Annotated in this window: 47 protein-coding genes and 1 pseudogene (2 of these 48 cut by a window edge); 26 read left to right on the top strand and 22 right to left on the bottom strand. The window is 38.4% G+C overall.

Going from position 1 to position 57671, the window contains the following annotated elements:
• The 3 genes from P767_RS0110095 to P767_RS0110085 form a co-directional block, all read right to left on the bottom strand.
• Positions 1–862, bottom strand: partial view of a 3-oxoacyl-ACP synthase III family protein gene (locus P767_RS0110095; RefSeq protein WP_026764405.1) — the 5' portion only. It extends 215 nt beyond the left edge of the window; the window shows 862 of its 1077 coding nt (coding positions 1–862); its start codon is at positions 860–862; the stop codon falls past the left edge of the window.
• Between the two features lie 94 nt (positions 863–956).
• Complete coding sequence (locus P767_RS0110090) at positions 957–2039, bottom strand: mannose-1-phosphate guanylyltransferase (RefSeq protein ID WP_026764404.1); 1083 nt, start codon at positions 2037–2039, stop codon at positions 957–959.
• 57 nt (positions 2040–2096) lie between these two features.
• On the bottom strand, positions 2097–3059 hold the full coding sequence (locus P767_RS0110085; protein WP_026764403.1) for a KpsF/GutQ family sugar-phosphate isomerase: 963 nt from the start codon (positions 3057–3059) through the stop codon (positions 2097–2099).
• A gap of 186 nt (positions 3060–3245) precedes the next feature.
• Between P767_RS0110085 and recQ the strand changes: the two genes are divergently transcribed.
• The 9 genes from recQ (at position 3246) to P767_RS18515 (ending at position 11920) form a co-directional block, all read left to right on the top strand.
• Positions 3246–5504 carry a DNA helicase RecQ gene (gene recQ, locus P767_RS0110080; RefSeq protein WP_084799909.1) on the top strand — a complete coding sequence of 753 codons (2259 nt, stop codon included), beginning with the start codon at positions 3246–3248 and terminating at the stop codon, positions 5502–5504.
• A 22-nt stretch (positions 5505–5526) separates the two neighbouring features.
• Positions 5527–6471, top strand: coding sequence for an isopenicillin N synthase family dioxygenase (locus tag P767_RS0110075; protein WP_026764401.1), 945 nt, complete (start codon positions 5527–5529; stop codon positions 6469–6471).
• Between the two features lie 7 nt (positions 6472–6478).
• A complete protein-coding gene (gene chrA, locus P767_RS0110070) occupies positions 6479–7735 on the top strand; it encodes a chromate efflux transporter (protein WP_026764400.1) in 1257 nt (418 codons plus the stop codon).
• A gap of 35 nt (positions 7736–7770) precedes the next feature.
• The gene (locus tag P767_RS0110065) at positions 7771–8514 is read left to right on the top strand and encodes a ParA family protein (RefSeq protein WP_026764399.1); all 744 of its coding nucleotides are present in this window, start codon (positions 7771–7773) and stop codon (positions 8512–8514) included.
• 3 nt (positions 8515–8517) lie between these two features.
• Positions 8518–9249: an esterase family protein gene (locus tag P767_RS0110060; protein WP_026764398.1), complete on the top strand. Its 732-nt coding sequence runs from the start codon at positions 8518–8520 to the stop codon at positions 9247–9249.
• 82 nt (positions 9250–9331) lie between these two features.
• The gene (locus P767_RS0110055; protein ID WP_026764397.1) at positions 9332–10111 is read left to right on the top strand and encodes a peptidase associated/transthyretin-like domain-containing protein; all 780 of its coding nucleotides are present in this window, start codon (positions 9332–9334) and stop codon (positions 10109–10111) included.
• Positions 10112–10329: 218 nt separating this feature from the next.
• Positions 10330–10812 carry a hypothetical protein gene (locus P767_RS0110050; protein WP_157611474.1) on the top strand — a complete coding sequence of 161 codons (483 nt, stop codon included), beginning with the start codon at positions 10330–10332 and terminating at the stop codon, positions 10810–10812.
• A 91-nt stretch (positions 10813–10903) separates the two neighbouring features.
• On the top strand, positions 10904–11317 hold the full coding sequence (locus P767_RS0110045; RefSeq protein ID WP_157611472.1) for a hypothetical protein: 414 nt from the start codon (positions 10904–10906) through the stop codon (positions 11315–11317).
• A gap of 3 nt (positions 11318–11320) precedes the next feature.
• Positions 11321–11920, top strand: coding sequence for a hypothetical protein (locus P767_RS18515; protein WP_172637487.1), 600 nt, complete (start codon positions 11321–11323; stop codon positions 11918–11920).
• On the opposite strand, the pseudogene P767_RS19165 reads toward P767_RS18515, so the two are convergent.
• Positions 11810–12229: pseudogene (locus P767_RS19165) on the bottom strand (phosphotransferase); the annotation flags it as partial. The gene P767_RS18515 and the pseudogene P767_RS19165 sit on opposite strands and share 111 nt — an antisense overlap.
• A gap of 537 nt (positions 12230–12766) precedes the next feature.
• On the opposite strand from P767_RS19165, the gene P767_RS0110030 reads away from it, so the two are divergent.
• The 3 genes from P767_RS0110030 to pdxH are packed head-to-tail and all read left to right on the top strand — an operon-like array spanning position 12767 to position 17591.
• Positions 12767–13819, top strand: a complete 1053-nt coding sequence (locus P767_RS0110030; protein WP_037352625.1) for an efflux RND transporter periplasmic adaptor subunit — start codon at positions 12767–12769, stop codon at positions 13817–13819.
• An 18-nt stretch (positions 13820–13837) separates the two neighbouring features.
• The gene (locus tag P767_RS0110025) at positions 13838–16912 is read left to right on the top strand and encodes an efflux RND transporter permease subunit (RefSeq protein ID WP_026764392.1); all 3075 of its coding nucleotides are present in this window, start codon (positions 13838–13840) and stop codon (positions 16910–16912) included.
• Positions 16913–16946: 34 nt separating this feature from the next.
• Positions 16947–17591: a pyridoxamine 5'-phosphate oxidase gene (gene pdxH, locus P767_RS0110020; protein WP_026764391.1), complete on the top strand. Its 645-nt coding sequence runs from the start codon at positions 16947–16949 to the stop codon at positions 17589–17591.
• A 15-nt stretch (positions 17592–17606) separates the two neighbouring features.
• On the opposite strand, the gene P767_RS0110015 is transcribed toward pdxH, so the two are convergent.
• The 4 genes from P767_RS0110015 to carB all read right to left on the bottom strand — a co-directional run bounded on the left by P767_RS0110015 (position 17607) and on the right by carB (position 26972).
• A complete protein-coding gene (locus P767_RS0110015) occupies positions 17607–20738 on the bottom strand; it encodes a PAS domain S-box protein (RefSeq protein ID WP_026764390.1) in 3132 nt (1043 codons plus the stop codon).
• A gap of 106 nt (positions 20739–20844) precedes the next feature.
• Positions 20845–21807 (bottom strand): transketolase family protein, encoded by a 963-nt coding sequence (locus P767_RS0110010; protein WP_026764389.1) that lies wholly within the window; start codon positions 21805–21807, stop codon positions 20845–20847.
• A 41-nt stretch (positions 21808–21848) separates the two neighbouring features.
• On the bottom strand, positions 21849–25220 hold the full coding sequence (locus P767_RS0110005) for a glycosyltransferase (protein WP_026764388.1): 3372 nt from the start codon (positions 25218–25220) through the stop codon (positions 21849–21851).
• 105 nt (positions 25221–25325) lie between these two features.
• Positions 25326–26972 (bottom strand): carbamoyl-phosphate synthase large subunit, encoded by a 1647-nt coding sequence (carB, locus tag P767_RS16695; protein ID WP_084799907.1) that lies wholly within the window; start codon positions 26970–26972, stop codon positions 25326–25328.
• Positions 26973–27068: 96 nt separating this feature from the next.
• On the opposite strand from carB, the gene bcp reads away from it, so the two are divergent.
• Both bcp and P767_RS0109990 read left to right on the top strand, forming a co-directional pair.
• Positions 27069–27536, top strand: a complete 468-nt coding sequence (gene bcp / locus P767_RS0109995) for a thioredoxin-dependent thiol peroxidase (RefSeq protein ID WP_026750840.1) — start codon at positions 27069–27071, stop codon at positions 27534–27536.
• A 113-nt stretch (positions 27537–27649) separates the two neighbouring features.
• A complete protein-coding gene (locus P767_RS0109990; RefSeq protein WP_172637535.1) occupies positions 27650–28855 on the top strand; it encodes a GAF domain-containing sensor histidine kinase in 1206 nt (401 codons plus the stop codon).
• Here the strand turns inward: P767_RS0109990 and feoB are convergent.
• Positions 28852–30963 (bottom strand): ferrous iron transport protein B, encoded by a 2112-nt coding sequence (feoB, locus tag P767_RS0109985; RefSeq protein ID WP_026764386.1) that lies wholly within the window; start codon positions 30961–30963, stop codon positions 28852–28854. The two genes, P767_RS0109990 and feoB, sit on opposite strands and share 4 nt — an antisense overlap.
• Before the next feature lie 127 nt (positions 30964–31090).
• Between feoB and P767_RS17685 the strand changes: the two genes are divergently transcribed.
• Together P767_RS17685 and P767_RS0109975 are read left to right on the top strand one after the other, a co-directional pair.
• Positions 31091–32734, top strand: coding sequence for a M20/M25/M40 family metallo-hydrolase (locus P767_RS17685; protein ID WP_051417281.1), 1644 nt, complete (start codon positions 31091–31093; stop codon positions 32732–32734).
• Between the two features lie 8 nt (positions 32735–32742).
• On the top strand, positions 32743–33177 hold the full coding sequence (locus P767_RS0109975) for an IPExxxVDY family protein (protein WP_026764385.1): 435 nt from the start codon (positions 32743–32745) through the stop codon (positions 33175–33177).
• 8 nt (positions 33178–33185) lie between these two features.
• Here the strand turns inward: P767_RS0109975 and selD are convergent, their stop codons facing one another.
• Positions 33186–34235, bottom strand: a complete 1050-nt coding sequence (selD, locus tag P767_RS0109970) for a selenide, water dikinase SelD (protein WP_026764384.1) — start codon at positions 34233–34235, stop codon at positions 33186–33188.
• 287 nt (positions 34236–34522) lie between these two features.
• Between selD and P767_RS0109960 the strand changes: the two genes are divergently transcribed.
• Together P767_RS0109960 and P767_RS0109955 are read left to right on the top strand one after the other, a co-directional pair.
• A complete protein-coding gene (locus tag P767_RS0109960; RefSeq protein WP_026764383.1) occupies positions 34523–37471 on the top strand; it encodes a sensor histidine kinase in 2949 nt (982 codons plus the stop codon).
• 44 nt (positions 37472–37515) lie between these two features.
• Complete coding sequence (locus tag P767_RS0109955) at positions 37516–38256, top strand: LytR/AlgR family response regulator transcription factor (RefSeq protein ID WP_051417280.1); 741 nt, start codon at positions 37516–37518, stop codon at positions 38254–38256.
• On the opposite strand, the gene P767_RS16685 is transcribed toward P767_RS0109955, so the two are convergent.
• Positions 38246–38995 (bottom strand): biotin--[acetyl-CoA-carboxylase] ligase, encoded by a 750-nt coding sequence (locus tag P767_RS16685; protein ID WP_037352620.1) that lies wholly within the window; start codon positions 38993–38995, stop codon positions 38246–38248. The two genes, P767_RS0109955 and P767_RS16685, sit on opposite strands and share 11 nt — an antisense overlap.
• An 83-nt stretch (positions 38996–39078) precedes the next feature.
• Here P767_RS16685 and rsfS point away from each other — a divergent pair, with 83 nt between their 5' ends.
• Genes rsfS through P767_RS0109920 form a run of 6 tightly spaced genes read left to right on the top strand, consistent with a single transcriptional unit; the run spans position 39079 to position 44497 of the window.
• Positions 39079–39483: a ribosome silencing factor gene (rsfS, locus tag P767_RS0109945; protein ID WP_026764381.1), complete on the top strand. Its 405-nt coding sequence runs from the start codon at positions 39079–39081 to the stop codon at positions 39481–39483.
• A 54-nt stretch (positions 39484–39537) separates the two neighbouring features.
• The gene (gene ftsH, locus P767_RS16680) at positions 39538–41559 is read left to right on the top strand and encodes an ATP-dependent zinc metalloprotease FtsH (protein ID WP_051417278.1); all 2022 of its coding nucleotides are present in this window, start codon (positions 39538–39540) and stop codon (positions 41557–41559) included.
• On the top strand, positions 41559–42188 hold the full coding sequence (locus P767_RS0109935; RefSeq protein WP_026764380.1) for a LutC/YkgG family protein: 630 nt from the start codon (positions 41559–41561) through the stop codon (positions 42186–42188). Before ftsH ends, P767_RS0109935 begins: the two co-directional genes overlap by 1 nt.
• Positions 42189–42201: 13 nt before the next feature.
• Positions 42202–42630, top strand: a complete 429-nt coding sequence (locus P767_RS0109930; RefSeq protein WP_026764379.1) for a gamma-glutamylcyclotransferase family protein — start codon at positions 42202–42204, stop codon at positions 42628–42630.
• A complete protein-coding gene (locus P767_RS0109925; RefSeq protein WP_216593231.1) occupies positions 42627–43403 on the top strand; it encodes a UDP-2,3-diacylglucosamine diphosphatase in 777 nt (258 codons plus the stop codon). The genes P767_RS0109930 and P767_RS0109925 overlap by 4 nt, the downstream gene beginning before the upstream one ends.
• Positions 43400–44497: a mechanosensitive ion channel family protein gene (locus P767_RS0109920; RefSeq protein WP_026764377.1), complete on the top strand. Its 1098-nt coding sequence runs from the start codon at positions 43400–43402 to the stop codon at positions 44495–44497. Before P767_RS0109925 ends, P767_RS0109920 begins: the two co-directional genes overlap by 4 nt.
• On the opposite strand, the gene P767_RS0109915 is transcribed toward P767_RS0109920, so the two are convergent.
• Both P767_RS0109915 and P767_RS0109910 read right to left on the bottom strand, forming a co-directional pair.
• A complete protein-coding gene (locus tag P767_RS0109915) occupies positions 44486–44890 on the bottom strand; it encodes a MerR family transcriptional regulator (protein WP_245586876.1) in 405 nt (134 codons plus the stop codon). The genes P767_RS0109920 and P767_RS0109915 overlap by 12 nt on opposite strands.
• Positions 44839–45204 (bottom strand): hypothetical protein, encoded by a 366-nt coding sequence (locus P767_RS0109910; RefSeq protein ID WP_026764376.1) that lies wholly within the window; start codon positions 45202–45204, stop codon positions 44839–44841. Before P767_RS0109910 ends, P767_RS0109915 begins: the two co-directional genes overlap by 52 nt.
• Positions 45205–45285: 81 nt before the next feature.
• On the opposite strand from P767_RS0109910, the gene P767_RS0109905 reads away from it, so the two are divergent.
• A complete protein-coding gene (locus tag P767_RS0109905) occupies positions 45286–46143 on the top strand; it encodes a 3-hydroxyacyl-CoA dehydrogenase family protein (protein WP_026764375.1) in 858 nt (285 codons plus the stop codon).
• A gap of 24 nt (positions 46144–46167) precedes the next feature.
• Here P767_RS0109905 and P767_RS16675 read toward each other — a convergent pair whose 3' ends face one another.
• Positions 46168–47553, bottom strand: coding sequence for an Ig-like domain-containing domain (locus tag P767_RS16675; protein WP_172637534.1), 1386 nt, complete (start codon positions 47551–47553; stop codon positions 46168–46170).
• 18 nt (positions 47554–47571) lie between these two features.
• Complete coding sequence (locus P767_RS16670) at positions 47572–50718, bottom strand: ATP-dependent helicase (RefSeq protein ID WP_037351721.1); 3147 nt, start codon at positions 50716–50718, stop codon at positions 47572–47574.
• Positions 50719–50769: 51 nt separating this feature from the next.
• Here P767_RS16670 and P767_RS0109890 point away from each other — a divergent pair, with 51 nt between their 5' ends.
• Complete coding sequence (locus P767_RS0109890; protein WP_026764374.1) at positions 50770–51267, top strand: SRPBCC family protein; 498 nt, start codon at positions 50770–50772, stop codon at positions 51265–51267.
• A gap of 23 nt (positions 51268–51290) precedes the next feature.
• Here the strand turns inward: P767_RS0109890 and P767_RS16665 are convergent, their stop codons facing one another.
• The 7 genes from P767_RS16665 to P767_RS0109855 form a co-directional block, all read right to left on the bottom strand.
• Positions 51291–52766, bottom strand: a complete 1476-nt coding sequence (locus P767_RS16665; protein WP_037352613.1) for a glycoside hydrolase family 10-like protein — start codon at positions 52764–52766, stop codon at positions 51291–51293.
• A 22-nt stretch (positions 52767–52788) separates the two neighbouring features.
• On the bottom strand, positions 52789–53241 hold the full coding sequence (locus P767_RS0109880) for a MarR family winged helix-turn-helix transcriptional regulator (RefSeq protein WP_026764373.1): 453 nt from the start codon (positions 53239–53241) through the stop codon (positions 52789–52791).
• A 37-nt stretch (positions 53242–53278) separates the two neighbouring features.
• Entirely contained in the window at positions 53279–54190 is a 912-nt protein-coding gene (locus P767_RS0109875) for a radical SAM/SPASM domain-containing protein (RefSeq protein ID WP_245586875.1), read from the bottom strand.
• 409 nt (positions 54191–54599) lie between these two features.
• On the bottom strand, positions 54600–54827 hold the full coding sequence (locus tag P767_RS19160; protein ID WP_407636327.1) for a VanZ family protein: 228 nt from the start codon (positions 54825–54827) through the stop codon (positions 54600–54602).
• Positions 54828–54954: 127 nt separating this feature from the next.
• On the bottom strand, positions 54955–56733 hold the full coding sequence (locus tag P767_RS16660; RefSeq protein WP_051417276.1) for an ATP-binding protein: 1779 nt from the start codon (positions 56731–56733) through the stop codon (positions 54955–54957).
• A 50-nt stretch (positions 56734–56783) separates the two neighbouring features.
• Positions 56784–57608: an anti-sigma factor gene (locus P767_RS0109860; RefSeq protein WP_026764370.1), complete on the bottom strand. Its 825-nt coding sequence runs from the start codon at positions 57606–57608 to the stop codon at positions 56784–56786.
• Positions 57605–57671: the 3' end of an RNA polymerase sigma factor gene (locus P767_RS0109855; RefSeq protein ID WP_026750861.1), read on the bottom strand. The gene runs 476 nt beyond the window's last position; the window shows 67 of its 543 coding nt (coding positions 477–543); the start codon falls outside the window, past its right edge; the stop codon is at positions 57605–57607. The genes P767_RS0109860 and P767_RS0109855 overlap by 4 nt, the downstream gene beginning before the upstream one ends.

The raw sequence follows: 57671 nt of genomic DNA, 5'->3' as shown, positions 1-57671 counted from the left end.
GGGCTTTGATAAATCCCTCATCCATTTTTTCATTTGCCTGGTGCAAAAAGAACTTCTTTACATCCCGAACATCTACTTCACTTTTTTCCAGACAGGCTTTCATGGCAAGGGGTACATTTTTAATAGCATACTCGTATACTTTTCTCCCTTTCATTTTGATATATCTTACGGCAGGATCTGCATCCGGCAAATAGGATTTGCCCATGGTAATATATCTTAGTTCATCATTACAATGGCTTTGCATACTACTGGCAATTATACCTGTATCTCCGTTACTTCCTTCCACAGCTTCTATAATTGTTGCTCCAGCTCCATCACTGAAAATCATGCTATCTCTGTCGTAATGATCAATTACCCTGCTCAGGGTTTCTGTACCAATTACCAAACACCGTTTAGCCAGCCCGGCTTTTATAAAAGCGTCTGCCTGTGTAACACCTAATATCCAACCCGGACAGCCGAATAAAACATCATAAGCAACGCAATTTGGATTAAAAATTCCCAATGCATGTTTAATATGTGAAGCCAAGGCCGGAACTGCATCGGACTGAATCGTATTCTTAATAACGTTTCCGAAATTATGGGCTACAATAATCTGGTCAATGGTTTCATGATCAATGCCTGCATCTTCAATGGCATGTTTAGCTGCTATTGCACCCATATCACAGGCGGTAAATTCGTTACCAGCGTATCGTCTTTCTTCAATACCGGTAATGTCTTTGAACTTCTCTACAATTTCAGCTGAGGGAGTCGGAATTTTCAGATGATCTTCTCCGTAAAAATCCTGACTGGCAAAATCTTTATTGGTTTTAATATGAGGAGGAATATAACTTCCTGTTCCAGTGATTACCGTTCTGATGCCCATTGGTCTTTTATATTTAGTACTCCTTCAAATGTAATCATAAATAAAAAGGGATGGCAAGCCATTCCCCTATAATTTTTAGTAAGCTAACAAGCGTTTATAAGTATTGATCTCCCTTATTGCGTTTTACTTCAGCAACATATTCTTTAATGGCTTGTTCTTTTTCTTTTTTACAAATCATTAATACGTCCGGGGTATCTACTACTATAAAATCGTCAAGTCCCTGTAGCAATAATAACTTCTCTTTTGGTGCAGAAACCATGCACTTGGTAGCATCAATAACAATCACATTTTCTGAAGCTACCGCATTGCCTAAATAGTCTTTTTCAAGGTTGTCATAGGCACTGTTCCAGGTTCCCAAATCGCTCCAGCCAAAGGAAGATGGAATTACATAAACATTGTCTGCCTTTTCCATTATTGCAAAGTCAATGGACACGTTGGTACAAAGCGGATAAATGCGGTTAATTGCTTCTTTTTCTGAAGGCGTATTGAAACATGCTTTTTCTGCATCAAACAGTTCATACATTTCTGGTTGAAACTGTTCAAAAGCTTTCATTACATTTTTTACCTGCCAAACAAAAATGCCTGCGTTCCATAGAAAATCTCCGCTTGCGAGAAAGGTCTTGGCCAATTCAAGGTTGGGCTTTTCTGTAAAAGTTTTCACTTTGTAAATACCATCTGCTACTTGCATAGGCTCATGTTGAATGTAGCCGTATCCGGTATTGGGGTGAGTTGGTTTTATTCCCAGCGTTACGAGTGAATTGATATGAGAAACAAAATCAAGTGCCTGTAAAGTTATTTTTCTGAAATTTTCATTATCCAGAATCATATGATCACTTGGCGCAACAATCAGGGATGCCTCCGGATCTTTCTGCAATAATTTGTAAGAAATATAAGCAACACAGGGAGCTGTATTTTTTCTGCTGGGTTCTGCCAGAATATTTTCTACATTCAGTTCGGGTAGTTGTTCCTGTACAATGGAAACATATTCTTCTGACGTAACGATAAAAATATTATCGTTCGGAATGAATGCAGCATAACGCTCATAGGTCCATCGTATCAGTGATTTTCCTGTATTTAATATATCCAGAAACTGCTTGGGATAACTGGTTCTGCTCTGTGGCCAGAAACGACTTCCAATCCCTCCTGCCATGATGGCAACATAATGGTGTTGATTCATTTGAATTACTTTAATTGCTGCAATACAAACGATTACAAATTGAACTTATTGCTCAGTTTATACAATTCCCTCCCTAATTAAATCATGCAGATGAATGATGCCCATATACTTCCCGTTTTCGGCCACTACTAACTGACTGATATCTTTTTCCCGAATCAGATCCAGGGCTTCAACAGCCATTGCCTGAGGCGAAATGGTGACCGGGTCCGGTGATAAAATATTGGAAGCGCAAATGGCAGAAATATCACTGGTTTTTTCGAGCATTCTTCTTAAATCTCCATCAGTAATGATTCCAATTAGTGAATTATCCTCTTTAACTACTGCCGTTACTCCAAGCCGATTTTGTGTTATTTCCACAATTACTTCCTTTAAGCTGGCTGTTGGTAATACAGCGGGTTTTTGATTGTTCCCGGATAAGTCTTCTACCCGCAGGTACAAACGTTTACCCAGATTTCCTCCGGGATGAAACCTGGCAAAGTCCCGGTTATTGAATTGGTTCAGTTCCATAAGGCAAACCGCCAGCACATCTCCCATAACCATCTGTGCAGTTGTACTGCTGGTAGGAGCCAGGTTATTGGGGCAGGCTTCCCGATCTACAGTAGTATTAATAACCAGATTGGCTTTTTGAGCCAGGTAACTGTCCATATTGCCAACCATCCCAATCAACAGGTTGCCGAAATTATTAATCAGGGGGATCAAAACTTTTATTTCAGGGCTCTCTCCGCTCTTACTTATCAGCATCACTACATCATCAGGGGTTATCATGCCCAGGTCTCCGTGAATGGCATCAGCAGCATGCATAAACAGTGAGGGGGTACCGGTAGAATTTAAGGTGGCTACTATTTTTTGGGCAACAATGGCACTTTTGCCTATCCCACTTACAATCAAACGGCCTTTTGTATGATGGATTGCCTGGATGATTTTTTCAAAATCATTACCAATAAACTCCTTCAGCCCCTGAATAGAAGCCATTTCAATATCAATGGTTTGCAGGGCAATGGTCTGGATATTTGTATTCATGCTTAACAAAGGTAAACTTTAACAGCTTTGCTCGGGTATTGCATATTGGATTCATTAACTTCGCAACCCTTTTGCAAAATAGCCTGATTTTTAGGCTATTTGTTGAAATAAATAAGGAAAAAAGGCAAAAATTGTTTAACTTTTACAGACACAGATTGTTCTTGTGTAGTAAACAGAAATCCCCCGATGGCAACGACTACAAAAAAAGCGGTAACGAGGAAATCAACAGCCAGAAAAACTGCCGGCGCAAGCCAATATCCCATACATGCAGCTTTAGAGCAATATTTTGGATTTAAAGAATTTAAAGGAACGCAGGAAGCGGCCATCAACAGTCTTTTAGATGGGAAAGATACTTTTGTGATTATGCCAACCGGTGGTGGTAAGAGCCTTTGTTATCAGTTGCCAGCACTGATGCTGGACGGTTGTGCCATTATTGTATCTCCCTTGATTGCCCTGATGAAAAACCAGGTGGATCTGGTAAGGGGGTATAGTGAAAACGATGAAGTTGCCCATTTTTTGAATTCCTCCCTGAATAAAAGCCAGATTAAGGCGGTAAAAGACGATCTCAACAGCGGTAAAACCAAATTATTATATGTGGCTCCGGAAACCCTGACCAAACAGGAGAACCTGGAGTATTTCAGTGACCTGAATATTTCCTTTTTTGCGGTGGATGAAGCCCACTGTATTTCAGAATGGGGGCATGATTTCAGACCAGAGTACAGAAGACTCAGAGAAATGATGGACATGATTCATCCAGACAAGCCCGTAATTGCGCTAACCGCTACCGCTACTCCCAAGGTACAAAGCGATATTGTGAAAAATCTGGGTTTAAGAGAAGCCAATATTTTTATCTCCTCTTTTAACCGTACCAATTTGTTCTACGAAATTCTTCCTAAGATTCAAAAAGAACAGACGGTTAAAAGCATTGTAAAATTTATTACACAACACAAGGGTAAGAGTGGTATTATCTATACCCTGAATCGTAAAACTACAGAAGAGCTGGCTGAATTGCTGGTAGCCAATAAAATTAAAGCAGTTGCTTATCATGCAGGTCTGGATCAGAAATTAAGAGCGGATCGTCAGGATCAGTTTTTAAACGAAGATGTGCAGGTGATTGTAGCCACCATTGCATTCGGCATGGGTATAGACAAGCCGGATATCCGTTTTGTGATTCATTTTAATATTCCCAAATCTATTGAGAACTATTATCAGGAAACAGGCAGAGCAGGCCGTGATGGCCTGGAAGGAATTTGTGTATTGTATTATTCTCATAAAGACGTATCCAAGTTGGAACACCTGATGCGGGATAAGCCTTTAAGCGAAAGGGAAGTAGGTGCGCAATTGATTGACGAAATGGTTGCTTACTCAGAAAGTGCTGTTTGCAGAAGGAAAATTTTATTGCATTATTTCGGGGAAACTACAGAAACCGAAAACTGCGGACTCTGCGATAACTGTAAGAATCCGAAAGAGAAGTTTGAAGCGAAGGAAGAAGTAGTAAAAGTGCTGAAAGTGGTGAATGCACTGGATGGAAGATTTGTTGCCGATTATGTGGTAAATGTTTTAACAGGAAAGCTTACTCCACAAATTACCATGTTCCGTCATGATAGTTTACCGGAATTTGGAATTGGAAAAGACAAGGAAACGCATTTATGGAATAGCCTGATCAGGCAACTATTACTTGAAAATCTTTTACTAAAAGACATAGAAGAATATGGTTTGTTGAAAGTGAGCGAAAAGGGCCAGAAATACCTGAAGAAGCCATCTTCTTTCAAAATGGTACTGAATAATTTATTTGAAGATGCCAATGCAGATGATGATGAAAGCGAATCTGGCTCACAGTCTGGTGCTGCTGCAGACGAACAGTTATTCACCATGCTTAAAGAATTAAGACAAAAAGAGGCCAAGAAAAAAAGTTTACCTCCCTTTGTTATTTTTCTGGAAAGTTCTTTACAGGATATGGCAACCTTATACCCAACTACATTGGATGAAATGAGTAAGTGTCAGGGTGTAAGCAAAGGTAAAGCCCTGAAATATGGTAAGCCCTTCGTGGAGTTGATTGCCAGTTATGTAGAAGAGAATAATATTGAAAAGCCCGATGATTTTGTTATGCGCAGTGTTGCCAATGCTGCCAGTAACAAAATTTATATTATTCAGAATGTAGACAAAAAAATTCCACTGGAAACCATTGCACGTAATAAGGATTTAAAACTCGACCAGTTATTGGAAGAGATGGAAACCATTGCTGCAAGTGGAACCAGGCTGAATCTGGATTATGCCATTGATGAATGGCTGGGTGAAGATGAACAGGATGAAATTCTGGAATATTTCAAAAGCTGTGAAACTTCTTCGCTGGACGTTGCCCGCGAAGAGTTGGCCGAATTTGATTTTAACTGGGAGCAGTTAAAAATCATGAGAATCAAATTCCTGAGTGTTTACGGCAATTAGTATTTTCGTAAAAATTAATGTTATGGCCATACCAGTTGTTGATTTAGCCCAGTTCACTAAAGGAACTCCCGAAGAGAAAGCTGCTTTTGTACAGGCATTGGGAAAAGCCTATGAAGAAGTAGGATTTGTTGCAGTGAAAAATCACGGAGTTCCCGATGAATTAATTGCCAATCAGTATGAATATGTTCAGCAGTTTTTTTCTCTTCCGCTCGAGAAGAAAAAGCAGTATGAAATTCCTGGCTTAGCGGGTCAGCGAGGGTACACTTCTTTTGGTAAAGAACACGCCAAAGGCAGTGAGGCTCCGGATTTAAAAGAGTTTTTTCAATATGGTCAAACGGTAGAAGACCGTGATACCATACAGTCTGAGTATCCCGACAATGTTCAGGTTTCAGAGATAGCTCCATTCAATGAAACCTTGTATAATGCATACAGGAATTTTGAAAAAAGCGGTAAGTCTTTGCTTCAGGCAATTGCTTTGTATTTAGGGCTTGACGAACATTATTTTGATGAACATATCCATAATGGCAATTCCATCTTGCGTTGTATCCATTATCCGCCCATTACTTCTGAACCTAAATCTGCTATCCGTGCAGAACAACACGAAGACATCAACCTGATTACTTTGTTGGTAGGTGCTTCTGCTGATGGTTTGCAGATTTTAACCAAACAGGGTGAGTGGGTTAATGTTACCTCATTACCAGAACAGATTGTAGTGAATGTAGGGGATATGTTGCAGCGATTGACCAATAATAAATTAAGAAGTACAACTCACCGGGTAGTTAATCCGGCAAGGGAACTATGGCATACCAGCAGATTTTCCATGCCTTTCTTCCTTCACCCAAGAAGTGAAATGAGCCTGGCCTGTCTCGAAAGCTGTATAGATGAGCATAACCCTAAAGCATATCCGGATACAACTGCCGGCGAATACCTAGATGAAAGATTGAGAGAAATTGGACTAAAGAAATAGTCTTCAATTGAACCTGATTCGTCATATCCCCTTTTTAAGAGCTGTGTTAACGCACAGTATCACTGCATTTGGTGGACCTCAGGGTCATCTGGGAATGATGATGAAAACATTTGTACATCAGCGAAAAGATGTAACGGAAGAGGAATTGCTAGATTACAATGGTTTCTGTCAGATGTTGCCCGGTGCTTCTTCCACACAGGTTTTAACTTTAATAGGGTATAAGCGGGGAGGTGTTTTACTATCCATCATTACATTGATCATCTGGATTTTACCTGCCAGTCTGCTGATGTCGAGTCTTTCATTTTTGCTGTATTATTTTGATAAAATTCAAAACCCTGCTACATTTTTCAGATTCATCCAGCCAATGGCAATTGGATTTATTGCCTACTCTGCATTAAGAACATATAAAGTAGCAGTGAATAATACCATTACCCGGGTGATTGTAATTATAGCAGCCATTGCTACATTTCTGGCTTTTAAAACACCCTGGATCTTTCCGATTCTGATTGTTTGCGCAGGTATTGCTACCAATTTCAGTGATAAAAGAATACCACAAAAAGGAGATCCACCCAAACAGGTAAAATGGGGAAATCTCCTGATTTTTTTGGTACTATTTGGTATCACAGGTTACCTGTCGGAAACAGCCACCAAACAAAACTGGGAGAATCGCAAAGTCTATAACCTTTTCGAAAACAATTATCGTTTTGGAAGTCTGGTTTTTGGCGGAGGAGATGTTTTGATTCCGCTGATGTATGAGCAATATGTTACACGTCCCCAGAGCAAAAGAATTCTTGAAAATAAGAGAGATGTACTCAAAATGGAGAGAGAAGCCTTTTTAACAGGATCAGGAATTGTCAGGGCAATCCCGGGTCCGGTGTTTTCTATTGGTGCATTCACCGGCGGCATGGTATTGAAAGATATGGGATCTGAAAAGCAGGTGCTGGGATGTTTTATCGGGGTAATAGGTATTTTCTTACCCAGTGCCCTTTTGGTTTTATTTTTCTTTCCCGTCTGGCATAATTTAAAGAAGTATGCAGTGATTTTCAGGTCTTTAGAAGGTATTCGGGCATCCGTGGTTGGTATCATGGCCGGGTCTGTTTTATATTTATTGAATGACCATATTTTACCTGAATTGGGTTCTCAGCACTGGTCGATTGTTTGGGACATGGGGATTGTAATTGCCACACTAATGATCCTTCGCTTAAATCGCGTACCCGCTCCGTTTATTGTAATTGGTTGCTTATTACTGGGCGCTATTGCCTGATTTTTTGTATCTTCCTCTGAAGCATATTATTCATTATGGTAACCATAGCCCTATATAATTTAAAAGGTGGTGTTGGCAAAACTGCTGCTACCATCAATCTAGCTTATTTAAGTGCTAAACAGGGATACAAAACCCTGATATGGGACCTGGATCCGCAGGGATCTTCTTCCTTTTATTTAGGCGTTGCATCAACGGTTAAAAATGAATCCAGAAAACTTATTAGTGGCGAAATGGATTTGGCAGATGCCATACAGGTTTCTGCATACGAAAACCTGGATATTATTCCTTCTGATATTTCAGCCAGAAATGCAGATATCTTATTAAACGATATGAAGCAGAGCAAAAAGAAAATTGCTTCTTTGCTATCATCGGTTAAGAAGTCGTACGACATTGTTTTTCTGGATTGCCCTCCGGGTATTTCCATTTTACACGATGCTGTATTTACAGGAGCAGACTGGGTATTTATGCCGAATATTCCAACAACTTTGTCTATCCGGTCTTTTGAATCTGTTCTGCAATATTTTAAGGAGAATGATTTTGACACTTCAAAACTCAAATGCTTCTTTAGTATGGTAGACCATCGCAAGAACCTGCATCACGAAGTAATTAATGAGTTTTACAAAGACAAACTTTTCTTTAAGAGTTATATACCCTATTTAAGCGATGTAGAAAAAATGGGCGTGAATCAGGCCCCGCTGGAAACCTTTGCAGCCAGTAGTTTTGCCGCACAGTGTTATAACAATTTATGGAAGGAAATTAAAAAGACCTGTATAGAATAGTATATGAAAAGAGAACTTAGTTCCTGGTATAGTCCGGCTTTAAATAAAGAAATGCCAATTGCTGCTTATGGTCATTATGGCTTTGCCATTTTACTGATTCCAACAGCTGCAGCAGATTATCTGGAATACGAAAGATTCCAGTTGCTTGACGCCATTGCGCCCATGATTGAATCAGGGAAATGCCAGGTTTTCAGCATTGATAGCATGAATAAGGAAAGCTGGATGAACAATCAAATGCTTCCGGAGCACAAAGCTATCCGTCATAACCAGTTTAATGAATATGTTTTTAATGAAGTGGTTCCTTTTATTCGCAACAACACCAGCAATGAAACAATGATTTATACCTGTGGTGCATCGTTTGGTGCATTACATGCCATGAACCTTTTTTTAAAAAGACCTGATATTCTGAATGGAGCCATCAGCATGAGCGGCGTGTATAATTTAACCGAATACACCAAAGGTTTCTGGGACGATCAGGTTTTCTATAATAGTCCTGAACATTATATTCCCAGTTTACAGGACGAATGGTATCTAAGCAAAATTAAAGCCAGTCATCATATTCATATTTATACAGGCAGTGGAAATTTTGAAGATCCTGAGGCATCCAAACGATTTGCCGGCATTTTATACAATAAAGGAATATGGTACGACCTGGATGTATGGGGGCCAGATATTCACCACGACTGGCCTACCTGGAGATCGATGCTTCCCTATATTTTGGATAAGAAGTTTTAAACTGTAAAAAACTCGTTAATTCCCTGACAACGTATGGTACTCTGCCAACGCTGAACTAATATTACATATTAATCGAAGGCAATTGAGGTATTATTCCGGAATATCTGGTTTTATTTTACTACTGCTTATTTCCTTTGCTGCTGATGTACAGGCCCAGTACACTACAGTAAGTGGGAATGTGTATGATATTTCGGCCAGAAGACCTTTGGAAGCGGTTGCCGTGCAAAGCACTTCCGGGAGAGGAACCATTACCGATTCTACAGGTTATTATAATTTAACGGTATTAAAAACAGATTCAATTTGGTTTTCACTGATTGGAAAATCTACCATGAAGTATCCGGTAGACACCATCAGCAATCTGGAGCGTTTTAATGTGATGATTCATGTAAGGGCTTTTGATTTGCCGGAAGTGAAAGTGCGCAATAATTATTACCGTTACGACTCTATGATGAATCGTCAGGATTATGCTAAAGTATTCAACTTTAAAAAGCCTGGTTTAGGCGTTGTGTCCAGTCCCAATTATAATCCGGGAGCTACGGTTGGTCTTGATTTGGAAGGCATCATTAATATGTTCAGGGTTAAACGCAATAGAAGTATTCTAACCTTGCAAAAAAGATTGATAGAAGAGGAAGAGGAGAAATACGTAAACAGCAGGTTCACCAAAATATTCGTGAAAAAAATAACGGGGCTACAGTCCCCCGAACTGGATACGTTTATGCGACGTTATCGTCCTGCCTATGGCTTGGTAAAACTGTTGAACGATCTTGAACTAGGTTATTATATTGGCCAGCAATACGAGGAATACCGTTCTACCAAGTACAATTGGCGTGGTGGGTTGTATAGACGAAGAGAAGATCAGTAAAGTGAATGGTGATTTGACCCTATTTTTTGTAGTGGTAACGAATTATAATTATTATGAATTATAATTGAGTATTATATTACAATGCTCAATTATATGAAACAATCTTCACCCCCCCCGAATCAAAAATACGTCTACTCACTTTTTTGCTCAGATTTTTACTAATATTGATTTTGTTTATTAGTTGTAGAAAAGATGTATATGAAAGTTCAAGAAGTATTTTGAAAGAAAATATTTCTTTGAATGAAGTAAGAGATTGGTTCACGAAATATAATAAACAAATCCCAGAAGGACCAAAACCTGATTTTATAAATGCAACAAAAACAACAATTAATGGTCAATTAATTGTGAGGGTCCCACTAAATAGAGGTGAAGGCGAAATGTTTTTTTCTAAAGATGATACGTTAGAGGTAAAATTTTTTAGAAGAGTACCTGTAAATAATAAAAGTCAAATTAAGTTTACAGGTTTTTATGAGAGTATTGATATGAAAAACTATTCATATTACAAGGTGAATTATATCGAAGGGATAAAAGTTAGTGTGTATAAAAGCAAATCAATTCGAGAAACTCCAGTTGTAGAAAATGTAATTCGTGGGTTAAATTTTCCTGAATTTACAGGAAGTTGGTTTAGGGCTTTACTGTGTTGGCAAATATATTTTATCAATTCCCAAACGAATTGGCAACACTTATGGGTGGGAATGTAAAGGAATTGGTGGGATAGGAGATGATAGTCCTGAATCTTCAATTGAACAGGAAGTGTTTACTGGTAGCGTGGTTTATGTTAATCTAAATTCTTTGTTTCCATTAATTTATCCTCCAAATACTTCACCAACTTATATTTCAGAAATAGATTGGCAATTGTTTGTAAATGCAGGAAGCAATGGTTTAGACCCAAATATTCCTGAAATTATTGCTGACCCTGAAGTTCTTGAAAACTATTATGACGATCCTTCACAATTTGAGGATGATCCAATGTTAAATACATTTTTCTTAATGCAAAATTTTTGGCCAACTATCCCATCTGTTGTTTCGTTAAATCATTTTGTAAGATATGATTATCGAAACTGTTTGCAATTGGCGAAAGAACAAATCGGAAAAAATAAACTCTACTTTAATGAGACAACTGGAATAATAACTGGCAAAACAAGTGTTACAAATCCTACTGCAGTATATGATTATAGAATTACTCAAATTCGTAAAAATAAATGATTTATGCATGCCATCCTTTCAATATTCCTTTTAATATTTATTTGGGCACCTGTTTTTTCACAAGCCAATAAAGATATTTATGTTCGGATTAAAGAACAAGATACAATTCAGGGTCGAAGGCTATTTATCGAAAAGCCGTTTTCGAAATATCATGATTCTCTTTTTAGGTTTCTACTTGATAAGTATCAACCTATATTAAAATATCGAAAAGGGATTCATCAAGATTATCTAGGAGAATTCATCTCTGTCCATCAATATGGTAATCATTATTATGCCTATTTTCCTTCAGAGCCTTTCTTCAATACATATATTGCGATTACGGGAGATTCAATTATAATTAATGATTTCAACGATGGGATAGTTTCAATGCCAATTATGCAATTAATAAAGACAAATAATACATACACAATTAAGGTTTCAAATCAAGCACAGCAGGAACACCATTTTAAAATCACCAAACTGAATGGTGAGTTATTTTCTATCACCTCGTCTTTATATAATCTTGATCAAATAATATTTGTTAATCGGAAAAACTTTCCCAAATATTACATTATTATCAATCATAGCCCAAATAATCGTGCTCCTGAATTTCATTTTAGATAAGTCAAACTTATAATGCTTTACTACCAAAAAATTGATATCACTGAGCTCTCTTTTTGTAATAGATGCATAGTAATTAATTAAAGCAGCTCTTGTTAAATTTCCAGGCAGCCAGGTACAATTGTATTGTTTAAAAACTGGTCCTTCATTGGCTTCAAACCAATATGCTAACAATGCTCCAAAACTCTTCAGTGAATCACCTACTGTTGCCTTTTCCCAATCTAATACGCCAATTACTTTTGTTGAATCCTTTCTGAAAACTAAATTGTCGTATTTAAAATCATTGTGCAATAGTGTTGCTGTCTGCGCTTTGGGCTGATAATTTTTTAACTATTCTGCAACAGCGTTCATTGACTCAATTGTATCAGTTTCTGCAGCGTAATATCTTTTAATCCAACCAGCTACTTTCCTTTTGACATATCCTTCAGGTTTGCCTAAATCAATACCCCCTGTCAGTTGTACAAACTGCTGGGCTATTTTCTTGTATTGATTTTTGTCTGCTACGTCCAGGGAAAAAGAAGCGCCTTGCCTCCGGCTTCCAGCACCAATCCCTCTGTTTTCTGAATAAGTTTGGGCTGGTTATTTGCAAATCAAATGGTCCAGCCATCTTTGGCCAATGCAATAGCCAATGCCCCGCCTAAACCAGATCCTGCACCAGTAATGAAAGCTCTTTTTTGTGGATATCGATTGTTCAACACATACATAGGCATATATTGTTTACCGAATGTAATTAAACCAGTCCATTTTCCCCTGATTCACCGAATAATTTTACGCTTTCGCCATTCAGCAAAACCTGCACTTCCTCCGAGTTTTTAATTCTATCTTTACAGCTTCCAAAAATTGACTCCTTTGAAAAGAATAAATCTGCTGCTGACATTGCCCTTGTTGTTATTTGCCTGCAAGGAAGCTAAAAAAGAAAATGTTGATGCAAAATCAAAAGGTCCTACTGCAACTATTGTGGATGTTCTGATTGCCGGAACCGGAAATGTAGACAATAAGGTTGAAGTAAACGGGTCTATTATTCCAATGGAAACAGTGAATATTAATCCGGAAGTAAGTGGTAGATTAACCCTGCTGAATGCGCCCGATGGAGCTAAAGTAGCACAGGGAACTGTACTTGCCCGTATTAACGATGCTGATTTACAGGCGAGTTTGTCAAAAACCAGGGTCCTGCTCGAGTTGGCTCAAAAGAATGAGGAAAGACTTAGAAAATTACTGGCTATAAATGGTATTAACCAATCTGAATATGATCTGGCATTGAATCAGGTAAATGGATTGAAAGCCGATTTACAGATTACACAGGCTCAGATAGACAAGACCGTAATTAAAGCACCGTTTGCTGGTGTTCTTGGACTCAGACAAATTAGCCCTGGTGCTTATGTTACTCCAGCTGTTACCCTGACAACCCTGCAGCAGGTAGATAAGGTTAAGATCGACTTTAATGTACCGGAATTTTATACCAATATGATTCGCGTTGGTTCATCTGTTCAGGTACAAACCAACGAAACAAATGACAAAAGAAGGGCTACCGTAATTGCAACAGATCCGCAGATTAACCCGACTACCCGTAATCTAAGGGTCCGTGCAGTATTGGATGGACCATCCTTGTCGCCTGGAACATTTGTGAAAGTATTCTTGGAAGGAAGCAAGAATAAGTCTAGTATTCTGGTTCCAACCAATGCCATTATTCCCGATGCAAAAGCTAAAAAAATTATAGTTGCCCGCGGAGGAGAAGGTGTTTTCGTAGACATTGAAACTGGCATGAGAGGTACTGGATTTGTAGAAGTTACCAAAGGACTTCAACCTGGAGACAGTGTAGTGGTTACAGGGGTATTATTTGTTAGACCCAAGCAACCCGTAAAAGTTCGTTCTGTTAAGCAATTGAGTGATATTATCAAATAGTAGAAGCAGCCATATCCCATGAATATTTCTGAATTATCATTAAAAAGACCCATCCTTGCAACGGTGATGAATATTCTCATCATATTGTTTGGGATAGTTGGATATAGTTTTCTTGCGGTTAGAGAATACCCGGCAGTAGATCCTCCGGTAGTGAATGTAAGAACTTCCTATTCCGGTGCGAATTCTGAAATTATTGAGAGCCAGATTACAGAACCACTGGAAAAAGCCATCAATGGTATTCCTGGTATCAGAAGTATCTCTTCTTCCAGCTCTAACGGAAACAGTAATATCACTGTTGAATTTAACGTATCTGAAGATTTAGAAGCTGCTGCCAATGATGTAAGAGATAAAGTGAGTCAGGCGGTAAGAAATTTACCTCAGGACGTTGATGCACCACCGGTAGTTAGTAAATCGGATGCCAATAGCGACTTCATCATCATGCTGGCTGTACAAAGTCAGACAAAGGGATTATTAGAGTTGAGTGAATACGCTGAAAATGTGTTGCAGGAAAGATTCCAAACCATCTCTGAAGTGAGTGCGGTGAATATATTCGGGCAAAAGCGTCCGTCTATGCGTATCTGGATTGATCCGGATAAACTCAATGCCTTCAATGTTACTTTCGGCGATATACGTACAGCTTTAAATACAGAAAACGTTGAAATTCCTTCCGGTAAAATTTATGGTGATAAAACAGAGTTAACCATTAAAGCACTGGGAAGACTTACCACAGAAAAAGATTTCAGGGATTTAATTATTCGTCAGACAGCTGCAGGAATTGTTCGTTTATCTGATGTTGCATATGTGGAAATTGGTCCGGAGAACGATGAATACAGCTGGCGTTTAAATGGGGTGAATGCAGTGGGTATGGCCATTATTCCTCAACCCGGAGCCAACTATATTAAAATTGCAGACGAGTTTTATAAGCGTCTGGCAGAAATACAGAAAACGGAGAAGGGCGACTTCATGATGACCACCCTCATTGATCAGACCAAGAATGTTAGGGCCTCTATTAAAGAAGTAGAAGAGACATTATTGATTTCTTTTTCATTAGTGGTGCTTGTTATCTTTTTCTTCTTTAGAAACTGGTTGATTGCCATTCGCCCGCTGATAGATATTCCCATTTCACTGGTAGCTACTTTTTTCATCATGTACATTTCTGGATTCTCCATTAATGTACTAACCTTACTGGGTATTGTGCTGGCAACTGGTTTGGTTGTTGATGATGGTATTGTTGTAACAGAAAATATATTCAGAAAACTCGAAGGCGGCTTACCAATTAGAAAAGCGGCACTTGAAGGAAGTAAGGAAATTTTCTTTGCGGTTGTATCAACTTCCATTACCCTGGCTGTTGTGTTTTTACCGGTGATTTTCTTACAGGGATTTGTAGGAAGTCTGTTCCGTGAATTTGGTATTGTTGTAGCGGCGGCTGTTTTAATTTCTGCATTCGTATCACTTACTATTACACCGGTATTGAATGTGTACCTGAATAAAAAGGATGCCAGTCATGGTAAGTTCTATGACATGACGGAGCCTTTCTTCAAGGGCATGGAAAACGGGTATAAGAATCTGCTGGCTTCATTTTTAAAAGTCAGGTGGTTTGCATGGGTAATTGTAGTTGCCTGTATGGGATTGATTTATTGGATTGGTTCCGGATTGCAAAGTGAACTGGCACCTCTTGAAGATAGAAGCAGTATTCGTTTTCAAATGAGCGGCCCTGAAGGAGCCAGCTATGGTTACATGGTGGAAACCGGTGATATGCTTTTGAATTATCTGACAGATTCGGTTCCTGAAAAAGACTTTGTATTTGCAGCTGTTCCTGGTTTTGGAGGAAGTGGCGGTGTAAATGGCGGAACGTTAAGAATTAAACTGGTTGAGCCGAATGAACGTACACGTTCACAATCAGAAATTGCCAAAGCCATCGGGAAAAAATTACCCAATATCAACAATGCCAGAATATTCCCTGTGGAAGAACAAACCATTTCTGTTGGATTGGGCTCCCGTGGATCTCTACCCGTTCAGTTCATTTTGCAGAACCTGGATTTTGAAAAAATAAAAACGGTTATTCCTAAGTTTCTGGAAGAAGCAAGAAAGGATAAGACTTTTCAGAATGTAGACGTGAATCTAAAGTTTAATAAACCTGAACTTCAATTAACAATTGACAGAATTAAAGCAAAAGATTTAGGTCTTTCCATTATTGATGTGGCAGATGTGGTTTCAAGTGCATTCAGTGGCAGAAGGCTGGCCTATTATATCATGAATGGTAAGCAATACGAAGTAATTTCCCAGGTTGCCTACAAAGACAGGCAGAAACCTGCAGACATCGAAAAACTATATGTCAGAAACAACAGAGGGGAAAGTATACCATTAAAAGCTGTTGTGAAACTGGAAGAAAGTTCCAATCCTCCAACACTTTATCATTTCAATCGTTTCAAGGCAGCCACAATATCAGCTTCTCTTGCAGAGGGCATGACTATTGGGGACGGCGTAAAAGCAATGCGAAGAATAGGTGATAAACTTCTGGATGAAAGTTTCAAAACAGCTTTAAACGGACCCTCAAGAGATTTTGAAGAAAGCTCTTCCAATACTGCATTTGCATTTGGCTTTGCGTTGATTCTGATTTATCTGGTTCTGGCCGCGCAGTTCGAAAGTTTTAAAGATCCGTTTACCATTATGCTAACCGTTCCTTTGGCATTGGCCGGTGCTTTACTGAGTCTGTGGATCTTTGATCAGACCATTAATATTTTCTCTCAGATTGGTATGATTATGTTGATAGGTCTGGTTACCAAGAATGGTATTCTGATTGTGGAGTTCGCCAATCAGAAAAGAGAATTTGGTTTGGCTAAACGAGAAGCGGTTCTGGAAGCATCAGCACAGCGATTAAGACCTATTTTAATGACCAGTCTGGCAACAGCCTTGGGTGCACTGCCAATTGCACTTAGTATTGGTGCAGCCGCAACCAGCCGTATGCCATTGGGTATTGTGATTGTAGGAGGTATTATGTTTTCACTATTGTTAACCTTATTTGTTATTCCTGCAGTATATACTTTTATCTCTGGTAAGCATGATGCCAAAAAGGTTGATATTACTGATTAATGAAGTTGAAATAAAGCGTATAATTTTGTAAAACATGCTAAGTTCCATATCTGATATTCGTCGTGATTATATGCTCAAGTCTTTTGACGAGACACATGCTTCCAGTAATCCTTTTGACCAATTCAGAGATTGGTGGGAGGAAGCTACTTCGGCAGATATTGATGAGGTAAATGCAATGACACTGGCAACCGTTGATGGTAATGGAAAACCAGCTGCCAGAATTGTTTTACTGAAAGGATATACGCATGATGGCTTTGTATTTTTTACCAACTATGAAAGCGCCAAAGGTCAGGACCTGGCTATCAATCCCAATGCTGCACTGTTATTCTTCTGGAAAGAGCTGGAAAGACAAATCAGAATTGAAGGAACCGTAGAAAAAATTGACCCTGCAGATAGTGATGCCTATTTTCATTCCAGACCTGCAGGTAGCAGGATAGGGGCATGGGTATCTCCTCAAAGTAAGGTAATACCCAATCGTGCTTTTCTTGAAAATAATTATAATCAACTGGTAGAAAAATATCCGGATGAAAATGCAGTACCAAGACCACCTCATTGGGGAGGCTTCATTGTAAAACCGGAAAGTTTTGAATTCTGGCAAGGTAGAAGCAGCCGCCTTCACGATAGATTAAAATACACCAAATCTTCGGAGGGATGGAACAGAGAGCGCTTAGCTCCTTAACAGGCTGATATCAGTTTAACTGGCAGGAAAATCTGCTTTTAATTGTTGAAATACCTGTTCCAGAATTAGTTGTAACTGTTTACCCAGCATTGGTATTTTTTCTTCCTGTTCTCCTGTTTTTGCATAAAACTCAAGGCTTTCAATGGTTTTATATGCGTGTTTAATGCCCATACTGTAAATGGAAGATTTCATCTTATGTGAAAACTGAAACACTTCATTCATTTGGTTGTTTTTGATGGCTTTGAGCAAATTCTCTAAATCCTTTCTCGTATTCTTGCTGAACACATGAACAATCTCAATTAAGAATTCTGTATCGTCTTTATCTATGCCCTGAAGTGCATCCAGACTATATAATTTTTCATTTGATGCAGTACCTGTAGTATTGGTTGGTTTTTTGCTGAACTCAATGGAGTGCGAAAGATGTAATTGTTTTTTGATGCATTCGTATAAAACCTGTTCTGTAAAGGGCTTAGTGATGTAATCATTAAATCCGGCTTCTGCAAACCGTTCTGTTTCCTGTTTAAATGCATTGGCGGTTAATGCAATAATAGGTACTGCAGCTTTATTGGTATCATTCAAACTTCTGATCATTTGAGTTGCTTCATATCCATCCACATCCGGCATGTGAATATCCATTAAGATTAAATCAAAATCTTTTCTCTGATGTGCTTCGTAGGCTTCCTGACCATTGTTTACAACAACAACTTCGTGTCCCCAATCTAACAAGATCTGTTTCACAATAATCTGGTTAATAGCTACATCTTCCGCAACCAGTATTTTCTTTTTTTCCAGGGAATTGTATGTTAATTCTTCCTTTTCCTTTTTTAACAAACCGGTATTTCCTGTTTTGTAGGGAATTTTAACGGTAAAGCAAGTTCCCTTATTCAGTTCACTGGTTGCCTTAATGCTTCCTCCCTGCATTTCAATTAAATTCTTTGTAATGCTCAACCCCAGTCCGGTGCCACCATATTTACGGCTTGTTTCTGATGAAGCCTGAACAAATTCATCGAAAATATGGGAAAGATTTTCTTCTGAAATTCCAATTCCGGTATCTGTTATCACAAACTCAAAAACGGATTCTTCTTCATTCTTAACTTCTTCCCGCGCAACCAAAGTAATTTTTCCGTTTTCAGTAAACTTCAGTGCATTGCTGATTAAATTGTTTAAGATTTGACCTAGTCTAAAAGGGTCTCCAACAATTATTTTGTCTTTTTTAATCTGATTATCAAAAATCAGCTCCAGGCCTTTCTCTTCTATTTTAAAGACAAAAGTTTTTAATGTACTGGCTATTTTTTCTTCAATATTAAAAGGGATATTTTCAAGTTCAACTTTTCCGGATTCAATTTTTGTAAAATCAAGAACGTCGTTTACAATATGAAGGAGATTGTCTGCAGATTCCAGTATTAGCTTGGTATACTCCGATTGCTTGGGTGTTAAATGAGTTTTGTATAACAGACTTCCAATACCCAGTATACCGTTCATCGGGGTTCTTATTTCATGACTCATATTAGCAAGAAATACTTCCTTAACCCTGCTTGCTCTTTCTGTTTCTTCTTTTGCTTTTAGTAATTCCTGCTCGGCACGTATTCTGTTGGTAATGTCTTGCGAGAACCCAATTATATAAGCATTGCTGGAGTCTTCTTCCACCATATAGTTCTGGAACAGAAGGAAAATCTGTTCTCCATTTTTACAAATAATGGAAAAAACACCCTCTGCCTGACCTGATCCCAAGACCTCAGTTAAATAGGTCTTGTCAAAATATTCAACTCTTTCTTTGGGTATAAAATCTTTTATATTTCTCCCAATCAGTTCATTTTGTTCATACCCCATTATTTTACAAATGGCAGGATTAACACTCAATAATTTTCCCTCCAGGTCATGGGTGCAGATAAGTGCCTGACTATAATTAAATAAATCCCTGTATCGTTTTTCGTTGAGCGTTACCTTTTCTTCAATCTGTTTTCTTTCCGTGATGTTTAATCCAAATCCAATTACCAGTTTAACTTCATTTTTTTCATTCAGAACCGGGTAAAGATTTCTTAAGTGGTACTCATTCTCGCCCTTTTCATTTACATGACTTTCTTCCCATGAATACTGCTTCTTACTCTCTATTACTTTTTGAAATACAGCTGATCGGGTAGCTGCAATTTTTGGATCCTTATTTCTATATTGACAATATTCCTGATCGTTCTTTCCAATAATCCACTTTCTGATATCCGGATTCTTTATACCTACAGGATTAACAAACAGATAGCGATGATCTGTGTCTAATACTACTATATCTGTTGGGATATTATTCAGAATACTCTCATAAAAATTCCTTTGCTTGGTAAACTCGGCTTCTGTTTCCTTTATTTTTGTTATGTCAGTATGTGTGCCCAGAACTTTTAATGGAAATCCATTTTCGTCCTTCTCTATTACAATTCCTCTGTCTAAAATCCATTTGTAATCCCCAAACTTATCTTTGATTCTGTATTCGGAACTATGATGATCAATTTCTTTATTCTTGTATTTTCTGTCTTGTTCTATTAAAATAGGAACATCTTCGGCATGAACGGCCTTCCACCATTGTTCAGCAATACTTAAGTGATTATTCTCCAGTTCAATAAATGCTCTTTTGCTGTGTGAAAAGTTGGTGACATTTTTTTTATAATCATGCAGCCACACATTGTCTCCCATTTTTTCCAGAGCAAACAAAAGTGTTTGTTCATAGTTATTCCGTATTGCTTCCTCCTCGTCTTTGGCTTTTAATGTTTTAAGCAAATCTATTTGTGGATTCTGTATAGCAAAATCACTAGCTTCCAGATTAGACTCTTCTAATTCCTTAATTGAATTAAATGCAGGGGAACCCAGAAATACATAGAAATTATCAGTTTCTGAATAAACAAACTGCCCCCTTAAGTGGATGCTTAACTTTTCCTTTATCCTTATATTGATTAGTTGTTGTAAGTGTGCTTTAATATAGGCAATTACAGGTCCTTGCTCCATCTCTTCAATCATGAAAAAATTACTGAAAGGCAATTTTTGAATTGCTGGTAAAATTTTCTTGATTGATTTACCACAGCCAATCAACGTTCCATCGTTATTCACTTTTAAGTGAAAGGGAAACAATAAATCTGTTTGTTGTTGATTGAAGTGAATGCCCATTACGCTGAATGCTTATTTCAATTTACGATTTATTTATGTTTGTTGACGATATATAAAACAAAAAAGACTGTACGAATACAGTCTTTTGTTTTTCTATTTAGAGAGTCTATTTTCTGGAAATTACTTTTTCTGCCGCTGCAATAATATTGGGGGTATCTAAACCATATTTGGTTAATAATTCGGTGGGTTTACCACTTTCACCAAACGTATCATTGGTTCCAATCATTTCTATTGGAACAGGGAAATTTTTTGCGGCAACCTGAGCAATTGAATCACCTAAACCACCAATTATGTTGTGCTCCTCAACAGTAACAGCACACTTTGTTTTTTTAATGGAAGCCAGCACTGCTTCTGTATCCAAAGGTTTAATAGTGTGAATATTGATTACCTCAACACTAATTCCTTTTTCCTCAAGGATTCTTCCGGCCTCAATGGCTTTCCAAACCATATGTCCGCAGGCAAAAATGGAGATATCGCTACCCTCACTTAGCTGCTGTGCCTTACCTATAATAAAATCACTGCCATCTTCTTTGGTAAAATTGGGCCACTTGGGTCTGCCAAACCGCAGATAAACGGGTCCATTGTATGAAGCAATTGCCTTGGTGGCAGCTTTTGTCTGATTAAAGTCGCAAGGCACAATAACCGTCATGCCAGGAAGCATTTTCATTAATCCAATATCTTCCAGGATCTGGTGCGTTGCCCCGTCTTCGCCCAAAGTAAGTCCGGCGTGAGAAGCACAGATTTTTACGTTTTTCTCACTATAAGCAACACTTTGCCTGATCTGATCGTATACTCTTCCGGTACTGAAATTAGCAAAAGTGGTAGTGTAGGGTATTTTACCTCCAATGGTCATACCCGCCGCAATACCAATCATATTGGCTTCTGCAATACCAACCTGTACAAAACGATCTGGAAAATCCTTGATAAAAGGGCCCAATTTCAAAGAACCGGCAAGGTCTGCAGTTAATACTACCACATTTGGATTTTCTTTGCCAATTTCATGAATACCTTCCCCAAATCCACCTCGGGTTTCCTTTTCATTGAGTACCTGAATATCTTTTAGTTTCATACTATTGATTTTTGCTGGAAAGTTGCAAAGTAAACACTTTTTTATATGGCTTCCTGTACATTTCCTGTTCTTTTAAGTACACCCCAGTGCTGAAGTTCTCCCTTTACCGCTTTTCGCATGGTTTTAAGTAATATCCATAGAAGAAGCCAGCGGTAAATAATTCTTTGCGGAATCAGCCAGATCAGCTTCCAATATGGCTCTTTTTCTCCCGAAAAAGCAAAAGCTGCCAGAATTATGTCAACAGCCAGAAAGATACTGTAATAAAGACCTATTTCTCCTGCGCTTCCTGTTAATAATCCCAGAATCATTAATAAGTCTGCAAAAGGAGAAAACAATGGAATAATGTATTTAAAAAGAAGAATATCAGGTAAGGCAATAAAACCCAGATTCTTAAATGAGGCATTAAATATTGCATCCCTGTTTTTCCAGAATGTCTGCAACACACCAAAAGTCCATCTGAATCTTTGTTTTAAAAACTGCTTCACTGTTTCTGGTGCCTCAGTTAGTGCAATAGCTCTGTTTTCATTTGCTATGGTATATCCCTCACGCAAAATGCGAACAGTTAAATCGCAATCTTCAGCCAGCGTGTCCGGAGTAAAGCCCCCCGCTTCCAAAACTGCCGTTTTTCTGAAAGCACCAATTGCTCCCGGTACCACCGTAATGGCATTGAGAAGACTAAATGCTTTTCTATCCATGTTTTGACTGGTGGTATATTCAATACTTTGCCAGCGGGTTATCAGGTTAATTTCATTGCCAACCTTTACATTTCCGGCAACGGCACCTACCTCTTCATCATTAAAATGCATCACCAGTTTCTCAACTGCATCTGTTTTTAATTTTGTGTCAGCATCAATACAAACAAGTATGGGTGCATTGGTGTGACCGATACCAAAATTCAGTGCAGAAGCTTTCCCCCCATTGGATTTGTGTAATATGGTAACCTGTGGGTGCTCATTGAACGATTGTTTAACTACGGAAAGCGTCTGATCCGTACTTCCGTCATCAATGAAAATAATATTGAAATTAGGATAAGTACATTTCAATAAATTCTGTAAGGAACTTACCGCATTTACTTCCTCATTATAAGCAGGTACAATAATGGACACCAGCGGATTATTTTTCAACGGCATCAGTTCTTTTCCTTTTTCTTTTTTTCTTGCTTTTATGGCAAGAATCAATACAGCTAATAATCGGATGCTTCCCAGCACCAGAAATAAAATGAATGTTGCGTTAAAGAATTTACCCAGATAATATCCTGCTTCGGCCAGTAAATAATTAAATCTTAGCAGATAATTTTCTTTGTAGTTCGGTACAGGGGGCATTACATCATCACGAGTTTTACCCATTAAATCTGCAACCGTTGTAAATTGGTAACCCTCTTTATGAAAGTACTCTATAATTTTCGGCAATGCGTCTACAGTTGCGCTTCTGTCTCCTCCTGCATCGTGCAATAAAATAATATTGCCGCGGTCTTTCATTCTAACTACTCTATTAAAAATACTATCTCCATTAAAGTTTTTATCCTCGTCAATTTGCCAGTCAAGAGGATCAATATTTTCTCCGATAGTAAGATAGTTCTTGGTTCTGCTTAAAGCTACCGGCACTAATTCCTCCATGGTTTCAGGACGACTATCAGCGTTAAACGGAGCCCTGAACATAATGGTACTTCTTCCTGTAATGGCTTCAATTAAGAGTTTGGTGGCATCCATTTCCAGATAGGCTCTTTGTTTGCTAACAGTGGCCATATTCGGATGCGTAAAAGTGTGGTTGCTTATTTCGTGTCCTGAATTATAAATTCTTTTTATCAGTGGTATATTTTTCTCTGCCTCAATTCCAACAATGAAAAAATTTGCCACTACATTATACTTGTCCAGAATGTCTAAGATTTGTCTGGTATAAACAGGATGCGGACCATCATCAAAGGTTAAAACCATTTTCTTCTCTGTTGATTTCCCAAATTGTTTAACCACAAACATGGAAGGCAAAGTGTCGTAAAACTCTTCGGATATCAGCATCCATGCTGTATCTAATTCTGTTCGTATATGTCCGGGAGTTGGGGTGGATATCACATCCAGTATTTCCCCTTCACCCATAAAGTCAACATCATTACTGGTTTCAACTTTTGTAAATTCCTCAAAATTGAATTTTTGAACGGAGGCTTTGTTCATTGGTAAATGATAGAAGTCCCACAAACGGCTGTCTTCGCTTCCCATTCTCCATAAAGCGGTTCCCGCAAAACCATATTCTGTAGAAAATCTAAGGGAGTTGAAATTGGTGGCAGCATCTGTAAAATGAACCTCCCTTTCATGACCCACTTTATCTTTATAAGTAAAGTAAAGATTATAGGAGTCATTATCATAAGTAATCTTACTGCCATTTTCTTTTGCAATACTCAAAGCCTGCTGATAAGTAACATCAGACCCTTCACCTCCCTTTGGCCAATCGTAACCAAATCCTGCAATACACAGAACCAGTTTGGGTATGGGTACTTTTTTCACCATCTGGTCTACGGCAGCTTCAATCCATTTTTGACCACTGATAGGGCCTGGCTTTGTACTGGATGTAAACTGGTCGTATGCCATTAAGAAAATATAATCCGTATTTTCTGCCAGTGCTGCATAATTATAATCTTCGTTAAAAGGCATCACATCAATAGAGGTAAGCAATCCACCCTGATGGAACCTGGCAGTTAGTTTTTTTAAGAAGCTGGTTAAAATACGATTGTCTTTTTCAACCAGTGCTTCAAAATCTATATTGATACCCGTGAAGCCTTCTGATTTTATCCATTTGTATAAATCATTAATCAGCTTTTCACTTTTAACCGGGTCATTAATGATTCTGCGTACCACTTCTCCGTCCCACTTACCATTGACATTATTGGTAAGCATGGGCATAACCCTTAGTCCTTTGGTGTTCTTAATAAGGTCGTATCCCCTTTTTTCTTTTCGAATAACCATGGAATCGCCCTTGGGGTCAAAAAACAGCCATTCTGGTAAAACAAGGTTTAATTTTTGAATATTTCTTCTTAGTGAGAAATAAGCCTGTGGGTCCCAGTCTACATAAAATGCAGCCCGAATGCCTAATGAGTCGCTGAAGTATTTTGAATTAGAAAGGCGTATAGCACTATCGTTCTGGCCGCATCCATTACCTGCAGCCCATTTATCGTCTATGAATTTCCTGAAACCCTGGTACTCTTTGGCTAAAGAATCAGGGCTATAGTCATCTACTAAAATTTGTTTGAAAACACTACTCTGTAAAATAGGTACAGTAGGTACATAAGCAGTTCTAAGCGCTATAATAATTGCAATCAGGGCAATCACCAATAAGAACAGCAAAATACGGAACGACCACTTGAATCGTTGCCATCTGCTTGGATTATTGGTTTGAAAAACCTGTTTAGAAGCCTTGCTCATGAATTGCTTAAAAATTAATAGATAGTATATACAAAGTTAATGCCATTCAATGGCAGTAATACTACCAACCAGGTGGTATAAATTTTTAAGCAAACAAGCAGGGTTCTACCCTTCAAAAGTGCTGTAGAAATAAGGGGTTTGTGCTTCAAATTCTGCTGCACAAGTGTCTACCATCTTATAAACGCGTGTAATACCCAGTTGTTTTCTCTTTTCGTACACTTCATCTTCATGACAATTTCCGTTAAGTATTCTGGCAATCTGAAGATCTCCGAAGCCCATTTTTTTGGCTTCTTTCAACAAATCTGCGGGCAAACTATCTAAAGTATGGGCAGCAATGGCTTTTTCTAAATTGCAGATTTCCTGAATCTGAAACAGGAACCAGCGGTCAATACCAGTTGCCTGAGCAATGGATTTTACGGTAGAGCCCTGCATTAATGCGTCCTTGATTCTGAAAATCCTGTCCCATTTCGGGGTTTTAATATATTCTACCAGTTCCTCGCTCTTCATAAGACTTTTACCATAATAACCCAAACCTACTGCTTCGTTTTCCAGGCTCTGACAGGCTTTTTGCAAAGCTTCAGGGAAACTTCTGCCAATGGCCATTACTTCACCAACACTTTTCATCTGAAGACCCAGGGTATCATTTGCGCCTTTGAATTTGTCGAAATTCCAGCGGGGAACTTTTACAATTACATAATCCAGTGCCGGTTCAAAATAGGCAGATGTTGTTTTGGTAATCTGATTCTTTAATTCGTCAAGGGAGTATCCGATAGCCAGTTTTGCCGCAATCTTGGCAATTGGGTATCCGGTTGCTTTGGAAGCCAGCGCAGAAGAACGGCTTACTCTTGGGTTGATTTCAACCGCTATTAATTCCTCAGTTGCCGGGTTTAAGGCAAACTGAACATTACATCCCCCGGCAAAATTGCCAAGAGAGCGCATCATCAGGATGGCTTTATTTCTCATTTCCTGGAATGCAGTATCGCTAAGAGTCATAGCAGGAGCAACTGTTATAGAGTCACCTGTATGAACCCCCATCGGATCCAGGTTTTCAACCGTACAAATGATAACTACGTTGTCATTGGAGTCTCTTAATAATTCCAATTCATATTCTTTCCAGCCCAGCACTGCTTTTTCTACCAATACTTCATGAATGGGCGATGCTTTCAATCCTTTTTCCAATGCTGCATCCAGATCATCTTTGCTATGAACAAAACCGCCACCTGTACCACCCAGGGTGAATGATGGACGAATCACAAGCGGGAAACCAATTTCCTGAGCAAATTCCTTTCCTTCCAAAAAGCTGTTCGCTACGCGGCTGGGTGCTACTGCCATGCCAATTTTCACCATCAGTTGTCTGAATTGCTCTCTGTCTTCAGCAGTATCAATAGCAGCCACATCCACCCCAATCAAACGGCAGTTGTATTTTTCCCAGATGCCCAGTTCGTCGGCTTCTTTACATAAGTTAAGCGCTGTCTGACCTCCCATGGTAGGCAAAACAGCATCTATATTATTTTCAGCCAGTATCTGTTCAATGCTTTCAACTGTTAATGGTAACAGGTAAACCTTATCTGCCATCATGGGGTCGGTCATAATGGTAGCAGGATTACTGTTAATAAGTATTACTTTTATGCCCTCTTCACGGAGACTTCTGGCTGCCTGAGAGCCCGAATAGTCAAATTCACAAGCTTGTCCAATAATGATAGGCCCGGAACCTATGATGAGTACCGTTTTGATTGATTGATCTTTAGGCATAGTAGTTGTATAGATAAATTGTGCAAATGTAAGACTGATGCAGTTAAAGTGGAGAAAAAATAAAACCTTTTCAAAAATATAAATGTTACATAAAGTATGGCAGTTTTAAAAGAAGGAAGTAAGGCGCCGGCATTCAAGGCTCCTGATCAAAACGGGAATATGGTTTCCCTATCTGATTTCAAAGGCAAAAAAGTAATTCTTTATTTTTATCCGAAAGATGATACACCAGGTTGTACAGCACAGGCATGTAATTTAAAGGATAATTATAAAATCCTTATTGATAAGGGATTTCAGGTAGTTGGGGTTAGTGTGGACAGTGTTAAAAGTCATAAGAAATTTCAGGAAAAATACGATCTGCCTTTCCCATTGATATCTGACGAAGAAAAAAAGATTGTAGATAAGTACAATTTATGGGGAGAGAAGAAGTTTATGGGCAGAACCTATATGGGAACTACCAGAACTACATTTTTGATTGATGAACAGGGAGTTATACGCAAAATAATTGCGAAGCCAGACACAAAGAATCATACGGAAGAAGTATTGGCCGCCTGGGAAGACAATTAATGTATTTTTTCAATGTTTAAGCCAATAAAATGACTTTTTAAGCGTTAAAAGCACGGACAAACCAGCTTTTGATGCCCAAAAAGAAAGAGCCGCTCAAACAAATCAATTTGTTTATGGTACCCCCTCAAATACCATCAGACGATAACAGACGTTTGAAAGAGCTGTATCGGTATGAAGTACTGGATACTTCATACGAAGACGAGTTCAATGACGTGGTTCAACTGGCAGCAACTATTTGTAATACCCCAATTGCACTTGTTTCACTGATAGATCAGAAAAGACAATGGTTCAAGGCAAAGCTGGGAATTGAAGCAAAAGAGTTCCCCAGGGATATATCATTCTGCGGTCATACCATCAATTCAGATGCGGCAGTTTTTGAGATTCCCGATACATCAACAGATGAACGTTTCCTCGATAATCCCCTGGTTATAGATTCTCCGTATATAAGATTTTATACCGGGGTTCCATTAATCAATAACAATGGGTTTAAAGTGGGAACCATTTCTGTTATGGATACCCGGCCAAGGACTTTAAATGAAGTACAGGTATATACCTTGCAGACACTGGCCCGTCAAGTGGTGAAGTTGCTCGACCAGAATTTACTGAATAAGCAATTAGAGCAGCAACAGGAAAAACTGCAACAGCAGATGGAGATGCAAAACCGAATTCTCTCAATCATTGCACATGACGTAAGAAATCCAATAGGTGCTGTAAAGTCTATCATTGAACTGAATGCCAAAAAAATACTCAGTCAACACGATTCCGTTGAATTGATGAATATGGCCGGAAAGCAAATTGATGGTACAGTAGAACTGTTGAACAACCTGGTAGACTGGGGATCCATGCAAATGCGCGGACAAGGTTTTGAGAAGGAAAAAGTGCATATGAGAACCCTTGTCAGCAATATGTTCAAGAGCTTTGAAATCATGGCTTCCCTGAAGTCTAATATTATGGTTAATCTGGTAGACGAAGATTTATTTATTAAATCTGAAATTAATGCCATGAGATTCATTCTGAGAAACCTGATAAGTAATGCCAATAAGTTCACCAAGGAAGGAGTCATTACAGTATATGCACACAAGGAAGACAATCAGGTTATGATGTCTGTTAGCGATACAGGGGTTGGAATTACAGAGGAAATAAAGTCGAAATTGTTCGATGGAGAGCATTATCAAAGTACAACCGGTACAGGTAATGAAAAAGGCTCAGGTCTGGGCTTAATTTTAACCAAAGACTTTATTCAAATTTTAGGTGGAACCATTAAGGTAGAATCCGCTTTGGATAAAGGAACATCTGTTTACTTGTATTTCAACAACTAGTTAAACAGGTTATAAACCATCCAGCTCATACTATAGGCTAGTAGGGTCATGTATGTTAATTGAATAACAGGCCACTTCCAGGATTTTGTTTCCCTTTTTACCACTGCCAGTGTACTCATGCATTGCATGGCAAGTACATAGAATACCATTAAGGAAAGACCAGTTGCCAGTGTGTAAACCTTATCACCGTTTGAATAAGTTGCAGACTGTAGTTTTTCGCGCAGACTTTGGTTGTCTTCTTCATCCACACTATATAAAGTGGCCATTGTTCCAACAAAAACTTCTCTGGCAGCAAAGGAGGTAATTAAAGCGATACCAATTTTCCAATCATAACCCAGCGGAGTTATTGCCGGTTCAATGGACTTGCCTAAGACGCCTGCATATGAATTGGCAAGTAATTCAGTGTTCAGTTGTTTTTTCAAAGAGTCTTCCTGAAGGGGATGTTGTTGAATGAGACTTTCATATCTGGCGCTGGTTTCCTCCATTCTGTTGCCTGGACCAAAGGAACTTAAAAACCACAACAGCAGACTGATTACCATAATTACTTTTCCGGCATCTGTAACAAAGATTCTTGCTTTTTCTACCATGGTAATACCTGCATTTTTCCAGCGGGGTGCCCGGTACATGGGTAATTCCAGAATAAAGAAACTCTTCTCCTGAATACGGATAAAGAATTTCATTACATAGCTAACCAATAAAGCCATAACAGTGCCAAGTAAATAAAGTCCCATCATAACCAGACCCTGCAAACTCAGAAATCCGAAATAATATTTTTCTTCAATTACCAGTGCAATTAAAATAGTATAAACGGGAAGCCTTGCACTGCAACTCATTAAAGGGGTTACCAGTATGGTTAGTAATCTTTCCTTTTTGTTTTCAATATTTCTTGCCCCCATGATAGCTGGAACCGCGCAGGCAAAACTGCTGATCATGGGCATTACGCTTTTGCCGTTCAGGCCTACCTTCCTCATGAGTTTATCGCTCAGAAAACTGATTCTGGCCATATAACCCGTGTCTTCCAGAATGGTAATTAATCCAAAGAGAATCATAATCTGAGGCACAAAAACAAGAATGCCACTTAAACCGGCAACAAAGCCATTGATAAGCAGATTGCTCCACCAGATTTCAGGAAGGTTGTCTGAAAGCCAGCCGGCAATTGCTGCAAAAGCCCACTCAATTCCATCCATTGGATAAGTGGCCAGCCAGAAAATACTTTGGAATAATAAAAACAGAACCGTCAATAAAATCAGGTATCCCCAGGTTTTATGCAGTAATACATTGTCTAGTTTCTCGGTAAAAAGTTTTTTCTCGAGCGGCCCTGTCTCAATAACATTTTTCTGCATTATCTGACGGATGCGGGTATACCGCTGCATAATTTCTTCAGCCTGTGTTTTAGTGGTATTGAATTGTTCTTCGGAAATGATGCGATTCAATGTATTTTTTTCTTCTTCGTCAGAGAGCAGTTCCTGGTGATTAATTAACTGATGAATGCAGGCGTAATCACTCCAGTCGGGAAATACGGATTTTACTTTTGTAACAGCGGAAGGAGCCAGGGTAGCTGTATCTAAAAAATCGCGGAACTTATTACCTGCATCCAGCTGAATTTTTGAAATCACTTTTTTTAACTCACTCAACCCTTTATTCTTTCTTGGATTCACTGCTACTACTGGTATTCCCAGATCTGCAGCCAAACCTCCGATATCTATTTTAATGTCTTTTTTTGCTGCCAGGTCGTTCATGGTCAATGCCATGACAACAGGAATTTTTAAATCGATAATCTGTGAGCAAAATAAGAGATTGCGTTTTAAATTGCTGGCATCTGCTACCAGAACAATCAGGTCGGGTTGAATATCGGGGTCGGCTCCCATTAATACTTTATAGGAAACCCATTCATCGGCCCTGCGTGGATACAAACTATAGGTCCCTGGGAGGTCAATTAATTCAGCAGAACGGTTGTCATCTAAATTAAAAACACCTGTTTTTTTGTCAACGGTTACACCTGGAAAATTACCTACCTGCTGATTAAGGCCGGTAAAGGCATTAAAAAGAGAGCTTTTCCCGCTATTCGGATTCCCAACTAACGCAATATGAATCTTGTCTTGTTTCAAGAATGCAAAAGTAGGAGGCTGATGGCTCAGTTGGTTACGAGATTGGGAACAGAATCCATTTGATGACATTTCTATTGCGATTATCTACCCTGCCCTGCTTACTTTTGTGCCATAAAGTTTTTGAATTATGAAAAAGTGGTTGGTAGTTTTGTTGATTTTACCGGTTTTTGCTGAAGCTCAAAGTAAGCGGAAGCTAAGGGTTGCTGCTGAAAAGGAAAAAACCCTGACCGAATCGAATTTACAGAAGCATGTGCAGTATCTGGCTGATGATAAACTTGAGGGGAGAAGGACTGGTACTGCAGGCGAGTTGCTGGCGATGGAATACATAACCGCACAATATAAGAGTCTGGGCATTGAACCAAAAGGAACCAATGGATTTGTGCAGGAGTTTGAAATTAATGAGGGTTTACAATTAGATGAACAGAACAGATTTAAAATTAACGGACAGGCGCTCATGCTGCAGGATGAATATTTTCCATTGGCATTCAGTGCCAGAAAATCTGCCCAGGGTAAGCCCGCACTGGCATTATCAGAACCCGGACAGCCCTGGTTCAAAGATCTGAAAGAGGTGCTGGAAGAAAACAAGCAGAATCCACATTTCGATATAGAAGAAGCCATTAAAAAACTGGCGAATGATGCCGCAGTTAAAAAAGCAACTGCTTTTATTATTTACAATTCAGGAACGCAGGTGGATAATGTTCAGTTTAATAAAAACGACGTTTCTCAGCCTTTAGCAATTCCTGTAATCTATGTAAAACCCACAGCTGTAAAAAAATATTTCTCTGATCTCTCTGCAAGCTTGCAAATTGAATTGCAGGTATCCCTGAGTAATAAAGTCAGAAAAGCAAGAAATATTATTGCTTATATCAATAACAATGCAGCCAATACCGTTGTGTTGGGGGCGCATTATGACCATTTAGGGTATGGGGAAGATAAAAATGCACTGGATGCCGTTCACGAAGTACACAATGGGGCTGATGACAATGCAAGCGGAACCGCAGCCTTGCTTGAACTGGCCAGAAAGTGGAAGACCCAATCCCCCAAACAAAATAATTACCTGCTGATGCATTTTTCCGGTGAAGAACTTGGCCTAATGGGAAGTAAATACTGGCTGGAAAATCCAACCATTCAAACTAAGGCCAACTATATGATTAATATGGATATGGTGGGCAGGTATGATACTGCAAGAAAATTGACCATTGGTGGATACGGAACTTCTCCGGTATGGGGCAATATGGTTCCTGAACTTGCCAAAAACCTTGCATTTAAACTGGATAGTGCCGGAACAGGTCCCAGTGATCATGCTAGTTTCTATAGAAAGGATATTCCTGTATTATTTTTCTTTACCGGAAGTCATCCCGATTACCATAAGGCTTCGGACGACTGGGAAAAAATCAATTATAAGGGAATCAATGAAATTGTTCAGCTCGTGTATAAAATTGTAGAAACCACTGATGCAAAGGGCAAAATTGAATTCACCAAAACAAGAGAACAACAAATGGGTAGAAGCACCCGTTTTACCGTTAGCCTTGGTGTGATTCCTGATTACGGTTATACGGGAACCGGTATGAGGATTGATGGTGCGAGTGCAGGTAAGCTGGCTGAAAAAATTGGGTTAAAAGCAGGTGATGTACTGTTGCAGTTAGGAGACTATAAGTTTGTGGATGTAAACAGTTATATGCAATCGCTGTCTAAATTTAAAAAGGGAGACAAAACAAAATTGATATATAAAAGAGGAACAGAAGAAATTTCCGTTGAAATAGAATTCTAATTTATTCTATGAAGTTAAAACTGGATGTTGATGAATTAAACGAGGACTTCTTTGAAGAAACCCGTTTATTGGGTATAACAGCTACTATCAAGAATTATCAGTTCTGTATGCAGCTAAACGCCAGTCTCGGGTATGATTTCAGATTAAATCCGGAACTGGAAATTCAGTTATTCAAAAAGAATCGAAATTATTTTTTCTCTATTTATCAGTTTAAAGAGTATAATTCTCCGCTTACCCATTATTTATATCAGAATCAATACGACGGAGAGTATTTACTTCCGGAATTCAAGCATATGGATTTTTTGTGGCTGATGAAATACGATTGGGTAGACGACGAAAAATGCAACTGGATAAAAAGTACGGTACGTAATTTATCCGGAGTTCAGTTGGTGGCAGAATTAACCAATGAACAGATTAAAAACAAAGGGAATATGGTTTTTTAGTTTTTTGTTTAGGACACGTTGATTCTTTTTTCACCTTTTGCATGAAACTGTCCTATTGGGTTGGCAAATTCCCCCAGGTTTTGTTCCTTTAAAAGAGATTCGAATTCATTTCTGGCATCCGGGGCAACGGCAATAAGCAGACCTCCGTTGGTTTGGGGGTCCGGCAATAAAGAAAAAGCCTGCATTACATCCACCCCTTTCTCAAATGCCACCTGGCTGCTGTAGGCATTCCAGTTCCGGTAGGTTGCATCCGGAACAATTCTTTTAGCTAAATATTTTTTACTGGCTTCAATAACGGGCACTTGATTATAATAAAGTGTTACACCCAGATTACTACCTTCCGCCATTTCCATCAGATGACCTATCAGGCCGAAACCAGTTACATCTGTCATAGCATGAACCGATTTCATAGGGCCTAACAGTTGTCCAACTTTATTTAATTTATTTAGTTGTTCTAAAAGCAGGTTAAAGTCTTCTTCTTCTAGTACTTCTTTTTTCTGGGCGGTTGAAAGTATCCCCACTCCAAGCGGTTTGGTCAGATATAGCAGGTCTCCATCCTGAGCAGTATTGTTCTTTTTCAGATGATCAATTGCTACAGTACCGTTGACAGATAAACCGAAAATGGGTTCAGTTGTATCTACACTATGTCCTCCCGCGAGTGGAATTCCTGCTTCTGAACAAATGCTTCTGCCTCCTTCAATTACTTCCCGGGCTATTTCAGGGCCTAATTTTTCAATTGGCCACCCCAGTATGGCAATTGCCATAATTGGCTTTCCTCCCATTGCATAAATATCACTGATAGCATTGGCTGCTGCAATTCTTCCAAATTGGTAAGGATCATCTACTATGGGCATAAAGAAATCGGTGGTACTTATTAATCCCATGCCATTTCCCATATCATAAACGGCTGCATCGTCTTTGCTGGAGTTGCCAACCAATAAGTCAGGATAATGTATTGGTAATATGTCTGAATGGAGAATTGTGTCTAATACAGCCGGTGCTATTTTGCATCCACAACCTGCACCATGAGAGTATTGCGTTAATTTGATTGATGACATGCCTGTAATTTCAGCAAAAGTAAAATCAAAATATGGGATATGGCTAAAAATGAAGAAAGCTGCATTTGACTATGCAGCTTTCTTACCCCCCCAATGTTACGTGAAATAATAATGAAAATTAATATACTGTTCAGTAACGGTGTAAAGTTGTTCCTTTTTTTAATGCAATTTTAGGATTTTACATGAACCCCCCCATTTCTTTCATGAAGCCCCCTATTTCTTTCATGAAGCCCTCAAATGATTTAAAATGAACCATTTATATTAAATTGTTCTTTAATTGATGCTAGATGAGGTATTTCATTCTTTTGATTGGTATGTTGGTTGGGGCTATTACACTCAAGGCTCAATTTCCATACATTCAGAAATTCACTTTTCCCGCGCAGCTACCTACACAGGTTATTTATGATATGCTGGCAGACAATAAGGGGTATATCTGGCTGGCCACCGATAAAGGATTATTCAAGTTTAACGGAAGATTATTCGTAAAAATTCCATTTGATGCAACCAGCATGCAGTCGGTTAGTTATCTGCAACAGGACGACCAGGGCACTATATGGTGTATGAATTTTTATAAGGAATTGTTTGCTCTGCGGAATGATACACTTAGGAATTATCATTTCAAGGATAAAAGAATAAAGAATGAATCGGTAATTGTGAATTACACAGCAACCAAAGATCATATCTGGTTTGCCTCTCTCGAAAATTTGTATCAAATTAATAAGCATACCGGAGAAACCATTGAGCGTATTTATTCTCCTGAGTATCTGGGCATTACTTCATTAATAAGAAATGGAGAGGAAGTGGTAGCCTATGGCGCCAAGGGATGGATATTTAACTATCCGGCTAAAAAGCCTGCCTGGACAAAAACCTCATTTATATATAATGATACCAGGATGATGTCTTCAGGAAAGTATATATACGGAACCCAGATTGGCAAATCAAGACTACCTGCATTTACAGTAAAAAACGGGATACTTAAACTAACAAAACCTTTTAATGTTCCTGAAAATGTACTGGTATTTCACTTTGCATCTACTTCAGAAAAAGAGCAATGGATTTGTACGCAGACAGGAGCTTACCTGTGGAATGTAGAAACAGGGAAAACCAACCTTGTTTTTCCTAATCAAAGTATAACAGATGTAGTAAAAGATTATCAGGGAAATTACTGGGTCAGTACGCTGGATAATGGGCTTTTTGTTTGTCCTTCATTAAATAATAAACTATATACCATTAATGCCGGTAACGGATTTGATAATATTTCAAGAGTTACCACTATTAATGATGACACAATTGTAACTGGAAATACAAAAGGTATGATTACTGCATTTAACTTGTCGAAGGAAAGCAGAATGCATTATGAACTTCCTATTTCAACAGAAATTCAGTTTTTAAATTATGATACCAGTGATAAAGTTGTGTTTTCTAACAGAGGCATTGTTAACTTTCAAGTAAATAAACCGGTTAGGCAATCTGATTATGGAAAGAGTGTTTTCAGAGACCCCAATAAAAATCTGATTGTTGCTTCCTATAACAGAACCTATGTATTGAATAATCCCTTAGGCAAGAATCCGGATGCCACACCGGATACAACAGGAATTCCCTTGTATAGCCATTATATGAAGGAAAATATATTCAGAAAAGGATTGCGGATTCCGGTATTCAGAAATGCCAGGAGTACTAAAACACTTCTTTCAAAGACCGGTAAATATTTCTGGATTGCTTACTATGATGATTTATACCGTTATTGTTTTAGCGACAGCACTTTTGTTGTAAGAAAAAGAAATGGTCAGAAACTTGTTGCCAGAAGCTTATTTGAAACGAGCGATTTACTCTTATTGGCAGGAACATCCAATGAAGGTTTGTTTGTAATAAAAAACGATAAAATTATTCAACGGTTTTACACGGGCAATGGGCTAAAAAGCAATAATATTAAATCAATTGCCGAAAAAGATGGAAAAATTTGGGTAAATACAGATGAGACACTTCAGATTATCGATTTAAAAACAGGGATTATAACGAATTTGCTAGACGAATATGGTTTGGCAGGACTTACTGTTAATGACTTTTCGCTTCACCCGAATAAGCTGATTCTGGCTACAACGGTTGGATTGGTTGTAAATGATTATAGAGGCAAGCCAGTGAACGAGACCATTTATTTTCCTCTTATTAAAGCAATATCCAATGGAGTTGAATTGGAAAACAAACAGGAACTGTCTGCCGATATAAACAATATCAGCTTTTATTTTGATGCTATTCAGTATAAAACGCCTACCAACCTGCTCTATCGGTATAAGTTGGCTGGAATTGATACAAGCTGGAAAACATTAAGTTATAATATAGGGAATCTTAATTTTTATCAGCTTCCTCCCGGAGAGTATGAGTTTAAAATTCAGGCATACGATAAAAATGGAATTTATGAAAGCCAGTTAAAGAGTTTTCAATTTACCATTCTTCATCCTTTCTGGCAGCGTTGGTGGTTTATATTACTGGTGTTGATATTAACCGGCTTTCTCATTTATCTTTTTTTCAAGGCTTGGTCTAAGCGTTTAATATTGCGCCAGGGCCTCAAAGAAAGATTGTTCAAAAGCCAGCTTGTAGCAATTCGTTCACAGATGAATCCGCATTTTATTTACAATGTTCTCAATACGGTTCAAGGTCTTCTGTATGATAATCGCAAAGCCGAAGTAGGTAATTTGCTGGCAAACTTCAGCGACCTGATGCGGAAAACACTGCAGTCCAGTGACCGGCAACACCATTCATTGAAGGAGGAAATAGAAAACCTATCGCTGTATCTTGAACTGGAAAAAGCTAGGTTTGATAAAAATTTTGAGTATAAAATTCAACTTAGCTTACAGGAAGATCCTGCAGACCTGATTATTCCTTCCATGCTTATACAGCCCTTTGCAGAAAATGCAGTAAAACACGGATTAATGCACAAGGCTGGTATGAAGCAATTAATTATACAGTTCAATCAGACTGAAGAAGGCTTAGATGTGTATATTAATGATAATGGAATCGGAAGAAAACAATCTGCTTTAATTAATCAAAGAAATAAGAGCAAACCACAGAGTTTTGCTACAAAAGCCATTGCAGAGAGAATAGAACTCTTTAACAGGCTTTATAAGCAAAAGATTTTACATGATGTTTCCGATCAGTTTGATGAGCATAATTATCCATCCGGAACGGTAATTCATATATTTATACCCAGATATGATGTAGATAAAGTTGATTTATAAATTGACTTTTCTAATACACATGGTATTGTTTAACTTCGGAAGATATGAATCCAATAAAAGCTATTATTGTTGATGACGAACCCAATGCGCGTAAGGCATTAAAAGGAATGCTGAATGAGCATTTTGAAGAAGTATTGGTGTTGGCCGACTGCGGTAATGTGCCTGATGCAGTTAAATTAATCAATAGATTTAAACCCGATTTAATATTTCTAGATATTGATATGCCAGGTTACAGTGGCTTTGAGTTGTTAGATTTTTTTGATGAACAACAGATATGGTTTAAAATAATTTTTGTTACCGCCTATAGTGAGTATTCTTTAAAAGCTTTTGAAAGTTCTGCGGTTGATTATGTTTTGAAACCAGTTAGACTGGAACATATGAAGAGGGCTCTGCGTAAAGTAAATTTCAATCTTCCCTCGCCCGTACAGTACAGAGTTTTAAGAGAAAATTTCAATTTGCAAAACGAGCGAAAAGTAGTTTTGCAAACCTCTGAAACCATTTATGTAGTAAAGCAGGATGATATTATATTTATACAGGCAGAGGGGAGCTACACAAAAATTGTAACTGTTTCTCATGGAAATTTAACCATCACCAAAAAACTGGCTGAGTTTGAGTACCTGGAAACGGAAGCCTCTTTTTTCAGAGCCCATAGAAGTTATCTGGTAAACCTGAATCATATTAAAAGAATTGATAAGCGTGATTTTCTCCTGGTAATGAGCAATGAATCACAGGTTCAGCTGGCTCAGGATAAAAAAGCATTGCTGATAGAGCGGTTTACTGCTTAGTTTCTATTACCCATTCAACTGTACCGTGTGTGAATTGCATGGGAATTCCTCCGGAAACATATAGCTGCCCGTGTCGGTCTACTTGCTGAATAGTGTATCTGGCAGAACTATTTCCGGTTTTCAATTTTACTATTTCCCCTTTTTTGTATAAAACCTTATTGTAGTCATTGATTATTTCATTGCAGCCGTTTGAATGCATTAGCTGATTGAATCTTTTTTCCATGCAAGTGCACAATTCTTTGGCCAAATCAACAGAATGGTATTGCTGTCCCGTAATCTGACGTAAAGAGACAGCCCGGGCAGTTGTTTCCCGAAACCGGGTTTGATTGATATTTATTCCTATACCGGCAATCGCATGCGTCCAGATCCCCCCACTAATTTGGTTTTCTATCAATATACCTCCTGCCTTTCTGTCACCCCAATATAAATCATTGGGCCATTTTATGGTCAGATCCTGGTTAATATAGACAGATAAAAAATCATAGGTTGCCAGCGCAACTGCTGCACTCAGGACAAACTGATCTCCCATATTAAGCGAAGAAGTGTTCAAAATAACAGACAAAAGCAGGTTTTTTCCGGCCTCTGATTCCCACTTTTTACCCATTTGTCCCTTGCCGGATGTCTGCAAATCGGCAAAAAATGCGGCTCCGTGTTCAGCCAATTTTGCCTGAAGTTGTTCCATGGCATAGATGTTGGTACTGTTTATCTCGGAAAGGTGGATAAACGGTATTCCAATCACAGTTTTAACACCTGAACCTGCCAAAGAATTACTATTTTTGACGAAGTTAACATGAATTTTTTTTAATAAAATACCGAAGCTATTTGGAACCTCTTTCACTATTGAAATCCCGCGAGAAAAAAACAGTTACCAGACTGACTAAAAATTCTAAGCTTTTTAAAAAAATCATCCAGGCTATTTTGGATAAAAAAGGCGAAAACATTATCAGTTTAGACCTTAGAAAAATACCGGAAGCCTCGGCTGACTTTTTTATTGTTTGTGAAGCAAGCAGTACAACTCAGATAAAGGCCATTGCTGATTATGTGGAAGATCAGGCAAAAAAACTTTGTGGTGAAATTCCTTATCGTCATGAAGGAAAGCAGGCTGCACAATGGGTATTGATAGATTATATTAACGTGGTGGTTCACGTAATGCACCCGGAAGCCAGAAACTTTTATAAATTAGAAGAAATGTGGAGCGATGCCGCTTCACAAATGCATGAGTCCTGATCTTAACAAACTTTTAAATGGGCTCAATCATTATTATATATCACGAAAGAAGCTATGTCACAAAATAACCCGTTACCAAAAATAAGTCCTGATAAGGGAGATGGTCAAAAGAAAGGGCCGAAGTTTACGATATACTGGATTTATGCCATCATTGCTATCATACTGCTGTCCATGCAGTTTATGCGTATGTCGCCTGACTTGGCTTTGACCAGTCAGCAGGAATTCATTGATCAGATGTTGATTCCCGGGGATGTTCAGAAGATTGATATTGTAAAGAACAAGGAGAAAGTAAGAGTCTATATTAAATCAGATCGCCTTTCCAAAGATTTTTATGTTACCAAATTCAAGAAGGATTTAAGTAAAGAAAAGACAAAGGTTCAGAATGTGCCTTTGTTTGAGTTTGAATTGACCGGAGATGTAAAAAATTTCAAGGACGATTTAAAAGAAGTATATGCATCTCATCCTGAGTTAACCAGGGTTCAGGAGAAAGCAGTAACCGATCCTGAATGGTTTGGCCCTATTTTCAATACAATGCTATCTCTTTTATTCATTATTGGTGCATGGGTATTATTAATGCGTAAAATGGGCGGTGGCGGACCTGGCGGTGGCGGACCCGGCGGCATTTTCAATATTGGAAAATCTAAAGCTACCTTGTTCGACAAGGGGTCAAAAGTAAACATCACATTCGCTGATGTAGCAGGATTAGATGAAGCAAAAGTAGAAGTGATGGAAATTGTAGATTTCCTGAAACAGCCTAAAAAATATACTTCACTGGGGGGTAAGATTCCAAAGGGAGCACTACTGGTGGGTCCTCCGGGAACGGGTAAAACCTTATTGGCCAAAGCCATGGCAGGTGAAGCACAGGTTCCGTTCTTCAGCTTAAGCGGATCAGATTTCGTAGAGATGTTTGTGGGAGTGGGTGCTTCAAGGGTGAGAGACTTATTTAAACAGGCTCGGGAAAAAGCACCATGTATTATTTTCATTGACGAAATTGATGCAATTGGTAGAGCGAGAGGAAGAAATGCCATCATGAGTAATGACGAAAGAGAAAATACACTGAATCAGTTATTGGTGGAAATGGATGGCTTTGGCGGAGACACAGGAATTATTATTCTGGCAGCAACCAACCGACCAGATGTATTAGACAGCGCCTTGTTAAGACCTGGTCGTTTCGACAGACAGATTTCTATTGACAAGCCAGATGTAAAAGGACGTGAAGCAATTTTAAAAGTGCATTTAGGACCCATCAAGGTTTCTGAAACTTTAGACTTGCATAAGCTTGCAGAACAAACACCTGGTTTTGCCGGAGCGGATATTGCAAACGTATGTAATGAAGCAGCATTGATTGCAGCCCGAAAAGGGAAAGATGCGGTGGATATGAGTGATTTCCAGGATGCCATTGACCGTGTAATCGGAGGTTTGGAGAAAAAGAACAAGATTATCGCTCCACACGAAAAATCAATTATTGCCTATCACGAAGCCGGACACGCAGTTTGTGGATGGTTCCTTGAACATGCTTACCCATTATTAAAAGTCACCATCGTTCCAAGAGGTACTGCAGCATTGGGTTATGCACAGTATACCCCAACAGAGCAGTATTTATACAATACAGATCAGTTGATGGATCAGATTTGCATGACATTGGGCGGAAGAGCTGCAGAAGAAATATTCTTCGGAAAAATTTCAACTGGCGCTGCCAATGACTTACAACAAATTACCAGAATAGCTTATAGCATGGTTACAGCCTATGGTATGAATAAGAAAGTGGGCAATGTAAGTTTCTATGATCCATCTCAGGAGAATACTTTTACTAAACCTTACAGTGAAGAAACCGGTAAAATTATTGATGAAGAAGTAAGAGGAATTATAGACCAGGCCTATCAAAGAACACTAGACCTTCTAAGAGAACGAAGAACTGAAGTGGAAAGTCTGGCTAAAGAATTATTAGAGAAAGAAGTATTGCATAAGAGTGATGTTGAAAGCCTGATAGGGAAGCGACCATTTGAAGAGAAAAAAATTCTGGAAGTGGAAGCAGGTGAAAATAATCCCGGTAATGCAGAATCAACAACTATTTAATGTCTACAGCTAGAGAAAATATTTTAAAAAAAATAAAACAGGCACTTGTTACAAAAGTGCCTGTTCCCTTTTCAACCCATACCGAAACACCTGCACTGTTTCAGCCTTCACAAAAAGAACTGGAAATTGAATTTGCAGAACATTTTACCAGTTTGCAGGGTCGTTTCTCATTTTGTGCCAATCAGCATGAACTGAACGAACAAGTAAACCAATTGTTTGCGAGCAGAAAGTGGGAAAAGATCTATTGCATTGACGGGCAAATCCAAAGCATGCTAACAATAAACGGGGTGCCTTTAAAACCTTATAATGATTTAGCTGGTTGCGATGCTTCCATTACAGGATGTGAATTACTGGTTGCAAGAACCGGGAGTATTTTTCTCAGTAACAGTACATCCAGTGGCAGAACAACCAGTGTATATGCACCTGTTCATATATGTATTGCAAAAACATCTCAGCTGGTATATAGTCTGGAAGATGCCCTTTTGAACCTGACGAATAAATATGGCAATCAATTACCTTCTGTGTTAAGTTTAGCTACAGGCCCCAGCAGAACTGCCGATATTGAAAAAACACTGGTAGTAGGGGTTCATGGTCCTAAAGAAGTATATTGTTTTTTAATAGACGAATGAAAATTGGAACCGCATGGAACTAACTTGTCGTAACCTTTTTGTGTATGGATCTTTAAGAAGTGGATTTAATAATCCGGCTTATGGCTATATCAGTAAATATTTCACGCTGATTGGGGAAGCATATATTAAGGGGAATTTGTATCAACTCCCTGATTTTCCTGTTGCTGTACCCTCAGAAGATGATTCATTAATTAAAGGAGAATTATACAGCATCAAAGTAGCTTCGGAATGTTCCTGGGCTTTTGCTCAGTTAGATGATTATGAAGGTGTGCAGGCAGAAGAAGGGGAGCATCCGTTGTATAAAAGGGTACTAACAACTGTTTTGCTAAACGATAATGAAGAAAAAGCCTGGGTATACTGGTACAATGGAAGCATTGAAAATGGTACACGAATAGAAGAATCAGACTTGTTGGCCTATCTAAAACAAAGAGGCCAATTATGATATTGGAGGTTAACAAAAACAAGAAAATTTATTTTCTCTCAGATTTTCATCTGGGAGCACCCGATCATGAGTCCAGTCTGATTCGGGAGAAAAAAGTTGTTCAATTTCTTGAATCTGTAAAATCAACTGCTGCAGCACTGTTTATTGTAGGCGACATTTTTGATTTCTGGTTTGAATATAAAAAAGCAGTGCCTAAAGGATTTACCCGGTTACTGGGAAAACTGGCAGAGCTGAGTGATTCAGGCATCCCCATTACTGTATTTACAGGAAATCATGATTTGTGGATGGATGGGTATTTTGAAAGAGAGCTGAACATAAAAGTATATCATGAGCCACAGCAGTTTGTATGGAATAATAAAAAATTTCTGATAGGTCATGGGGATGGTCTTGGACCCGGAGACCATGGGTACAAATTTTTAAAGAAGGTCTTTACCAATCCCTTATGTAAACGCCTGTTTAGGTTATTGCATCCGGATTTTGGCATAGGACTTGCCAATTATTTCAGCAGAAAAAGCAAAGAGAAAACCGGAACTTCCGACGACCATTTTCTGGGCGAAGAAAATGAATGGCTGATTGTTTATTGTAAGACGGTTTTGAAAGAATCGTATTATGACTATTTTATCTTTGGTCATCGTCATTATCCAATTGATTTTTCTCTTCCCTCAAATAGCAGGTATATTAATCTGGGAGACTGGATTAAAAATTTTACCTATGCTGAGTTTAACGGAGAAGACGTACAATTAAAAAAATTTGAATTACCCAATTCATTATGAAAGAGATACTCAATAAAGTAGTACTGGATAATACAATACAAACTTATCTTACTGTATTATTGATTATACTGGCTATACTATTAATCAAAAGAGTGGTTTCGAAATACCTGGCGAAATTAATGTTCAGGGCAGTAGGCAAAGCTGGCAAGCATGTAGCAAGGGAGTCATTTCTAAATTTGGTTGTACAGCCGCTGGATTATTTTTTACTCTTACTAATTGGGATTATCACACTGGATCAGCTGAAGTTTCCGCAGGTATTAAATGTGAACATTTACAGGGTCTCTCTGAAATCGGTAATTGATGCAATAGCAGACGGCGTTTTGATTTTTGTATTTATCTGGTTGTGTATTCGGATTATTGAGTTCATTGCTATGATATTGGAACAGAAAGCCAATCAAACAGCTGATATGACAGACAACCAGCTGATTATTTTTTTCAAGGATTTCTTTAAGGCAATACTGGTTATCATTGGAATTTTAATGATTCTGCGATTCTCTTTTAATCAGGACATCAGTAATCTATTAACAGGTTTAAGTATTGTGGGTGCTGCTTTGGCATTGGCAACCAGGGAAAGTCTGGAGAATCTGATTGCCTCTTTTATCATTTTCTTTGATAAGCCGTTTAATACAGGAGATCTGGTTAAAGTAAATGGCTTTACAGGTACTATTGAAAAAATTGGTTTGAGAAGTACCCGAATTCGCACTTTAGAAAAAACGTATATTTCTGTTCCCAATAAGCAAATGGTTGATACCATTGTTGATAATATTTCTTTAAGAACGCATAGAAAGGCGGAAATTAAAATTGAAATTGGACTGGAAACAACAACAAGCCAGCTAACCGATCTGATTAATGCAATACACCAATTGTTGACCGTGAAGCAACTGGAAGGAGTTTCTGTTCATCTGGTGGATACAGGTAAAAATGCACATGTAGTAAACATTGAGTACCTGCAATCAGCAGAACAGCCCATGCAGGAATTTCTGCAGGTTAGACAGGAGAGTATGTTGCAAATTATTGCCCAAATGGAGGCACTGAAAATTCCAATGGCAGGGGCGTCAACAGATATTGTTGTTACGAATAAATCAGCGGTCTAAGGAACTTTTGAGTTCAAGTAGAAATTTTTTAAAATTTCCTAAAGTCTGCACCAGCAAAGTCTCTGTATCAATTTTATTTTTATTCGATTTCAGATAGGCTTTTGCTCCTTCAATAGAGAATTTTCTTTGTCTAAGCAACAAGTATATGAGTTGCAGGTTTTTAATGTCTTCTACTCTGAATAACCGATCCCCCTTTCTTGTTTTTCTGGGTTGGAGAATGTCAAATTCATTTTCCCAATATCTTAATAAAGAAGTATTTACCTTAAACCAGGAGGCAACTTCACTAATTGAATAATACAATTTCTGTTTCAGCATTTCATCAGTAGGAATATCAATTAAATCTATCCCTGCATCCATTTCTTTAAAGGATTTCCTTCCTCGTTTGCCAGGCACTTTAACCGTTTTTGCCGGCTTTTCTTTTTTACTTTTACAACAATTTGGTCATTGGCATAGATAACCGGATCTGCTAGAGATTGAGCGCTGAAAACTACAGGTGTTTCACTCGAAGAAAAATTGGAAATTGCTGTAGGTTCAATTTCAATTGTTGTATCAGTATTCGCCTCAATGGAATTTTCCGAGAGAGAAGTTGTACTCTGTTCAATAGATTGAACGGCGGTCTTTTTAACGGGCTGTTTTTTGGGCTTTGCAGGAGGAGCCGTTTCCACGGGCATCCCAAATAAGTCCAGTTGTTGTAACAGATTCGCCATGCTGTAAAATTAGTACCAAAAACGGCTAAAAACTGTAGGGGATAAGCGTTGGTGGAAAAGATGTAAGTATCTTGCAATTCTATGGAAATCAGAAAAATTGAAACTATTGTAGTCTGTGGTGCCGGAACGATGGGAAGTGGAATTGCGCAAGTAGCTGCAACTGCAGGATATCAGGTTGTACAATTCGATTTAAATGAAGCTGTTTTACTTGCATCCAGGCAACGTATCCAAAAGAATCTGGAAAAATCACTCGCGAAAGGAAAAATCACCGAGGATCAATTTCAGGAAACGCTGAATAGAATTCAATTTACCAGCCTCTTGTCTGGCTGCAAGGGCGAATTGATTATAGAAGCCATTATTGAGCAAAAGGATGCCAAAATAAACTTATTCAATCAACTGATTGAAGTAAACGGCCCGGATACTATTCTGGCTTCCAATACATCATCTATTTCTATAGATGCCATTGCTGCCGGAATTCAATATCCGGCTCAGCTGGTTGGTCTGCATTTTTTTAATCCCGCTCCTGTTATGAAACTGGTGGAAATTATTAAGGGGAAAGAAACCAATCCGGCAATTGTTGCAACCCTTGTTGGCTTGGTGCAATCCATGCAAAAAAAGCCGGTAATTTGTAAAGACTCTCCCGGATTCATAGTAAACCGGGTGGCCAGACCTTACTATCTGGAAGCCATGTACCTGGTACAATCCGGACAAACCCATTTTGAACAGGCAGACAAAGTACTGGAAGCCGCTGGATTTAAAATGGGCCCTTTCAGATTAATGGATTTAATAGGATTGGATATTAACTACAGCGTAAGTACCATTGTTTGGGAGGATTTGGGCAAGCCGGAAAGACTAAGACCTTCAGTGGTACAGAAGAACAAGATTGACCAGGGTCAGTTTGGCGTGAAAACAAAAAAAGGTTTTTATGAGTATGAATAAATAAGACCTGAATAAAAGGGTTATTTATAATTCAATATTCACTTCATTATCCCAGTTGGCTCTAACAGAAAGTGGTTTGGATATGAGTTGTACTATTTCCGGTTGACGCTTCACTTTTCCAAAAGCACCTGTATCCCAGACACCGTTTTTATTGGTGTCGTACAATATTCTCATTTCAAAACTACCCGATTTAAATAATTTCCGGATGAGTTCATTCGACGTAAGCGGGATAGATTCAATCAGTTTATCTGTCTGAATAAACTGAAGAATAGGGTTCTTTTGTAAGTTGAGATTCATGAATCTCAACCTGATACTACCGTATTCAATTTCTTTTTTTGTTGTGAATTTCAGGGTGTCCGATTTTATAAGACCTGCTCCTGCAGTATCTTCCAATGCATCTTTCAAAAGAACGAGATTAAATTTGGTTTGCTCCTTCCAAGGAAAATGAACCGACAGGATGGTTTTGGTTGAATCCAGACTGATTTTTGAAGGCTTAACCGCGTTAAAGCCCGAATCTGTAAACAGCAATTTGCTACTGTCTATTTTTCTAATTGGTTTACTAAACTTTAATTCCAGCGGAGATAATAATTCCTGATTGCCATTATCTAGATTATTAGTGAATTTTAAACGGGTATCAGTCTTTGCAACTGGAGTAGTAGCAGCGGCAGCGGCAGTTTGCGTTCCTTTTCTTTTATAGGCTTCAAACACATAGAAAGTATCAGTAATTGTATTTGAATTTATCAGTAATGGATCTGTCCTGAATCCAAAAAGTTTGGTGCTGTCATCGTATTTTTTGGAATAATCATTGGGCAACACAAAAGCCGTATAATAGCCGCCAGATAAATTATTGAATTCAAAAAATCCCTTTCCGTTGATTCTGGTAATATACCTGGGTCTGTTTTTATATATGGCAGTGTCACTGGTATTGTTGTGAAGTATTACAATCAGGGTTGAGTCTATGCTTCCCTTTTCTGCAAGGACAACTTTTCCGCGATAACTGAAATTATCTATTGTATTTCCGGTTGAAAAAACAAATCTGAAATTTTTTAAAATATTCCCTTCGTTTACATCTTTAATGGCATTTCCAAAATTCAACGAGTAGGTGGTATTGACCTCCAGACTGTCTTTGAATTTTATGGTTACATTCCTGAGTTTATTATCAACAATAGGGTTTTCTTTCAGGGTAGGTGAAACAATCAGATTGCTATTTACATCCTGAAGACTCACAAATTCATCAAAGGTTAATGTAATGAGCTTTGGAGTAACATTTAATGCAGAATCTCTGGGGAGAGCAGACACGAGCACAGGAGGCAAACTGTCTCTGGCACCCCCGCTGGGTGGTATAATATTGGCACAGGAAGTAAAGAAAAAAGCAATAATCAGTATTATCCAGTGTGTTCTATGATTCATTATCTGCATTAAACAAAATTAATAGGTTTCCGTGTTGTTTTCCAGCTCCTCCGGATTTAGTTCCGACAAAGAAACATTGAGTTCATTGGATTTAACAAACTGACACCAGTGACAGTCTTCTTTACCACAGCCGGTATAAAAATCGTGAGCCTGTATTTTTTCCCAGACACGGGTAATTTGATTCTTTACTGTTTCAATATCCTGTTCGCTGATATTTACCGTTACTTTTCTGTAGTTTTTCTTGTTGTCTGGTTCTACAAAATCGAACTCGCTGCTTATCACCTTCCAGTCTTTTTGCTCATAATTATCTACCAGAATTTTATAGAATACTGCTTGTCTCCAATAGTCCCCGCCATTGGGTTGCTTATCGTCAGGAGGTAAAACCTTGTCTTTAGCCTTTTCTATATCTCCTGTTTTATAATCTACTACATTCACCATTTTTCCATTGAACTCCAGTTTATCTAACTTTCCTTTAATAGGCACACTGTTCACAACAACATTATTGATATTCCTTTCAATCACAACTATTTTATTCCACTTGTCAATATATGCTTCCCGATAGTTCTGTAATACTTCCTGCCCGTATTCCATTCTTCTTTTATATTGTTCCGGAGTAAAGCTTTTTTTGTTTTTCAACATGTATTCTTCAAAATACTTAACAAGAGATTCTTTAGGTGGAAACTCCTGCTTGTCTAGCATATACTGGAAATATCTTTGTAGGGCTTCGTGGATGGCTGAACCAAATTCGGTAGCTTCTGATTTGCCGGAAGGCACTCTTACCAGGTTATTATAGTAGAATTGAAGCGGACATTTTAAGTAATTATTGAGTGCGGTTACATTCATTACAAATTTCTGCAGCACCTGTTCAATGAATGCCGCTTCTGCTTTTTCAATAGAAGGCAATACAGATTCCTGGTACTGCAAAGCGGTAAAATCAGCAACTATGGCATCTTCCAGATTAACCGGTATTATTTCTACCTCTTTCTGATCCTGTATTTCAGCTATGAACATAGAAGGCTCAATGGGTTTGCCATCCAGTTTAAACTGACTAAAAGAAATATTGAGGTGCTTTTCAGCTCTTGTTAATGCAACATAAAACAGTCTTCTTAGTTCTTCCTCATCACTGGTAACTGGCTGAGAAGCAAATAGGGTATCGGGCATGGTATATCCCCCACCCGGTTTCCTCTTTTTTTCCCAATAACTTGCATTGCAACCCATGAAAAAAACATATTCAAATTCAAGACCCTTGGATCCGTGTGCAGTCATCAGGTTTACGCCCTTTTCACTACCGGTAACTTTTTTTAGTGGGAGCCTGATTTTTTCCTTTTGCATTAAATTAATCAGTTCTACCAGTCTTTTCAGGCTCAGTGATGGATTTCGATTGGTCTCCTCTTTTATATAATTGAAAAATGCGGTTAGTTCCTGAAGTAAAGCATGTTTTTCAGGGTGCTGCATAATGTAGTTAATGATACCTGTGTCCCGGATAATATTATCAAAGAGATTGATCAATGTTACATTTGGAACATCACCTATTAATTTTTCAAGACTACTGATTGCTTTTTGCAGGCCGGGAATGGGTGTGCTGAATAAATCTTTTGGAGGTTGACTCAGTAAATCAGAAAGATAGGCCCTCAAACTTATTCTGGGTCTTTTATCGGCCACTGTTGCAGAAAGTTTAGCTATTTCAATAGAAGGAATGCCAAACCAGTTAAAGTGTAAAATCTCAAAAAGCAATTCATCCTCACTAAAGGGAATTGTTGTTTCAGAGGACAGGTAATCTAGTATGGAAATTATTTTCCGGGTTAAGGGCAGGTCCAGAATATTCAAATCCCGCTTACTATAAACCGGAATTTTATATAAGCTTAAGTATTGGGTGAGTGATTCTCCAAATTTGTTTTCTTTATAAATAACACCAATTCTTCCTGGCTGGATTCCATTTTTAATAAGTTGGGCTACTTCCAGTGTTATGCCAATCATTTCGTGGTGTTCGCTGGGATAGCTTAGTATTCTTGGCCGTTCGTTTACATTCAGCAAACTTTGATTGCTTGTTTTTAATTCTTTACTCAGACCGGGGATTTTTTTAACCAGCCTTTCCTGGTTCCTGTCTATCAGCGTTTTTGCTATATTTAAAATAGGTTGTGTGGAACGATAATTATCTGTAAGCACAACGGTTTTTAAGTCCTTGCTATAGGCATCAGTAAACTTTTCCATATTCTCAATATTCGCGCCCTGAAAACGATAAATACTCTGATCGTCATCACCTACTACAAAAACATTGGGCTGTTCCCAATAATTAATCAATAATTCAACCAGGCTATTTTGGGTTCCACTGGTGTCCTGGTATTCGTCAACCAGAATATATTGAAACTGTTCCTGATAATTGGCAAGTAACAATCTGTTCTCTTTAAATGCCTGAAGAACCCAAAGTATCATATCATCGAAATCATAACGATTTCTTTTTTTCATTAAGGAAATAAAACGATCAAACTCATTTACAGCTGCCCGGAGTTTTTCCATTTTTTCTGTAACAAGATCAATCTGGTTTTGCTTCAGGTCGCCTTTCTTGAACTGTTTGTATGCTCTTTGATAAACAAATTCATCTCTATTTGGCAAATCAAGCAGATAGCTATCAATGGCTGAGTTAATCATTCCCGTATCCCAGCCTTCTCTTTTCATATTACTGAAAAGATTCTTCAAATTATTAATCTCAAAATAAACATCGCCTCTGTATCGCTTCAAGGGATGATTTTTAGGGAATCCATCTATCAATTCCTTAAAAACTTCTATACTCTCTAATTCTGAAATGGGTTCTAATGTAGATTTCTCAAATAGGGATAAATTATCCTGTATAATATCATTGCAGAATGAATGAAAAGTATGAATATGAACTTTATAAGCATCCGGTCCAATAAATCGGATTAATCTTTTGCGCATGGCAACCGTTCCTGCATCGGTATAGGTTAGGCAGAGAATATTTTCAGGGTTCGCATCTGTTTCCAGCAAAATTTTTCCAATACGGGCACTTAGTATTTGTGTTTTGCCGGTACCCGGGCCAGCAATAACCATAACGGGTCCCTCCAGTGTATCTACCGCCTGTTTCTGGGCCTGATTTAAAGCAGCATATATTTCTTCAAAATAGGCTTTTTGTTCTTCTTTGGTTATCATACTATAAAGATACCATGAACCTTCTTAAGCAAATACTGTTATTATGATAATATGTCTAGAGTTTACAGCATTAAAACCGTTCAGAAAATTCCAATTAGCCTGCATCAGGCCTGGGAATTTTTCAGCAAGCCCGATAATCTGAAAGAAATCACTCCTTCCAATCTGGGGTTTAATATTATCAGCAAGCATCATGGTCCAACCATGTACTCAGGCCAAATAATAGAATATACAGTAAAGCCCATCCTGGGAATTCCATTGTATTGGATGACCGAAATAACGCATGTAACCGATCGCAAATTTTTTGTGGATGAGCAACGTTTTGGTCCCTACAGCTTATGGCATCATCAGCATCACTTTAAAGAAATTGAAGGGGGGGTTGAAATGACTGATATTGTACACTATAAAATACCTTTCTGGATTTTAGGTGATATAGCACAGTTTATCATGGTTAAAAGCCAACTCAAAGGAATATTCAACCACCGGTATAAAGCGGTAGAAGAAAGGTTTGGGGCATGGCCTGGAGCCAATAATGTCGTTGTTTTTGGGTAGTTTTTCTTGTGAAAAACCACAGTCTATTTCAAGGCTTTTAGTGCACTGACATTATTGTTAACATCAATGGTTGCAATGAATAGCTTAGTTCCATTTACATCAGGAACCTTGTTTAAATCAATGGTGGCCTCCTTTTCTGTTACTATCAGTTGTAATAACTGACTATTGATGAACTTTACTTCTTTGCCTGCGGGTACACTGAAAATGCCAAAGCCTCTGATTTTAAGAGGACCGTTGTAAACAATGGTAGCATTATTTGCATTTTGTGTAATGGCAGGCTGGTCAGGGGCATCGTTGTTTAACCAGGGCATCGGGGGCACAAGGGCGGGATGATGGTAATAATTATTTCTTAAACTGTCATTCCATCCATTCAGGTTTTTCTCGAATGTTTTACTGCTAAAATAAACACTGCCCTGGGTGGTAGGGTATTTACGCAATTCTTTTATTTGATCTGGAATCTGATTTTTATCTTTCCATGCCTCATTACTGCCTCCTCTGTATATTCCGTGTCCTATATAAATATGTTTGCCATATCCATTTTCATTCCACCACTTTAATAAAACATCATAATCGGCTAGTTTGTGACCACGCTCCCAATACAACTGTGGTGTTACATAATCAATCCATCCCTTGCTTAACCAAAGTAAAATATCGGCGTATAGATCATCGTAATTGGTCTGGCCTGCTTTTGTTTCACTTCCCATTGGGTCCTGACTTTTATTTCTCCAAACACCAAAGGGACTGATTCCAAATTTTACTCTGGGATTGGTAGAACGGATAGCTCTGTGTATGTCTACAATAATACTGTCGCAATTGCTTCTTCTCCAGGAATCTTTGCTAAGTCCGGTTCCATATTTTTCAAAAGTTTTTTGATCCGGAAATTCCTTTCCGGGAATTCTGTAAGGGTAAAAATAATCATCCATATGAATCGCATCCAGATCATAGCGGTTCAGTAAATCCTTTACTACTCTTACTGTATGTTGCCTAACTTCCGGCAATCCAGGGTTGAAGTATTTTTTGTCACCATATACCACAAACCAATCCGGATGAATCTTTGTAACATGTGAAGGGGCAACCGAAGATTTGAAAACATTAAAAACTGCCCTGTATGGATTCAGCCAGGCGTGAAATTCCATTCCCCTTTTATGGGTTTCGGAAATCATGAATTCTAATGGATCGTAGAAAGGGTTGGGAGGTAGTCCCTGCTTTCCTGTTAAATATTCACTCCAGGGTTCGTATTGGGATGGATAAAATGCATCACCAGTCGGTCTGATTTGCATTACAATTGCATTCATTCCATTGGATTGATGCAAATCGAGTAATCTGATAAAACTGGCTTTTTGCTCTGCAACCGAAAGATTTCTTTTGGATGGCCAGTCAATATTTTCTACAGTGGCAATCCAGACGCCCCTGAATTCATAATTCGGAGAACTTTGTGTAAATCCAATCTGGGAATTGAAAACTATAATAATTAAGAGGATAAGGAACCGGTTTTTCATGCTATGAAGATAAGTCATCTCCTTAAATCTTCTCTCTCATTTTATCGAGTAAATTACTTAATCCGGCAGCTTCTTCCGGGCTCAGATTTTGCAGAATGGCATCCAGTTCTTCATTTTTCTGATCCAGTCTTTTTAATAATTCAAGGCCAGAATCAGCAATACTCACATCAACCAAACGCTTATCGATAGCGCTGGTTTTTTTCTCAACCAATTCTTTTTTTACCAGACGTTCTACAATTCTACTGGTATCACTCATTTTATCAAGCATTCTTTCTCTTATCTGGAGTGTGCTCAATGGTTTTTTACTACCTCTTAGTATGCGGAGGATATTGTATTGCTGTGGTGTTATATCTTCTTCCTGTAAAATGTTTTTAATTTTCTCGGTAATCCAGTTGGTAGAAAAAATCAGGTTAATGGACAGTTTCTGATAAATACTTCTGAAATTTTCCTGTTGAATATCTTTATCTATTCCCATGCTGTTAAAGGTAAAAATTAAAGTACAAACATTCCCGCTAATCTTCCCAAACGCTAAGCCCTTCGCTGCAATTCGAGCAGATATCAATATTTTTTCTACTATTTAAAATTTCAGTGCGGAATTGATGATAATTACTGTTTTTCCAGGTGTCTCTGAAACTTTGGGTTTTCAGGTTACCTAGCTGGTGCATGGCATCCTTATCGAAACAACAGGGAACCACCAAACCATCCCAGGTTATTACATTGGCATGCCAAAGTTTCCAGCAGTAGTTTTTAAGGCCACTTTTCACTTTCATTTTACCGTCTTTGCCTTTTTTGTATCTGCTGTATTTATTATTTGTAGGGATGAGCTGATTGGGATCTTCTTCATAATTATATACCTGAGCCGTCTTAAATCGGACCTGATCTACCCCAATTTCTTTTCCTAATGTTTTTATTTCTTCAATCTGGTGTTCATTGGGTTTTACCACCAGGAATTGAAAAAAAACAAACGGAGTTTTGCTATTGAGTTCTTTTTTCCATTTCACAATATTTCTGGCTCCTTCAATTACTTTATTGAGTTTACCTCCCACTCTGTATTGCTGATAAACATCCTGAGTAGTTCCATCTATGGAGATAATTAGTCTGTCTAATCCACTTTCAACCGTTTTTCTGGCATTTTCGTCCGTTAGATAATGGGCATTGGAAGAGGTAGCTGTATACATGCCCTTTTTATTTGCATACTGGACCATTTCCAGGAAATGAGGGTTTAAATAGGGCTCCCCCTGGAAATAAAAAATTAAATAAAGAAGTTCCGGCGCAATATCATCGATGGTTTGTTGAAAAAAATCTTTCTGTAACATACCAGTAGGCCGGGTAAATTCTCTAAGTCCGCTGGGACATTCCGGACACCTTAAATTACAGGAAGTAGTGGGCTCAAATGAGATAGATACAGGCATTCCCCATTGCACGGGCCTGGAAATTAACCTGGAAAGCCAAAAACTGGAATAAACAAGGATACCGTTCCATAGCCGTTTAAGCGTAAGCTTTGATAGTAAATTTAGGCTGTCGTTCAGGTTGAAATAGGTCATTTTCAAAAATACTCAATTCAATTTGTTGATTTCATTAAAATTATTTCTTATCTTAAGATTGCTTAAATCTTGCCATTTAACAGTTCTTTATTAAACAGATTCATGATTGCTGCGTCTATTATACAAAGCGCTACTAATTAATCCAGCATGATTAGTGAATCCTTAACAGTTAAGAAATTGGTTTGGCATAGCGTTTGAATTAAATAAGTAAAGAATAGCAGTTCTATACATTTTTCTCATAAGCAGTTAGTTTTGGTTGAGGCCCCTGTTTCCACAGGGGCCAACTTTTTTACAGACGCCTTATGATGAACCTGAATCCAAGAAATATCAGACAGCCCGCCAGATCTGCCAGAATATCCAGCAATTCAAATGATCGTCCGAGTATGAAATTGACTTGAATAAATTCAATTATAATACCGTAAAAAGCCATTATGATTACAATGGTTGCAGCAATTCTTTTTTCAAAAGCAGGAAAAATATTTACTAGCCATAAGTAAGCTGAGGAGCATAAAGAAATAAAAATTCCTGCATGGATCAGTTTGTCGAATTGTGGAATATTAAACCAATAGATTCTTGGTACTTTGCTGGCTGGCAAAGTAAAGACGATAAAGCTGGTGATAAATAACAGAATGAATAAAATGGCTTTAATGGGTCCATTTTTCCAGTACTTTCCTAAGTTGATCAATGGTAAATGGTTTGGTAACAATGTCTTTCATGCCAAGCTGTAAATACTCTGCTTCTGCTTCTTTTACAGCATTTGCAGTCATTGCTATTATGATAGGAACTTTTGCTCTTCCGCTGTTCAGAATTCTTTGTGTAGCTTCAATGCCATCCATTTCAGGCATATGGATATCCATGAAAACAAGGTCGTAATCGTATTTGGCTGTCATTTCAACTGCTTCCTTTCCATTGTTGGCAATTTCAATGATATACCCGATTTTTTTAAACATTTTGGTAGCCAGTAGCTGATTCATATTATTGTCTTCAGCTACCAGCATTTTTAAAGGTTTTATTTCTGCTCCGCTGATTGCACCTGCGGCATTTCTTTGCTGAGGTTGTTGACTTTTTCTTACCAGGTTAATCTGAACCGGAATAATAAATTTGAAAGTAGACCCTTTACCCAATTCACTTTCCACCCAGATTCTGCCACCCATTTCTTCAATGATTTTTCTGCAGATGGAAAGTCCCAAACCGGTGCCGCTGTGTTTACGCGTAGCAGTAGAATCAATTTGAGTAAATGGGATAAAAAGAGACTGAATATTTTCTTCACTAATACCAATGCCTGTATCGCTAACAGCAAAATGAAGCTCTTGTAAAGATTCGTCAATCATATTGGCGCTAACTTCCAGCTTTATTTCTCCGGTTTCAGTGAATTTAATGGCATTACCTACCAGATTAATCAGTACCTGCTTAATTCTGCTCTCATCGGCAATAATCTCCGACTCTACGCCCGACTGAACGGCAGCGCTTAAATTAATATTTTTTTTAAGCGAGATTAATCTCGGAGAACTGATGGCCGTAACCTGCTGAATAATATTTTCCAGATTACAGGGACCTTCAAACAATTCCAGTTTATCAGCCTCAATCTTTGAAATATCCAGTACATCATTCACTATTTCCAGTAAATGCGTACTACTCGATTTTAAAGAAAGCATTAACTCTTCCTGCTCTGCATTTAGCGTGGTATGTTGCAATAAATCAATTGTTCCAATAATTCCGTTCAGTGGTGTCCTGATTTCATGACTCATATTGGCCAGGAATCTGGATTTGGCCTTTGTGGCTTCTTCTGCCTGTTGCTTGGTTTCTGATAAGTATTCCCTGGACTCTTCCAGATCAATGGATTTCTTAATCAGGTTATCCCTGTCCATGTCATAAGTTCGCTTATATAAGCTAACGCTAATAGAGATGATCAGCAGATAAAGTATGGTACTGATTAAAATATCCGTATGCTTTATTTTTTCATTCGGGTATTTAACCAACCATTCGGGGTGTTGTAATTCCAGCCAATACAAAGTCAGGATAATGCCAATTGTTACGATAATGAATAAAAGATGGTAACGCTTCGGCAAAATCATCATGGCAGCAACCACACTCATCAGATATGCAGTCTTTGTTGGACCCTCAATACCCCCGTTGCTAAACCAGATGGGAATAAAAAACAAAAGACTGAAAACAATATAGACCAACCCAATCGGAACAAATTTCTCCTGATAGCGGGAAATGTAAAAAACATAAAAGGAAATCATCGCAATGCTCAAAAGCATGCTTAATAAAAGGGAATCTCTTTCCAGTAAAATATTACTGGCCAGACTGATTGTCATTGCAATAAAAACAAGAAAGGAAACCAGGTTAAAGATTTTATTCTCCAGTGAAATCACTGCTTTCTTTAAGCCCAGTATTTTTTTAATTTGATCTGCGTTCATATAAATAATACAGAATAAAGATAACCGTAATTCACCACTCTATATAAATTCTATCCAACCTTTCCTGCTACATACATTTCGCTAAGAGTAGGCGATGAGCTGCCACCTTCCTTTTCAAGGGTAATGGCAAACATGGAAGCAGTTGGTATATTTTTCATTTTACACAATCCGGCACAGTCTCCCATAACTCCTGCATCTACCGGCTTGCCATCAACAATTGCCCAAAGCTGGTATTGTTTTCCCTGAGCGGGCTGAGGTAGTTTATTGGGCAGGAGGTAAACATCTTTTGATTTTGCATCCCAGAAAACAGTGGCATAATTGGCTTCCTTTCCGGGAACGCCAGGCATGGCTATTTTTTGCATGTTAGGGTCAGCCATCATTTGCATGCTGTTGAAAAGATCCAGACTCTTGGTTTGTATAATCTGATTATTGGCTTGCAAAGTATTTTTTTCAATTAAAAGCGCCTGATATTGCTGCGTAGTTTCGGTAAACTTACTGTAGAAATAAATGTTCAGGCCTCCGCTAATGACCAGTAAAATAATTGCTGCGGCAGCAAAATAGCGGCTGAAGCTATTCATAGCTGCAACAGTAGTTGGCTGAGTTGGCAGAACTGTTTGATTGAGTTCTTCTGGTAAATTTGTTTTTGCGAAAGAAGATTCCAATTCTTTAAATAAGGCCTTTTTTACGCCTGGAGGTGGCGGAATAGCATGGGCTATTGCGTTTTTTTCCAAGGTCTCTTCAAACGCAGTCAAAGCTGCTTTAATTTCAGGAAACTGAAGGCAAAGTTTCTCCAGTTCCGCAGCTTCCTCCGGACTGGCCATGCCTAACACATAGGTCTCAATGATGCCACTTTCTATGTATTCCCTTGTATTCAATCTTTTATCAATTTATGCAATTCTTTTAATGCTGCCCTCAGCCTTGTCTTAACGGTACCAAGC

This window comes from Sediminibacterium salmoneum NBRC 103935 (genome assembly GCF_000511175.1).
In the GTDB taxonomy this organism is placed as follows: Bacteria; Bacteroidota; Bacteroidia; order Chitinophagales; family Chitinophagaceae; genus Sediminibacterium; species Sediminibacterium salmoneum.
The sequence above is the reverse complement of the archived record's forward strand: the minus strand, read 5'-3'. Positions and strand labels throughout refer to the sequence as shown.

Coding starts and splice junctions, on each gene's coding strand:
- P767_RS0110090 (WP_026764404.1), bottom strand. CDS start 2,039: ATGAATCAACACCATTATGTTGCCATCATGGCAGGAGGGATTGGAAGT.
- P767_RS0110085 (WP_026764403.1), bottom strand. CDS start 3,059: ATGAATACAAATATCCAGACCATTGCCCTGCAAACCATTGATATTGAA.
- recQ (WP_084799909.1), top strand. CDS start 3,246: ATGGCAACGACTACAAAAAAAGCGGTAACGAGGAAATCAACAGCCAGA.
- P767_RS0110075 (WP_026764401.1), top strand. CDS start 5,527: ATGGCCATACCAGTTGTTGATTTAGCCCAGTTCACTAAAGGAACTCCC.
- P767_RS0110065 (WP_026764399.1), top strand. CDS start 7,771: ATGGTAACCATAGCCCTATATAATTTAAAAGGTGGTGTTGGCAAAACT.
- P767_RS0110060 (WP_026764398.1), top strand. CDS start 8,518: ATGAAAAGAGAACTTAGTTCCTGGTATAGTCCGGCTTTAAATAAAGAA.
- P767_RS18515 (WP_172637487.1), top strand. CDS start 11,321: ATGCATGCCATCCTTTCAATATTCCTTTTAATATTTATTTGGGCACCT.
- P767_RS0110025 (WP_026764392.1), top strand. CDS start 13,838: ATGAATATTTCTGAATTATCATTAAAAAGACCCATCCTTGCAACGGTG.
- pdxH (WP_026764391.1), top strand. CDS start 16,947: ATGCTAAGTTCCATATCTGATATTCGTCGTGATTATATGCTCAAGTCT.
- P767_RS0110015 (WP_026764390.1), bottom strand. CDS start 20,738: ATGGGCATTCACTTCAATCAACAACAAACAGATTTATTGTTTCCCTTT.
- P767_RS0110010 (WP_026764389.1), bottom strand. CDS start 21,807: ATGAAACTAAAAGATATTCAGGTACTCAATGAAAAGGAAACCCGAGGT.
- P767_RS0110005 (WP_026764388.1), bottom strand. CDS start 25,220: ATGAGCAAGGCTTCTAAACAGGTTTTTCAAACCAATAATCCAAGCAGA.
- carB (WP_084799907.1), bottom strand. CDS start 26,972: ATGCCTAAAGATCAATCAATCAAAACGGTACTCATCATAGGTTCCGGG.
- bcp (WP_026750840.1), top strand. CDS start 27,069: ATGGCAGTTTTAAAAGAAGGAAGTAAGGCGCCGGCATTCAAGGCTCCT.
- P767_RS0109990 (WP_172637535.1), top strand. CDS start 27,650: ATGGTACCCCCTCAAATACCATCAGACGATAACAGACGTTTGAAAGAG.
- P767_RS17685 (WP_051417281.1), top strand. CDS start 31,091: ATGAAAAAGTGGTTGGTAGTTTTGTTGATTTTACCGGTTTTTGCTGAA.
- P767_RS0109975 (WP_026764385.1), top strand. CDS start 32,743: ATGAAGTTAAAACTGGATGTTGATGAATTAAACGAGGACTTCTTTGAA.
- selD (WP_026764384.1), bottom strand. CDS start 34,235: ATGTCATCAATCAAATTAACGCAATACTCTCATGGTGCAGGTTGTGGA.
- P767_RS0109960 (WP_026764383.1), top strand. CDS start 34,523: ATGAGGTATTTCATTCTTTTGATTGGTATGTTGGTTGGGGCTATTACA.
- P767_RS0109955 (WP_051417280.1), top strand. CDS start 37,516: ATGAATCCAATAAAAGCTATTATTGTTGATGACGAACCCAATGCGCGT.
- ftsH (WP_051417278.1), top strand. CDS start 39,538: ATGTCACAAAATAACCCGTTACCAAAAATAAGTCCTGATAAGGGAGAT.
- P767_RS0109935 (WP_026764380.1), top strand. CDS start 41,559: ATGTCTACAGCTAGAGAAAATATTTTAAAAAAAATAAAACAGGCACTT.
- P767_RS0109930 (WP_026764379.1), top strand. CDS start 42,202: ATGGAACTAACTTGTCGTAACCTTTTTGTGTATGGATCTTTAAGAAGT.
- P767_RS0109925 (WP_216593231.1), top strand. CDS start 42,627: ATGATATTGGAGGTTAACAAAAACAAGAAAATTTATTTTCTCTCAGAT.
- P767_RS0109920 (WP_026764377.1), top strand. CDS start 43,400: ATGAAAGAGATACTCAATAAAGTAGTACTGGATAATACAATACAAACT.
- P767_RS0109910 (WP_026764376.1), bottom strand. CDS start 45,204: ATGGCGAATCTGTTACAACAACTGGACTTATTTGGGATGCCCGTGGAA.
- P767_RS0109905 (WP_026764375.1), top strand. CDS start 45,286: ATGGAAATCAGAAAAATTGAAACTATTGTAGTCTGTGGTGCCGGAACG.
- P767_RS16675 (WP_172637534.1), bottom strand. CDS start 47,553: ATGAATCATAGAACACACTGGATAATACTGATTATTGCTTTTTTCTTT.
- P767_RS16670 (WP_037351721.1), bottom strand. CDS start 50,718: ATGATAACCAAAGAAGAACAAAAAGCCTATTTTGAAGAAATATATGCT.
- P767_RS0109890 (WP_026764374.1), top strand. CDS start 50,770: ATGTCTAGAGTTTACAGCATTAAAACCGTTCAGAAAATTCCAATTAGC.
- P767_RS16665 (WP_037352613.1), bottom strand. CDS start 52,766: ATGAAAAACCGGTTCCTTATCCTCTTAATTATTATAGTTTTCAATTCC.
- P767_RS0109880 (WP_026764373.1), bottom strand. CDS start 53,241: ATGGGAATAGATAAAGATATTCAACAGGAAAATTTCAGAAGTATTTAT.
- P767_RS16660 (WP_051417276.1), bottom strand. CDS start 56,733: ATGAACGCAGATCAAATTAAAAAAATACTGGGCTTAAAGAAAGCAGTG.